Origin of the sequence: Salipiger abyssi (assembly GCF_001975705.1) — a bacterium.
GTDB classification, from domain to species: Bacteria; Pseudomonadota; Alphaproteobacteria; order Rhodobacterales; family Rhodobacteraceae; genus Salipiger; species Salipiger abyssi.
Genome location: NZ_CP015093.1, coordinates 3954268 through 4009531 on the forward strand (window position 1 = coordinate 3954268; position 55264 = coordinate 4009531).

The 55264-nt window shown below is 66.6% G+C and carries 57 protein-coding genes (2 of these 57 running past the window's edge); 7 read left to right on the plus strand and 50 right to left on the minus strand.

The annotated features are described in order from the left end of the window. The 39 genes from tdh to Ga0080574_RS23000 form a co-directional block, all read right to left on the minus strand. A protein-coding gene (gene tdh, locus Ga0080574_RS22810; RefSeq protein WP_076705048.1) for an L-threonine 3-dehydrogenase crosses the window boundary here: on the minus strand, positions 1 to 788 show its 5' portion. Its footprint begins 253 nt before the window's first position; only the first 788 of its 1041 coding nucleotides appear in the window; it begins with the start codon at positions 786 to 788; its stop codon lies off the left edge, out of view. Continuing rightward, positions 785 to 1972, minus strand: a complete 1188-nt coding sequence (locus Ga0080574_RS22815; RefSeq protein ID WP_076705051.1) for a glycine C-acetyltransferase — start codon at positions 1970 to 1972, stop codon at positions 785 to 787. The genes tdh and Ga0080574_RS22815 overlap by 4 nt, the downstream gene beginning before the upstream one ends. 91 nt (positions 1973 to 2063) lie before the next feature. Then, a complete protein-coding gene (locus Ga0080574_RS22820) occupies positions 2064 to 2633 on the minus strand; it encodes a helix-turn-helix domain-containing protein (RefSeq protein ID WP_076706109.1) in 570 nt (189 codons plus the stop codon). A gap of 225 nt (positions 2634 to 2858) precedes the next feature. Beyond that, positions 2859 to 4526 carry a ribonuclease J gene (locus tag Ga0080574_RS22825; RefSeq protein ID WP_076705053.1) on the minus strand — a complete coding sequence of 556 codons (1668 nt, stop codon included), beginning with the start codon at positions 4524 to 4526 and terminating at the stop codon, positions 2859 to 2861. Further along, positions 4523 to 5302: a type III pantothenate kinase gene (locus Ga0080574_RS22830; RefSeq protein ID WP_076705055.1), complete on the minus strand. Its 780-nt coding sequence runs from the start codon at positions 5300 to 5302 to the stop codon at positions 4523 to 4525. Before Ga0080574_RS22830 ends, Ga0080574_RS22825 begins: the two co-directional genes overlap by 4 nt. Positions 5303 to 5315: 13 nt before the next feature. After that, positions 5316 to 6062: a biotin--[acetyl-CoA-carboxylase] ligase gene (locus tag Ga0080574_RS22835; protein ID WP_076705057.1), complete on the minus strand. Its 747-nt coding sequence runs from the start codon at positions 6060 to 6062 to the stop codon at positions 5316 to 5318. 131 nt (positions 6063 to 6193) lie between these two features. Further along, a complete protein-coding gene (gene nuoN / locus Ga0080574_RS22840) occupies positions 6194 to 7636 on the minus strand; it encodes an NADH-quinone oxidoreductase subunit NuoN (protein ID WP_076705059.1) in 1443 nt (480 codons plus the stop codon). Positions 7637 to 7647: 11 nt separating this feature from the next. Continuing rightward, positions 7648 to 9198 (minus strand): NADH-quinone oxidoreductase subunit M, encoded by a 1551-nt coding sequence (locus tag Ga0080574_RS22845; RefSeq protein WP_076705061.1) that lies wholly within the window; start codon positions 9196 to 9198, stop codon positions 7648 to 7650. After that, on the minus strand, positions 9198 to 11369 hold the full coding sequence (nuoL, locus tag Ga0080574_RS22850; protein ID WP_076705063.1) for an NADH-quinone oxidoreductase subunit L: 2172 nt from the start codon (positions 11367 to 11369) through the stop codon (positions 9198 to 9200). Before nuoL ends, Ga0080574_RS22845 begins: the two co-directional genes overlap by 1 nt. 6 nt (positions 11370 to 11375) lie before the next feature. Further along, the gene (nuoK, locus tag Ga0080574_RS22855) at positions 11376 to 11681 is read right to left on the minus strand and encodes an NADH-quinone oxidoreductase subunit NuoK (protein ID WP_008884673.1); all 306 of its coding nucleotides are present in this window, start codon (positions 11679 to 11681) and stop codon (positions 11376 to 11378) included. A gap of 238 nt (positions 11682 to 11919) precedes the next feature. Continuing rightward, entirely contained in the window at positions 11920 to 12522 is a 603-nt protein-coding gene (locus Ga0080574_RS22865) for an NADH-quinone oxidoreductase subunit J (protein WP_076705067.1), read from the minus strand. After that, complete coding sequence (locus Ga0080574_RS22870; RefSeq protein WP_076705069.1) at positions 12519 to 12926, minus strand: carboxymuconolactone decarboxylase family protein; 408 nt, start codon at positions 12924 to 12926, stop codon at positions 12519 to 12521. Before Ga0080574_RS22870 ends, Ga0080574_RS22865 begins: the two co-directional genes overlap by 4 nt. Next, positions 12923 to 13081, minus strand: a complete 159-nt coding sequence (locus tag Ga0080574_RS26075; protein WP_156876432.1) for a hypothetical protein — start codon at positions 13079 to 13081, stop codon at positions 12923 to 12925. Before Ga0080574_RS26075 ends, Ga0080574_RS22870 begins: the two co-directional genes overlap by 4 nt. Beyond that, positions 13078 to 13572 (minus strand): NADH-quinone oxidoreductase subunit NuoI, encoded by a 495-nt coding sequence (gene nuoI, locus Ga0080574_RS22875; RefSeq protein ID WP_076705071.1) that lies wholly within the window; start codon positions 13570 to 13572, stop codon positions 13078 to 13080. Before nuoI ends, Ga0080574_RS26075 begins: the two co-directional genes overlap by 4 nt. Positions 13573 to 13575: 3 nt before the next feature. After that, positions 13576 to 14613 carry an NADH-quinone oxidoreductase subunit NuoH gene (gene nuoH, locus Ga0080574_RS22880; RefSeq protein ID WP_076705073.1) on the minus strand — a complete coding sequence of 346 codons (1038 nt, stop codon included), beginning with the start codon at positions 14611 to 14613 and terminating at the stop codon, positions 13576 to 13578. A gap of 10 nt (positions 14614 to 14623) precedes the next feature. Continuing rightward, a complete protein-coding gene (locus Ga0080574_RS22885) occupies positions 14624 to 15016 on the minus strand; it encodes a YNQ4 family lipoprotein (protein ID WP_156876433.1) in 393 nt (130 codons plus the stop codon). 2 nt (positions 15017 to 15018) lie between these two features. Further along, positions 15019 to 17040, minus strand: a complete 2022-nt coding sequence (gene nuoG, locus Ga0080574_RS22890; RefSeq protein WP_076705075.1) for an NADH-quinone oxidoreductase subunit NuoG — start codon at positions 17038 to 17040, stop codon at positions 15019 to 15021. A 96-nt stretch (positions 17041 to 17136) separates the two neighbouring features. Beyond that, complete coding sequence (locus Ga0080574_RS22895) at positions 17137 to 17553, minus strand: DUF5333 domain-containing protein (RefSeq protein ID WP_076705077.1); 417 nt, start codon at positions 17551 to 17553, stop codon at positions 17137 to 17139. A gap of 128 nt (positions 17554 to 17681) precedes the next feature. Continuing rightward, positions 17682 to 18047: a hypothetical protein gene (locus Ga0080574_RS22900; RefSeq protein ID WP_076705079.1), complete on the minus strand. Its 366-nt coding sequence runs from the start codon at positions 18045 to 18047 to the stop codon at positions 17682 to 17684. An 8-nt stretch (positions 18048 to 18055) separates the two neighbouring features. Then, entirely contained in the window at positions 18056 to 18496 is a 441-nt protein-coding gene (locus Ga0080574_RS22905; protein ID WP_076705081.1) for a DUF5333 family protein, read from the minus strand. Continuing rightward, complete coding sequence (locus tag Ga0080574_RS22910) at positions 18493 to 18987, minus strand: DUF3291 domain-containing protein (protein ID WP_076705083.1); 495 nt, start codon at positions 18985 to 18987, stop codon at positions 18493 to 18495. Before Ga0080574_RS22910 ends, Ga0080574_RS22905 begins: the two co-directional genes overlap by 4 nt. Further along, positions 18984 to 19481, minus strand: a complete 498-nt coding sequence (locus Ga0080574_RS22915; RefSeq protein WP_076705085.1) for a DUF3291 domain-containing protein — start codon at positions 19479 to 19481, stop codon at positions 18984 to 18986. Before Ga0080574_RS22915 ends, Ga0080574_RS22910 begins: the two co-directional genes overlap by 4 nt. A gap of 4 nt (positions 19482 to 19485) precedes the next feature. Continuing rightward, positions 19486 to 20781 (minus strand): NADH-quinone oxidoreductase subunit NuoF, encoded by a 1296-nt coding sequence (gene nuoF, locus Ga0080574_RS22920; RefSeq protein ID WP_076705087.1) that lies wholly within the window; start codon positions 20779 to 20781, stop codon positions 19486 to 19488. A 4-nt stretch (positions 20782 to 20785) separates the two neighbouring features. Continuing rightward, positions 20786 to 21004: a DUF5337 domain-containing protein gene (locus tag Ga0080574_RS22925; protein WP_076705089.1), complete on the minus strand. Its 219-nt coding sequence runs from the start codon at positions 21002 to 21004 to the stop codon at positions 20786 to 20788. A gap of 150 nt (positions 21005 to 21154) precedes the next feature. Continuing rightward, entirely contained in the window at positions 21155 to 21907 is a 753-nt protein-coding gene (locus Ga0080574_RS22930; protein WP_076705091.1) for a helix-hairpin-helix domain-containing protein, read from the minus strand. A gap of 37 nt (positions 21908 to 21944) precedes the next feature. Continuing rightward, complete coding sequence (locus Ga0080574_RS22935; protein ID WP_076705093.1) at positions 21945 to 23099, minus strand: NADH-quinone oxidoreductase subunit E; 1155 nt, start codon at positions 23097 to 23099, stop codon at positions 21945 to 21947. A gap of 91 nt (positions 23100 to 23190) precedes the next feature. Then, positions 23191 to 23511: a hypothetical protein gene (locus Ga0080574_RS22940; RefSeq protein WP_076706111.1), complete on the minus strand. Its 321-nt coding sequence runs from the start codon at positions 23509 to 23511 to the stop codon at positions 23191 to 23193. Positions 23512 to 23608: 97 nt separating this feature from the next. Continuing rightward, a complete protein-coding gene (locus Ga0080574_RS22945) occupies positions 23609 to 24841 on the minus strand; it encodes an NADH-quinone oxidoreductase subunit D (RefSeq protein WP_076705095.1) in 1233 nt (410 codons plus the stop codon). Between the two features lie 109 nt (positions 24842 to 24950). Next, the gene (locus Ga0080574_RS22950; RefSeq protein ID WP_076705097.1) at positions 24951 to 25556 is read right to left on the minus strand and encodes an NADH-quinone oxidoreductase subunit C; all 606 of its coding nucleotides are present in this window, start codon (positions 25554 to 25556) and stop codon (positions 24951 to 24953) included. Between the two features lie 13 nt (positions 25557 to 25569). Further along, complete coding sequence (locus Ga0080574_RS22955; protein ID WP_198039762.1) at positions 25570 to 26103, minus strand: NuoB/complex I 20 kDa subunit family protein; 534 nt, start codon at positions 26101 to 26103, stop codon at positions 25570 to 25572. Further along, a complete protein-coding gene (locus Ga0080574_RS22960; RefSeq protein WP_076705101.1) occupies positions 26094 to 26459 on the minus strand; it encodes an NADH-quinone oxidoreductase subunit A in 366 nt (121 codons plus the stop codon). The genes Ga0080574_RS22955 and Ga0080574_RS22960 overlap by 10 nt, the downstream gene beginning before the upstream one ends. A gap of 234 nt (positions 26460 to 26693) precedes the next feature. Continuing rightward, positions 26694 to 27065: an NADH dehydrogenase gene (locus Ga0080574_RS22965; RefSeq protein WP_083716929.1), complete on the minus strand. Its 372-nt coding sequence runs from the start codon at positions 27063 to 27065 to the stop codon at positions 26694 to 26696. Next, the gene (locus Ga0080574_RS22970) at positions 27062 to 27838 is read right to left on the minus strand and encodes a crotonase/enoyl-CoA hydratase family protein (RefSeq protein WP_076705103.1); all 777 of its coding nucleotides are present in this window, start codon (positions 27836 to 27838) and stop codon (positions 27062 to 27064) included. The genes Ga0080574_RS22965 and Ga0080574_RS22970 overlap by 4 nt, the downstream gene beginning before the upstream one ends. Before the next feature lie 22 nt (positions 27839 to 27860). Then, complete coding sequence (locus tag Ga0080574_RS22975; protein WP_076705105.1) at positions 27861 to 28712, minus strand: hydroxymethylglutaryl-CoA lyase; 852 nt, start codon at positions 28710 to 28712, stop codon at positions 27861 to 27863. A gap of 163 nt (positions 28713 to 28875) precedes the next feature. Beyond that, complete coding sequence (locus Ga0080574_RS22980; protein WP_076705107.1) at positions 28876 to 29541, minus strand: glutathione S-transferase family protein; 666 nt, start codon at positions 29539 to 29541, stop codon at positions 28876 to 28878. Continuing rightward, a complete protein-coding gene (locus Ga0080574_RS22985; protein ID WP_076705109.1) occupies positions 29538 to 31487 on the minus strand; it encodes an acetyl-CoA carboxylase biotin carboxylase subunit in 1950 nt (649 codons plus the stop codon). The genes Ga0080574_RS22980 and Ga0080574_RS22985 overlap by 4 nt, the downstream gene beginning before the upstream one ends. A 51-nt stretch (positions 31488 to 31538) precedes the next feature. After that, positions 31539 to 31958 carry an ASCH domain-containing protein gene (locus Ga0080574_RS22990; protein WP_076705111.1) on the minus strand — a complete coding sequence of 140 codons (420 nt, stop codon included), beginning with the start codon at positions 31956 to 31958 and terminating at the stop codon, positions 31539 to 31541. 87 nt (positions 31959 to 32045) lie between these two features. Continuing rightward, positions 32046 to 33653, minus strand: coding sequence for a carboxyl transferase domain-containing protein (locus tag Ga0080574_RS22995; protein ID WP_076705119.1), 1608 nt, complete (start codon positions 33651 to 33653; stop codon positions 32046 to 32048). After that, complete coding sequence (locus Ga0080574_RS23000; RefSeq protein WP_083716930.1) at positions 33650 to 35230, minus strand: AMP-binding protein; 1581 nt, start codon at positions 35228 to 35230, stop codon at positions 33650 to 33652. Before Ga0080574_RS23000 ends, Ga0080574_RS22995 begins: the two co-directional genes overlap by 4 nt. Before the next feature lie 155 nt (positions 35231 to 35385). Between Ga0080574_RS23000 and Ga0080574_RS23005 the strand changes: the two genes are divergently transcribed. Then, positions 35386 to 35994, plus strand: a complete 609-nt coding sequence (locus Ga0080574_RS23005) for an OmpW/AlkL family protein (protein ID WP_076706114.1) — start codon at positions 35386 to 35388, stop codon at positions 35992 to 35994. 99 nt (positions 35995 to 36093) lie between these two features. On the opposite strand, the gene Ga0080574_RS23010 is transcribed toward Ga0080574_RS23005, so the two are convergent. After that, positions 36094 to 37257, minus strand: coding sequence for an isovaleryl-CoA dehydrogenase (locus Ga0080574_RS23010; RefSeq protein WP_076705121.1), 1164 nt, complete (start codon positions 37255 to 37257; stop codon positions 36094 to 36096). 133 nt (positions 37258 to 37390) lie between these two features. Between Ga0080574_RS23010 and Ga0080574_RS23015 the strand changes: the two genes are divergently transcribed. Both Ga0080574_RS23015 and Ga0080574_RS23020 read left to right on the plus strand, forming a co-directional pair. Further along, on the plus strand, positions 37391 to 37861 hold the full coding sequence (locus Ga0080574_RS23015) for a pyridoxamine 5'-phosphate oxidase family protein (RefSeq protein WP_076705123.1): 471 nt from the start codon (positions 37391 to 37393) through the stop codon (positions 37859 to 37861). A gap of 20 nt (positions 37862 to 37881) precedes the next feature. Beyond that, positions 37882 to 38337 carry a CreA family protein gene (locus tag Ga0080574_RS23020; RefSeq protein ID WP_076705132.1) on the plus strand — a complete coding sequence of 152 codons (456 nt, stop codon included), beginning with the start codon at positions 37882 to 37884 and terminating at the stop codon, positions 38335 to 38337. A 7-nt stretch (positions 38338 to 38344) separates the two neighbouring features. On the opposite strand, the gene Ga0080574_RS23025 is transcribed toward Ga0080574_RS23020, so the two are convergent. Together Ga0080574_RS23025 and dksA are read right to left on the minus strand one after the other, a co-directional pair. Next, positions 38345 to 39520, minus strand: a complete 1176-nt coding sequence (locus tag Ga0080574_RS23025) for an FAD-dependent monooxygenase (RefSeq protein WP_076705134.1) — start codon at positions 39518 to 39520, stop codon at positions 38345 to 38347. Between the two features lie 121 nt (positions 39521 to 39641). Next, positions 39642 to 40064 (minus strand): RNA polymerase-binding protein DksA, encoded by a 423-nt coding sequence (gene dksA, locus Ga0080574_RS23030; RefSeq protein ID WP_076705136.1) that lies wholly within the window; start codon positions 40062 to 40064, stop codon positions 39642 to 39644. 301 nt (positions 40065 to 40365) lie between these two features. Between dksA and Ga0080574_RS23035 the strand changes: the two genes are divergently transcribed. Beyond that, the gene (locus Ga0080574_RS23035) at positions 40366 to 41208 is read left to right on the plus strand and encodes an AAA family ATPase (protein ID WP_076705163.1); all 843 of its coding nucleotides are present in this window, start codon (positions 40366 to 40368) and stop codon (positions 41206 to 41208) included. Between the two features lie 6 nt (positions 41209 to 41214). Here Ga0080574_RS23035 and Ga0080574_RS23040 read toward each other — a convergent pair whose 3' ends face one another. The 5 genes from Ga0080574_RS23040 to Ga0080574_RS23060 form a co-directional block, all read right to left on the minus strand. After that, positions 41215 to 41820: a hypothetical protein gene (locus Ga0080574_RS23040; protein ID WP_076705165.1), complete on the minus strand. Its 606-nt coding sequence runs from the start codon at positions 41818 to 41820 to the stop codon at positions 41215 to 41217. Between the two features lie 152 nt (positions 41821 to 41972). Then, a complete protein-coding gene (locus Ga0080574_RS23045; RefSeq protein WP_076705168.1) occupies positions 41973 to 43049 on the minus strand; it encodes an ABC transporter ATP-binding protein in 1077 nt (358 codons plus the stop codon). A gap of 108 nt (positions 43050 to 43157) precedes the next feature. Next, complete coding sequence (locus Ga0080574_RS23050; RefSeq protein WP_156876434.1) at positions 43158 to 44735, minus strand: pyruvate kinase; 1578 nt, start codon at positions 44733 to 44735, stop codon at positions 43158 to 43160. Positions 44736 to 44840: 105 nt separating this feature from the next. Continuing rightward, the gene (locus Ga0080574_RS23055; RefSeq protein ID WP_076705172.1) at positions 44841 to 45389 is read right to left on the minus strand and encodes an RSP_2648 family PIN domain-containing protein; all 549 of its coding nucleotides are present in this window, start codon (positions 45387 to 45389) and stop codon (positions 44841 to 44843) included. Further along, entirely contained in the window at positions 45386 to 46579 is a 1194-nt protein-coding gene (locus Ga0080574_RS23060) for an RSP_2647 family RNA methyltransferase (protein ID WP_076705175.1), read from the minus strand. Before Ga0080574_RS23060 ends, Ga0080574_RS23055 begins: the two co-directional genes overlap by 4 nt. A 243-nt stretch (positions 46580 to 46822) precedes the next feature. Here Ga0080574_RS23060 and edd point away from each other — a divergent pair, with 243 nt between their 5' ends. Beyond that, positions 46823 to 48628, plus strand: a complete 1806-nt coding sequence (gene edd, locus Ga0080574_RS23065; protein ID WP_076705177.1) for a phosphogluconate dehydratase — start codon at positions 46823 to 46825, stop codon at positions 48626 to 48628. Positions 48629 to 48935: 307 nt separating this feature from the next. Here the strand turns inward: edd and Ga0080574_RS23070 are convergent, their stop codons facing one another. From Ga0080574_RS23070 to Ga0080574_RS23080, 3 genes are all read right to left on the minus strand, one after another. Beyond that, positions 48936 to 51290: a TRAP transporter large permease gene (locus Ga0080574_RS23070; RefSeq protein WP_076705180.1), complete on the minus strand. Its 2355-nt coding sequence runs from the start codon at positions 51288 to 51290 to the stop codon at positions 48936 to 48938. Positions 51291 to 51304: 14 nt separating this feature from the next. Continuing rightward, entirely contained in the window at positions 51305 to 52234 is a 930-nt protein-coding gene (locus Ga0080574_RS23075; RefSeq protein WP_076705182.1) for a TRAP transporter small permease subunit, read from the minus strand. 136 nt (positions 52235 to 52370) lie between these two features. Beyond that, positions 52371 to 53456 (minus strand): TRAP transporter substrate-binding protein, encoded by a 1086-nt coding sequence (locus tag Ga0080574_RS23080; protein ID WP_076705184.1) that lies wholly within the window; start codon positions 53454 to 53456, stop codon positions 52371 to 52373. A 230-nt stretch (positions 53457 to 53686) separates the two neighbouring features. On the opposite strand from Ga0080574_RS23080, the gene Ga0080574_RS23085 reads away from it, so the two are divergent. Then, positions 53687 to 55108: a cache domain-containing protein gene (locus Ga0080574_RS23085; RefSeq protein WP_076705186.1), complete on the plus strand. Its 1422-nt coding sequence runs from the start codon at positions 53687 to 53689 to the stop codon at positions 55106 to 55108. Beyond that, positions 55105 to 55264: the start of a response regulator transcription factor gene (locus tag Ga0080574_RS23090; RefSeq protein ID WP_076705188.1), read on the plus strand. It continues 485 nt past the right edge of the window; 160 of the gene's 645 nt are visible here — the first part of the coding sequence; the start codon lies at positions 55105 to 55107; its stop codon lies beyond the right edge, outside the window. Before Ga0080574_RS23085 ends, Ga0080574_RS23090 begins: the two co-directional genes overlap by 4 nt.

The window sequence follows — 55264 nt, forward strand, 5'->3', positions numbered from 1 at the left end:
ATGCGCCCGCCCATCACCAGGCTCTCGACCATCTGGTCGAGCGCCGCCTGACTGCCCGACATCTCCAGCCCCACGTCGAAACCCTCGCGCATCTTCAGCCGCCCGGCGACATCGCGCAGATCCTCCCGCGCCACATTCACCGGCACCACATCGGCGACCCGCGCCGCGAGATCGAGCCGCGTCTGGTTCACATCGGTGATCACCACATGCCGCGCCCCCACATGGCGCGCCACCGCCGCCGCCATGATGCCGATGGGGCCGGCGCCGGTGATCAGCACGTCCTCGCCCACCAGATCGAAGCTCAGCGCGGTATGCACCGCATTGCCCAGCGGATCGAGGATCGCGCCGATCTCGTCATCCACCGCGTCGGGCAGCGGCACCACGTTGAAGGCGGGCAGGCGCAGATACTCGGCAAAGGCGCCCTGCTCGTTCACGCCGATGCCGCGCGTCTCAGGGTCGAGATGGAACCGCCCCGCCCGGCTCTGGCGGCTGTGGCGCCCGATGAGATGGCCCTCGCCGGAACAGCGCTGGCCGATCTCCAGCCCGGTGACGTCGCGGCCCAGCTCGACGATCTCGCCGGCGAACTCGTGCCCGGTGATCAGCGGCACCGGCACCGTGCGCCGCGCCCAGTCGTCCCAGTTCCAGATATGGATATCGGTGCCGCAGATGCCGGTCTTGTTGATCCGGATCAGCACATCCTCCGGCCCGATCTCGGGCACCGGCGCCTCGACCCGCCAGAGCCCCGGCTCGGGCCTCGATTTCTCCAATGCGATCATATGGTTGGTCATGACAGCACTCCGGTATCGCGGCCCGCCTGCGCGAAGGCGGCCAAGGCCTCGTCGAGATCGTCCCGGCTCAGTGCCGCGTTCATCTGGGTGCGGATGCGGGCGCGGCCCCTGGGCACCACCGGGAAGAAGAACCCCGAGACATAGACGCCCAGCTCGTAGAGCCGCTGCGCCATGGCCTGCGCCTTGCGCGCGTCATAGAGCATGACCGGGACAATCGGGTGCTCGCCGTCGAGCAGATCGAACCCCGCCTCGGTGAGCCCCGCCCGCCAGTACCGCGCATTGTCAAAGAGCCTTGCCCGCAGATCGTCGCCCTGTTCGACCAGATCGAGCGCCGCGAGCCCCGCGGCCACCACCGCCGGCGGCAGCGCGTTGGAAAAGAGATAGGGCCGCGCGCGCTGGCGCAGCAGATCGACCACCGGCTGCGGCCCGGCGATATAGCCGCCAAGCGCGCCGCCGAGCGCCTTGCCCAGCGTGCCGGTGAGAATATCCGCGAGGACGCCGAAATGCGCCGGCGTGCCCTGCCCCTTCGGCCCCATGAAACCGGTGGCGTGGCAATCGTCCACCATCACCAGCGCATCGTAGCGGTCGGCCAGCGCGCGGATCTCGGGCAGCTTCGCGAGATAGCCGTCCATCGAGAACACCCCGTCCGTGGCGATCATGATATGCCGCGCGCCATCGGCGCGGGCGGCTTGCAGCTGCGCCTCCAGATCCGCCATGTCGGAATTGGCGTAGCGGTAGCGCTTTGCCTTGCAGAGCCGGATACCGTCGATGATCGAGGCATGGTTGAGCGCATCCGAGATCACCGCATCCTCGGGCCCCAGCAGCGGCTCGAACAGCGCACCATTGGCGTCGAAACAGGCGGCGAACAGGATACTGTCCTCGGTGCCGAGAAACGCCGCCAGCCGCTGCTCCAACGCGCGGTGCAGATCCTGCGTGCCGCAGATGAAGCGCACCGAGGCCATGCCATAGCCGTGATCCGCCATCGCCTGCGTCGCCGCCGCGATCAGCGCCGGGTGATCGGCGAGCCCGAGGTAATTGTTGGCGCAGAGATTGATGAGGTCGCGCCCGGCCACCGCGACCCGGGCGCCCTGCGGCGAGGTGATCTCGCGCTCGGATTTCATCATCCCCTCGGCCTCGATCCGGCCAAGCGTCTCGCGCAGATGGGTCAGGAAAGCATCGGACATGGGGCGACTCCTTTTGTGTGGATCGCCCCTTTGTCCGCAATTACGGATTTTCGGTCAATATAAAAGATACGTTATCGCGGAAATATGTCCGCTATGGCGTCTCAACGATCAGAAAGCAGCGCGCGCCCTCTCCGGCATCGCGGATCGCATGCGCCAGATCGGCGGCATAGCGGGCGGTGTCGCCGGGGCGCAGCAGCTCTTCGGTCTCACCCGAGCGCACGGCGAGCGCGCCCTCCAGCACCGTGAGATGTTCGCGCGCGCCGGGTCCGTGCGCCTCGCTTTCCAGCGCGCCATCGGGCTCGAAGCGGATATCGTAGACCTCGTATTGCCCGACCTTCTCGGGCTCCGACAGGATGGTGATATGGCAGCCGCGCCCATGGCCGGTGATCGTCGGCGCCTGATCGGCGCGGATCACCTCGATGGCGCGGCGCGGGGCGTCGAGCGCCAGCAGCCCGGCGAAATCCACCTGAAGCGCGCGGGTGAGGTTCCACAGCGTCGCCACCGTGGGGTTCGACTCGCCGCGCTCGATCTGGCTGACCATGGAGCGGCTGACGCCGGAGAGCTTTGCCACCGCGTCGAGCGACAGCCCCTGCGCCTGCCGCGCCTCCTTGAGCCTGCCGGGAATGCGGCCGAGCACCGCCTCTGCATCTTGATCCGTCATAACGGAGAGATTGCGCAAAGACGCGGCGGCGTCAACGGGGTCTGGCGCAGCCGGGCGGTTTGCACGGGCGGATATTCCCGCAGGCGCAACGGGAGCCGGACCCGGTCGGGTCCGGCCAAAGGCACGCCTCCGGCATGACGCTTGACATGCCCCCGGCATGACGCTTGGCCCGGCGGCGCTATGCGCCTTATTCTGGGCCAGAGGTGCCGAGATCAGACGACCGGCTTAACTCAGGCGGCTGACCACCACGGTGACCTCGGGCTTCTTGCCGATCTCGTTCTGCGCGGTGTTGCGCACGATGCGGCGCATGCCTTCCTCGATCTTGTCGTCATCGGTCAGCGTCTTGTCACCGGCGCGACCGAGGAACTGCGACAGATCCTCCTCCAGCACCTCGACCAGCGGCGCGTGGCTGCGCCCGGTCTCCGGCAGACCCTTGAGCTCGCACCACGGCTCGCCCAGCGGCTCATCATCCTCGTCGAGGATCACCGTCACCACCACATGGCCATTAAGCGCCATGCGGATACGGTCGCGCACGATGCCGTCCATGGCGCCGATCTGCACCGAGCCGTCGAGATAGGTGCGCCCGGCGTCGATCCACTGCGCCACCGTGGGCTCGTTGCCGGAAAGGTCGATCATCATGCCATTGACCGCCAGCACGCCCGCGCGGCCCTTCGATTTGGCAAGCTTCACATGCTCGCGCAGATGCCGGTGCTCGCCATGCATGGGCACCACGATCTGCGGTTGCACGATCTCGTGCAGACGCGCCAGATCCGGCCCGTTGGCATGGCCCGAAACGTGGTATTTGCCCGAGCTGTCATCGACCACGTCGACCCCGCGCTCGGAGAAGTTGTTAATGATGCGGATCACGTCCTTTTCGTTGCCCGGGATGGTCTTGGAGGAGAACAGGAACAGATCGCCCTCCTTCAGCTCCATACCGTTATACTTGCCGCGCGAGAGCTGCGCGCTGGCCGCCCGGCGCTCGCCCTGGCTGCCGGTGACGATCAGCATCAGGTTTTCGCGCGGGATCGCGGCGGCATCCTCGGTGCTGACCACGCGCGGGAAATCGGTCAGCACGCCGGTCTCGATCGCCGCCTCGATCATCCGCCGCATCGCCCGGCCCAAAAGGCAGATCGAGCGCCCCGCCTTGGAGCCCGCATCGGCCAGCGTCTTCACCCGCGCCACGTTGGAGGCAAAGGTCGTCGCCACCACGAGCTGCGGCGCGCTGGCCACCAGTTTCTCGATCTCCGGTCCGACCTCGACCTCCGAGCGCCCCGGGTTGGGCGAGAACACATTGGTGGAATCGCAGATCAGCGCCCGCACGCCGGGCGCCGAAACCTCGGCCCAGAGGTCCGGGTCGAAGGCCTCGCCCACCAGCGGCTGCGCGTCGAGCTTGAAATCGCCGGTATGGATCAGCCGGCCCTGCGGCGTGTCGATCACCAGCCCCGAGCTTTCGGGGATCGAATGCGAGATCGGCAGGAAGCCGACGGTGAAGGGGCCGGCCTTGATCGTCTCGGGCCATTTCGACGCGGTGCGCACGGTGTCCTCGGAATAGCCATACTCCGCCAGCTTGCCGCGCGCGATATTGGCGGTGAAGGCGCGGGCATAGATCGGCGCGCCCAGCCGTTCGAAGCAATGGCCCACCGCGCCCACATGGTCCTCATGCGCATGGGTGATGAACACCGCCTCGATGCGCGCGCGGTTCTCCACCAGCCAGGCGATATCGGCAAAGATGATGTCGACCCCCGGCGTGGTGTCCATATCCGGGAAGGCGACGCCCAGATCGACCACGATCAGCCGCTCCTCGCCGGGCTTGCCATAGCCGTAGACATAGCAGTTCATGCCGATCTCGCCGGCGCCGCCCAGGGGCAGATAGATGATCCGCTCGTTGCTCATGATGTTTCCTGTCTTTTATTATAGTCATGTATGACTGTCAGACCGTGCATGGTCAGTTCATCGACCCATTCGTCGAACAGGTCCTCGGACTGCTGGAAGAGCGGCGCCAGCCCGCCTGTCGATATGACCTTCATCGGGCGGTCTCGCTCGCCCTTGATGCGGTCGCAAATTTCTCTCACGAGGCCGACATAGCCCCAGAACACGCCCGATTGCATACAGGCGACGGTGTTGGTGCCGACCACGCGCTGCGGCTTGGTGATGTCCACATGCGGCAGCGCGGCGGCGGCCTGGTGCAGCGCCTCCAGGCTGAGGTTCACCCCCGGCGCGATCACGCCGCCCACATAGGCACCGTCGCTCGCCACCACGTCGAAGGTGGTGGCGGTGCCGAAATCCACCACGATCAGGTCGCCGCCATAAAGATCGTAGCCGGCCACAGTATTGACCAGCCGGTCCGGCCCCACCGCCGTGCCCGCATCGACCCGCACCGCCACCGGCAGCCGGCAATCGGGCTTGCCCACAACATAGGGCCGCGTGTTGAAATAGCGATCCGCCAGAACCCGCAGGTTGAACACCACGCGCGGCACCGTCGAGGAGATGATCATCTCGGTGATATCGGCCTCGATCCGGTGGATGTTCAGCAGCGTCGAAAGCCAGACGTAATACTGATCGGCGGTGCGCTGATGCTCCGTCGAGGTGCGCCAGGTGGCAAGGAACTTCGTGCCGTCCCAGATCGAAAAGACGGTGTTGGTGTTGCCGCAATCAATGGCCAGAAGCATGGCCGCCCCCTCCTCAGAAGAACACATCCGCCGCGGCGATGGCCTGCCGGCCCGCCCGCGTCGCCAGGATCAGGTTGCCCGCCTCGTCCACGGTCTCGAAGCGGCCCACGGTCTCGGTCGTGCCGGTGCGCGCGGTGATCACCTCGCCCAGCCGCGCCGCCCGGGCCAGCCAGGCCTCGCGCAGCGGCGCGAACCCGTAGGTGACAAAGCGCGCCTCATGTTCCGCATAGGCACCGGCGAGCAGGTCGAGAAACGCCTCCGGCGCCACCGACACCCCCGTCTCCGAGAGCAGCGAGACCGGCGGCACCGCGCCCGGCTCGACCTCGCCCGCGCCCGGCGCCACCGCCAGGTTCACGCCGAAGCCGATGGCCAGATGCGCCACGCCGCGACGCGGGCCGAGGCTCTCCAGGAGGATCCCCGCCACCTTGCCGCCGTTCAGCAACACGTCATTGGGCCATTTCAGCGCCAGCCCCTCGATGCGGCCCGTGGCGAGCGCAAAGGCATCGTAAAGCGCCAGCGCCGAGACGAAGCTGCGCAGCGCCACCACCTGCGGCGCCTCGCGCGGCATCAGCAGCAGCGTGGCCGAGAAATTCCCCTGCGGATTGGCCCAGGCCCGCCCGCGCCGTCCGCGCCCGGCGGTCTGGCGCAGCGCGCAGATCCATTCCGGCCCGGGCAGCGATCCGGCCAGCCGCGCAGCCTCGGCATTGGTGCTGTCCACCTCCGCCAGCACCCGCCGCCCGTATCCCGCAGGCCAGCTCATCTCAGGCGACGCCCCATGGTTTCCATTGGCTGAAAATATCCCCGCCGGAGGCACGGGCGCCTCTGGCGCCCCTACAAAAAAGGCGACGCGCCAGAGGCGCGTCACCACAGGACATCGCCCGAAACCGGGCGTCAGTTGACAAGCGTCGCCGCCGCAGCCGCCGCGGCGCCCTCGACCCCGAAGAGGTTCACCACGCCCACCACCATGATCGCGGCAGAGGCCATCAAAAAGCCCCAGAGCAGCGGCGAGCCGCCGGCATCCAGTGCGTCCTCGCGGTCCTCGCCGAAATACATGTAGTAGACGATGCGCAGGTAGTAGAACGCGCCGATCACCGAGGCGATCACACCGGCCACCGCCAGCCAGACGAGCCCGGCGCCATAGGCCGCCTGAAGCACGTAGAGCTTGCCGAAGAAACCGACCAGCGGCGGCACGCCGGCGAGCGAGAACAGCAGCACCAGCATCGCCAGCGCCCGGCCCGGCTCTTTCTTCGAATACATGCCGAGCGCGCGGATATCGGTCACCGGCTCACCCTCATGGGTCATCGACAGGATGAAGGCGAAGGTGCCCACGTTCATCGTCACGTAGATCGCCATATAGACCAGCATCGCCTGCACGCCGAACTCGGTGCCCGAGGCCAGCCCCATCAGCGCATAGCCCATATGGGTGATCGAGGAATAGGCCATCAGGCGCTTGATGTCGCGCTGGCCGATCGCCGCGACGGATCCGAGGAACATCGAGAGCAGCGACAAGAGCGCCACGACCTGGCTCCAATCGGCGATGGCGCCGCCGAAGGCGTCAAACAGCAGCCGCGCGAACAGCCCCATGGCCGCCACTTTCGGCGCGGTGGCGAAGAAGGCGGTGACCGGGGTCGGCGAGCCTTCGTAGACGTCGGGCGTCCACATGTGGAACGGCACGGCGGAGACCTTGAAGGCCAGACCCGCCATCATCATGACGAGCCCGATCAGCACGCCGAGCGACAGATGCCCCTCGGTCGCCGCGGCGATGATGCCCGAGAACAGCGTGGTGCCGGCGAAACCGTAGGTCAGCGAGGCGCCGTAGAGCAGCAGGCCCGAGCTGAGCGCGCCCAGCACGAAGTATTTCAGGCCGGCTTCGGTGGAGCGCTCGCTGTCGCGGCGCAGCGAGGCGACCACGTAGAGCGCCAGAGATTGCAGCTCCAGCCCCATATAGAGCGACATCAGGTCGCCCGCCGAGACCATCATCATCATGCCGACGACCGCCAGCACCACCAGCACCGGGTATTCGAAGCGCAGGATCTTGTGGCGCGACATGTAGCCCTCGCCCATCAGCAGCACCGCCGCCGCCGAAACCAGGATCACCACCTTGGCGAAGCGCGAGAACGCATCGTCGATGAACATGCCCGAGAAGGCGGCGCGGTCGCCGCTGCCGGTGGTCCCGATCCAGATCGCCACGAGCAGGAAGAGCGCGGCGCTGGCCCAGACCAGAGCCGTGGCCATCTTGTCCTTGCCGGTATAGACCGCGCCGACCAGCGCCAGCATGGCCCAGACCGCCAGCACGATCTCCGGAAGGATGATGTTCAGATCAGCCGAGATCATATCCCGCCCCCTTAGTGGTTGGCTTCGGCCACAACCGGTCCGCCGAGATCGGCGGCCGCGATGGCCGTATCGTAATTGTCCACAAGCGCCTCGACCGAGGGCCCGATGATATCAAGCGCGGCGGAGGGGTAGACCCCCAGCCAGAGCGTCATCACCACCAGCGGCGCAAAGATCCATTTCTCGCGGGCGGTCATGTCCTGGATGGTCTTGAGGCTCTCCTTGATGAGATCGCCAAAGACCACCCGGCGGTAGAGCCAGAGCGCATAGGCCGCCGAGAAGATCACGCCGGAGGCCGCGACCGCCGCCACCCAGGTGTTGACCTGGAAGATTCCCATCAGCGTCAGGAATTCGCCGATGAAGCCGGAGGTACCGGGCAGGCCGACATTGGCCATGGTGAAGAGCATGAAGATCAGCGCATAGGCCGGCATCCGGTTCACCAGGCCGCCATAGGCGTCGATCTCGCGGGTGTGCATGCGGTCGTAGATCACGCCGACGCAGAGGAAGAGCGCGCCCGAGACGAAGCCGTGGCTGATCATCTGGAAGATCGCGCCGTCGACGCCCTGCTGGTTGGCGGCAAAGATCCCCATGGTCACATAGCCCATGTGGGCGACGGACGAATAGGCGATGAGCTTCTTCATGTCTTCCTGCACCAGCGCCACCAGCGAGGTGTAGACGATGGCGATGGCCGACATCCAGAAGACCAGCGGCGCCATGACCTCGGAGCCCACCGGGAACATCGGCAGCGAGAAACGCAGGAAGCCGTAGCCGCCCATCTTCAGCAGGATCGCCGCCAGCACGACAGAGCCCGCGGTGGGCGCCTGAACGTGTGCGTCGGGCAGCCAGGTATGCACCGGCCACATCGGCATCTTGACCGCGAAGCTGGCGAAGAAGGCCAGCCACAACATGGTCTGGAGGCCGCCGACGATATGGATGCCCAGCACCTCGAAATCGGCGAAGGCGAATTCATGCGCCAGCAGCGTCGGGATGTCGGTGGTGCCGGCATCGGCATACATCGCCACCATGGCCACCAGCATCAGCACCGAGCCGAGGAAGGTGTAGAGGAAGAACTTGAAGCTCGCATAGATGCGGTTCTTGCCGCCCCAGATGCCGATGATCAGGAACATCGGGATCAGGCCCGCCTCGAAGAACAGGTAGAACAGCACCAGATCCAGCGCCATGAACACGCCGAGCATCAGCGTTTCCAGCAGCAGGAAGGCGATCATGTATTCCTTGACGCGGGTCTTTACGTCCCAGCTGGCCAGGATGGTCAGCGGCATCATGAAGGTGGTGAGCATCACGAAGAGCACCGAGATGCCGTCGACGCCCATCTTGTAGTTCATCCCCATGATCCAGCGTCCCTCTTCGACCATCTGGAAGCCGGTATCCGAGGTGTCGAACTGGAACAGGATGAAGAGCGAGATCACGAAGGTCGCCGAGGTGGCGATCATCGCCAGCCATTTGGCGTTCCGGTCCGCCGCGGCGTCTCCGCCGCGCAGGAACAGCGCGAGGATCAGCGCCGCGAGCGCGGGCAGGAAGGTGACGATGGACAGCAGGTTATCCATTAGTGGGCCCCTCCGAGGATCGACATCCAGGTCACCAGGATCGCGATCCCGATCACCATGGCGAAGGCGTAGGTGAAGATGTAGCCGGACTGTGCGCGTCCCGCGAGTTTGGTGAAGAAGGGGATGATCCCCATGGCGACACCGTTGATGGTGCCGTCGATGACATTGCCGTCGCCGCGCTTCCAGAAGAAGCGGCCCACCGCCTTGGCGGGGCGCACGAAGAGGAAGTCATAGGCCTCGTCGAAATACCACTTGTTCAGCAGGAAGAGGTAGAGCGGACGCTGCTGCTCGGCGAGCTTGCGCGGCAGCACCGGGTTCACGATGTAGAACCAGTATGCGACCACGAAGCCCAGCACCATGGCGATGAAGGGCGAGAGTTTCACCCAGACCGGGGCGTGGTGCGCCTCGTCCATGACCTCGTTGTCGGGGGCCATGTAGATCGCGCCGTAGTCGAGCCCGGTCGCGGCATGGGCCTCGGCAGCCTCGGCGGCGGGCTCAGCGCCCTCCTCCGTGTCGGCGGCGGCGGTCTCTTCCGTGGCGGTCTCCCCCGTGGCCGGCTCATCGGCCGCTTGCGCAGCCTCTTCGCCATGGCCGGCGGCGGCGGTCTCGGTGCCGTGGCCCGCTTCGCTGGCCTCGGCGTGATGCGCGGGCATGCCGAAGAAGCTCAGCACCTTGTCGTGATCGCCGAAGAAGGCCTTGTAGAACACCATGCCGGAGAACACCGCGCCGATGGCCAGAACGCCCAGCGGGATCAGCATGACCTTCGGGCTTTCATGCGCGTGCTCATGGGTGTGCTTGTCGCCCCGTGCCTTGCCGTAGAAGGTCAGGAACATCAGCCGCCAGGAGTAGAAGGAGGTGAAGAGCGCCGCGATGACCAGCATCCAGAAGGCATAGCCGCCCTCGGTGCCCGCCCAGGAGCTTTCGATGATCGCATCCTTGGAGACGAAGCCGGCAAAGCCGACCCAGCCCGAGAGCGGAATACCCACCCCGGTGATCGCCAGCGTGCCGATCATCATCGCCCAGAAGGTGAAGGGCACCTTTTTGCGCAGCGCGCCATAGTTCCGCATGTCCTGCTCGTGATGCATCGCATGGATGACCGAGCCGGCGCCGAGGAACAGCATCGCCTTGAAGAAGGCGTGGGTCAGCAGGTGGAACATCGCCGCCGAATAGACGCCGACACCGGCGGCCACGAACATGTAGCCGAGCTGCGACATGGTGGAATATGCGATGACGCGCTTGATGTCGGTCTGCACCAGACCGATGGTCGCCGCGACAAAGGCCGTGGTGGCACCGAGGAAGGTGATGAAGGCGGTGGCCTGCGGCGCGTATTCCATCAGCGGCGACATGCGGCAGACGAGGAACACGCCCGCCGTCACCATGGTGGCGGCGTGGATCAGCGCCGAAACGGGTGTCGGGCCTTCCATCGCGTCCGGCAGCCAGGTGTGCAGGAAGAGCTGCGCCGATTTCCCCATCGCGCCCACGAAGAGCAGGAAGGCGATCAGGTTGGCGGCGTTCCAGTCGGTCCAGAGGAAGGTGATCTGGGTCTCCGCGATGCGCGGGATCTCGTTGAAGATCTGGTCGAACTGGATGCTGTCGGTCAGGAAGAACAGCGCGAAGATCCCCAGCGCAAAGCCGAAATCGCCGACCCGGTTGACCACGAAGGCCTTGATGGCGGCGGCGTTGGCCGAGGGTTTCTTGTAGTAGAAGCCGATCAGCAGGTAGGAGGCGAGACCCACGCCCTCCCAGCCGAAGAACATCTGCACCAGGTTGTCGGAGGTCACCAGCGCCAGCATGGCGAAGGTGAAGAGCGACAGATAGGCGAAGAAGCGCGCCCTGTAAGGCGTGTGCTCGAACTGCGGGTCATGCGCCATGTAGCCGAAGCTGTAGAGGTGCACGAGCGCCGAGACGGTGGTCACCACGATCAGCATGATCGCGGTCAGCCGGTCGACGCGGATCGCCCATTCGGTGGAAAGCGTGCCGCTCTCGATGAAGCGGAAGAGCGAGACGGTATGCGCGTCGCCCAGCGTCAGGAACACGATCCAGGACAGGATACAGGCGAGGAACAGCAGCCCGGTGGTGACCCACTGGGCCCCTTTCTCGCCGATGAACTTCCAGCCGAAGCCCCCGACAATGGCGCCCACGAGCGGGGCGAAGAGAATGATCGTCTCCATGTCGGATCAGCCTTTCATCACGTTGACGTCTTCCACGGCGATGGAGCCGCGGTTGCGGAAGAAGCAGACGAGGATCGCGAGGCCGATGGCGGCCTCGGCGGCGGCCACGGTCAGGACGAAGAGCGTGAAGACCTGGCCCGCGAGATCCCCCAGATAGGAGGAGAAGGCCACGAAATTGATGTTCACCGAAAGCAGGATGAGCTCGATGCTCATCAGCAGGATGATCACGTTCTTCCGGTTCAGGAAGATCCCGAAAATGCCGGTGACGAACAGCACCGCCGCCACTGTCAGGTAATGTTCAAGTCCGATCATCTGTGATCTCCGTTCCGACGCCGCGATTGACGTATTCCCAGGACGACGGGAACGAAGATCCCCGCGAAAAAGATGGCTATCCAACTGGCTACGCTCATCGCTGTCCCTATCCCTGCCCCTTTGGGGGCAATTGTCTTCTTCCGGGGCCGCTAGGAGCCCCTGTCTCTTTCGGTTCCCGCCATCGCCGGCGGAAGGCCCCGGGTCGTGCCCGGAGCAGGCCCGGGGCGCGGGCGGAGGCCTAGAGCCCCTGCCCCGGTTTCACGTCCTTCAGCTCCATCGACTTGGCCGGGTCGCGCCACATCTGCGCCAGCACGTTCTGGCGCTTGACGTCGGTGCGGTGGCGCAGGGTCAGCACGATGGCGCCGATCATGGCGACCAGCAGGATGAGCCCGGCAAGCTGGAACAGCAGGAAGTAACGGTCATAGAGCAGCACGCCGAGCGCGGCGGTGTTCTGCACATCCGCCGGCGCCGGTGCCGAGAGCTGCGTCGCCGCCATCTCGGAGGTTTCCCAGGCGCCGAAGGCCATGCCCAGCTCCATCAGGAAGACCAGCCCGATCAGCAGCGCCAGCGGCATGTATTTCGCCATCCCCGCGCGCAGCTCGGCGAAATCGACGTCGAGCATCATCACCACGAAGAGGAAGAGCACCGCGACCGCACCGACATAGACGATGATCAGCAGCATCGCCACGAACTCGGCGCCCAGGAGCACGAAGAGCCCGGCGGAGCTCAGGAAGGCCAGGATCAGCCAGAGCACCGAATGCACCGGATTGCGGCTGATCACCGTGAAAAGCCCCCCGACGATGACGCAAAGGGCAAAGAGGTAGAAGGCGAACACGGTCATGCTTCGTCATCCTTGTTGTCTTCCATGACCTCGCGCGCAAGTTCCATGGCGCGGGTCATGGCGGGTATTCCAGCGAACATCGACATCTGTGCGATGGTCTCGGCGATCTCGTCCTTGGTGGCACCGGCTTCGAGCAGGTGGCGCACCGTCATACGCACCGGCGTATCGGCCTGCGCGCCCTGCATCGTCAACCCCGCAAGCGTCAGCAGCAGCCGGGTCTTGGCGTCGAGCCCCTCTTTCGAGAGACCGCGCCCGAACCAGAACTCCATGACGTCCTTGGGCATGGTCGGCCAGAGTTTCTCGAACCCCTTGGGGCTGAAGCTCTCCAGCGCCGGGTTGAAGGCCCGCGCCATCTCATGCGCCTGGCCCATCATCAGCTCGAAAGGCGTCTTGGATTCGCTCATGCGGTCCCCTCCCCGTCTTCCGTTCCGATCCGCCCGGGCACGCGGCCCGCCGCGTTCCGCAGATGCCGCGCGCGCAGCCCGCCCGCCGTCCCGGTCTGCCCGGGAAAGCGGCTGCCTGTCGCGCAGGCGTCGGTCTGCGGCGAGGTGTGGCTCATCGGTAAGGTGCGTCCAGCTCCAGGTTGCGGGCGATCTCGGCTTCCCAGCGTTCGCCGTTCTCGAGCAGTTTCTGCTTGTCGTAGAACAGCTCTTCGCGGGTCTCGGTGGAGAACTCGAAATTCGGGCCCTCGACGATGGCATCCACCGGGCAGGCTTCCTGGCAGAAGCCGCAATAGATGCATTTCGTCATGTCGATGTCGTAGCGCGTGGTGCGGCGCGAGCCGTCGTCACGCGGTTCCGCGTCGATGGTGATGGCCTGCGCCGGGCAGATCGCCTCGCAGAGCTTGCAGGCGATGCAGCGCTCTTCCCCGTTGGGGTAGCGGCGCAGCGCATGCTCGCCGCGGAAACGCGGGCTCAGCGGGCCTTTCTCGTGCGGATAGTTCAGCGTCGGCTTGGGCGCGAAGAAATACTTCATCCCCAGCGCGAAGCCTTTGATGAAATCCGCCAGCAGAAAGTATTTCGCGGCGCGACCGTAGTCGATTTGGGTCATGGCTTAAACTCCTGTGGTCCAGCGGGTGAACACACCCCAGAACCAGCCGAATTTTGCTGCGAAGGAGACGAAGACCACCCAGACGAGGCTGAAGGGCAGGAAGACTTTCCAGCCCAGCCGCATCAGCTGGTCATAGCGGTAGCGGGGGGTGATCGCCTTCACCATCGCGAAGATGAAGAAGAAGAACACCATCTTGAGGACCATCCACAGGATGCCGTCGGGCAGGCCCGGGATCGGCGACAGCCAGCCGCCGAAGAACAGCAGCGAGACCAGCGCGCACATCAGCACCACGGCGGTCAGTTCGCCGATCATGAAGAGCAGGAAGGGCGTCGCGGAATATTCCACCTGATAGCCGGCCACCAGCTCGGATTCCGCTTCGGGAAGGTCGAAGGGCGGGCGGTTGGTCTCGGCCAGCGCCGAGATGAAGAACAGGAAGACCATCGGGAAATGCGGCAGCCAGTACCAGGACAGGAGCCCCGCCCCGTCCTGCGCATGCACGATGTCGGTCAGGTTCATCGACCCGGTGGAGATGATCACGCCGATGATGATCAGGCCGATGGACACCTCGTAGGAGATCATCTGCGCGGCGGAGCGCAGCGAGCCGAGGAACGGGTATTTCGAGTTCGACGCCCAGCCGCCCATGATCACGCCATAGACCTCAAGCGAGGAGATGGCGAAGATATAGAGGATCGCCACGTTGATATCGGCGATGACCCAGCCGTCATTGAAGGGAATCACCGCCCAGGCGATGAAGGCCATCACCAGCGAGATCATCGGCGCCAGCAGGAACACGACCTTGTCGGCGCCCGCCGGAAACACCACCTCCTTGACGATGTATTTCAGGAAGTCCGCAAAGCTTTGCAGCACGCCGAAGACACCCACGACGTTGGGGCCGCGCCGCATCTGCACGGCGGCCCAGACCTTGCGGTCCATGTACATCAGAAAGGCCAGCGCCACGAGGAGCGGGACGAGAACCAGCAGGATCTGCCCGGTTATGAGGAGCGCGATTCCAAGGCCGGTGTTGGTAAAGAAGTCTGCCATCAAGTGTCCCTCACACCATCGGTATTCCGTTCTCGGCACAGGCCAGAGCGACGACTTCCGCGTCGATGGTCTTGAGCCCTCGGGGCAGCGCCGCCGAGATCGTGTAAACAGCATCTCCGCGCCAGAGGCCACCCTCTTGCGCGACATTCGTGCGCAGATGCCGCGCAAATCCGTAACCGCGGATCAGCGCATACTGCGCCGCAGCACAACGCGCGTAATCTTCCACGTCGCCCGCATCCCGGGCGCCGCGCATCTCGACGAAGAAATTCACAAGATCCCCGTCGAGCAGCCGCGTCTCGACCCCCGCATATTCCGGCACAGAGGGCGCCTCGTCCTGCGGGGTTTCCTCGCAGGAACAAAGCGCCGCCAGCGCCAGAATCGGTATGCCGAGCCGCGCCCACATGCTTACTCCGCAGCCATCGGCCGCTCTTTGCGTGCCTTGGCATTGGCCGAGAGCTCCGCCATCAGCACCGAGGCCCGCGCGATCGGGTTGCTCAGGTAGAAGTCGCGCACCGCATAGCGGAAGCTCGCATCGCCCAGCTTGCCCGGGGCGACCGCCGACCAGGTGTTGCCCGGCACGGTGTCGATCTCGACCAGATGCGGCACGGCGGCCACCAGCGCCTGACGCAGTTGCGGCAGACTGTCCCAGGGCAGCGTCGCGCCCAGCTCGGCAGAGACCGCGCGCAGGATCGCCCAGTTCTCCTTGGCCTCGCCCGGCGCAAAGCTCGCGCGCAGCGCCAGCTGCGGACGGCCCTCGGTGTTCACGAAGAGGCCGTTTTCCTCCGTGTAGGCAGCGCCCGGCAGGATTACATCGGCGCGGTGCGCGCCGCGGTCGCCATGGCTGCCCTGATAAATCACAAAGGGGCCATCGGCGATCTCGACCTCGTCGGCGCCGAGGTTCCAGATCACATCCGCGCCGTCCATGGCGGCATCCATGCCGCCCTCGGTCACGGCACCCACATCCATCGCGCCGACACGGCCAGCGGCAGTGTGCAGCACCATGAACTTCGACTGCGTGTCCTCGGCCAGCTTCATCGCGGCGGCGAGCACGCCGGCACCGTCAGCCTCCTGCAAGGCGCCCTGCCCGACGATCACCACCGACGGCGCGTCGCGCACATCGCCATAGTCCTTGTCGAGCAGCCCCTGCAGCGCGGCACGGTCGGTGCCGACATGGGCGTAATCATAGGTGAGGTCCACCGCCTCGCCCACGAGACCGATCTGCGCACCGGCGAGATAGGCCTTGCGGATGCGCGCGTTCAGCACCGGCGCCTCGTCGCTCGGGTTGGTGCCGATAAGCTGGATGAATTTGGCGCCGTCGATATCCTCGATGGAGGCATTGCCGACATAGCCCGAGCGGTTGCCGGCGGGCAGCCGCGCGCCATCGGTGCGGCATTCCACATTGCCGCCCAGCCCCTCGATCATCGTCTTGAGCGAGAACGCTGCCTCGACCGGGGCGAGATCGCCCACGAGGCCCGCAGGCTTCTTGGCGCCCTTCAGCGCCTCGGCGGCCTTGCTCAGCGCCTCGGGCCAGGTGGCCGGGCGCAGCTTGCCGTCCTCGCGCACATAGGGCCTGTCGAGCCGCTGGCGGCGCAGCCCGTCCCAGACAAAGCGCGTCTTGTCGGAGATCCACTCCTCGTTCACGCCATCATGGTTGCGCGGCAAAAAGCGCATCACTTCGCGGCCCTTGGTATCGACCCGGATATTGGAGCCGAGCGCATCCATCACGTCGATGCTCTCGGTCTTGGTCAGTTCCCACGGGCGGGCGGTGAAGGCATAGGGCTTGGAGACCAGCGCGCCCACGGGGCAGAGGTCGATGATATTGCCCTGCATGTTCGAGTCGAGCGTCTGGTTCAGATAGGAGGTGATCTCCGCATCCTCGCCGCGCCCGGTCTGGCCCATCTGGGTGATGCCCGCCACCTCGGTGGTGAAGCGCACGCAGCGGGTGCAGGAGATGCAGCGGGTCATATGGGTTTCGACCAGCGGCCCGAGATCGAGATCGTCCACCGCGCGCTTGGCCTCGCGGAAGCGCGAGAAATCCACCCCATAGGCCATGGCCTGATCCTGAAGATCGCATTCGCCGCCCTGGTCGCAGATCGGGCAGTCGAGCGGGTGGTTGATGAGCAGGAACTCCATCACACCCTCGCGGGCCTTCTTGACCATCGGCGAATTGGTCTTGACCACCGGCGGCTGGCCTTCGGGCCCGGGGCGCAGGTCGCGCACCTGCATGGCGCAGGAGGCGGCGGGTTTCGGCGGGCCGCCGACGACCTCGACAAGGCACATCCGGCAGTTGCCCGCGATGCTGAGCCGCTCGTGATAGCAGAAACGCGGCACTTCGATCCCGGCCTGTTCGCAGGCCTGAATCAGGGTCATCGCCCCGTCGACCTCTAGCTCGTTCCCGTCGATGATGATCTTGCGCAGGTCACTCATTGGCATCTTCCCAGACAGAATTTCTCTCGGCACGGCGCAGGGGCCGTCCCGGGCAAGGCATGTCGGCGCGGGCCGCGATATCCGCCCCGCCCGTCATCACCATGCCCTCAGGAGCGCACCGACCGATGTGCCCCTCTCGATTTCCTCGCGCCCGACGCGGCAATAGCCCGCCTCGACGCCCAGTGTCACGCCGCGGGCCTTCAGCCAGGCCTCGCCCTCGGCGCGGTATTTCTTCTTCTCGGCTTTCGAGGTCACGTAATCCTCGATTTCCTCGTCGCTGTACCCCAGCGCGGCGGCGCGCGATTTCAGCTCGCCGAGATAGCTGTAGGCGGTGATCATCCGCGCGCCGATGCTGCCGCATTGCTTGCGGATCTCGTCGGCGATGCCCACGGCGAGCAGCCCGTCATGAATCTCGCGCACCTCGCCGAGCGGCGGTTTGGCCGTGGCGTCGGCAGGCATCGCGGAAAGCCCCATGAGAGCGGCCAGGAAAAGCGGTGTCATCGTCTTGCGCATGTCAAAGCTCCGGATAGCGATTGCGGGGCGCGCACTGGCGCGGCCCCCTTCGCTTACCGAAATGGGGGCGCCACCGCCGGCCCTGCAAGGACCGGCGCGCCCGATGCGCGATATGACACCTGCGCGTCTCACTCGGTGCAGCTCCCCCGGAAGGTCACCTTGTCACTCTCGATCATCAGCTGCTCCGGCGGCGTATCGGGGCCGACCTGCCAGTCGATATCCGAGGTGCCAAGATAATCGATGCAGTATTTGATACCCTGATAGCGCGCCGCCGCGACGGCGCCGTCGAGCGAGGCGCTCGCCGGACCGGCAGTGGCGACAAAGCTCTTGCGATCCCCCCGGACCGCCTTGGCGCTGCCCGGAAACACCATGCCGCCATACTCGAAACGGTTGGCCTTGGAATATTTCCCGCAGGCCGCCAGCGACAGCATCAGCGTCGCGCAGCCCAGCAGCAGCACCCTGTTGATCTTGCTCCGGTTCGTCACGTTGGTCATCGCTTCCGTCACAGTTTCTGGAGCACCCGGCCCACTTCGGAGCCCTGTGCAATCTCGGCCTCGCCCACCGCGCAGAGGCTTTCGGGCACATCCGGCAGCGCGCCGCGCGCCGCAAGATAGGCCCCGGCGCTCGCCGAGGAGGTATTGAAATCATGGTTGGCATAGACCGCGTCCAGAGCGGCGCGGTCGGCGCCCTCGGCCACCAGCTCCTCGGTGGCGCGGGTCACCGCCCCGCTCCAGGGCGACGGCGCCAGCGAGATGCCCTCGGCATAGCACTGATCGGCGATGCGCTCGGCCACGCTGATGGTCACCACCCGGTGTTCCCAGCGCTCGGCCAGCGAGGCACCGCGCGCCGGCGCGTTCGCAGACGGCAGCGCCGTGCCGGACGGGCCCTGGCAAGCCGCCAGCAGCGTCAGAAGAGCGGGGATCGAGAGCAGGCGCAGGCTCATGCCGCCACCTCGCGGCAGCCCTTGTCCCGCCAGGCGGTGGCCTGCGGCAGCTCGGCCCAGCCAAAGGCGTGCTCGGAGGGGCCGTTCTCGCGCAGATGTTCGAGCCGCGCCAGCGCCTCGTCGAGCGAGGGTTTATGCCCCGCGGGCACCCACCACATGACGAAATGCTGCTTGCCGAGGATCTCGAACCATTCCTCGCGGCGGTCGTAGAACTGCCGGTGCACGGTCTTCCACACAAAGGTTTCGAGGCTTTCCACGTCTTCCCAGACGGTGAGGTTGGCGACGAATTGCGGATCGTCGCCGATATTGTTCTCGGTATTGCCGGTGCCCGGCTCGCCCGAGCCCTCCATCATCCAGACAAAGCCCGGCATGCGCTTGCCCATGCCGTTGATCCGGTCGAGCGCGTTCATGAAATCGGCCACACGCGGATCGTCGGTCGGCGCCAGCAGGCGGCCCACGTTCAACTCGGCCAGATGCATGCTGTCGCTCATGCCGCCTCTCCGCATTGCTTGGTCTTCCAAAGCTCCGCCTCTTTCAGATGCGCCCAGCCGAATGCGAATTCGCTGTCGCCATGTGCTTCAAGGTGACGGAAGCGCTCCATCGCCTCGGTTGTCGTCGGGCGGTGCCCCTCGGGCACCCACCACATCACCAGTCGCACCGCATCCACCGCGTCGTACCATTCGGCCTTGCGGTCGTAGAAGCGCTTGTGAACCGTGTTCCAGACGAAATGCTCCAGATGCGCCGCGTCTTCCCAGACCGACAGCGTGGAGGCAAGGCGCGGATTGCCGCCAAGCGCGCCCTCGGGGGCGAGCTGCTCGGCTTCCATCTCGTCGCCATCCATCATCCAGACGAAACCGGCGCTGCGCTGCGCAATGGCATTCACGCGACCGATCCCGTCGACAAAATCCTTCACCCGGGGATCGTCCCAATCGTATTTGAGAACCCCGAGGTTGAACTCCGCCAGATGATGCCCGTCAGGCTGCATCGGTTCACTCCGCCGCCATCGCGCCCATGCGACCGGTCTTCTTGGCCTTGATGCGGTCCTCGATCTCCTCGCGGAAATGCCGGATCAGGCCCTGGATCGGCCAGGCCGCCGCGTCGCCGAGCGCGCAGATCGTGTGGCCCTCGACCTGTTTGGTCACGTCGAGCAGCATGTCGATCTCCTCGACCTCCGCCTCGCCGGTGACCAGACGGTCCATGACGCGCATCATCCAGCCGGTGCCCTCGCGGCAGGGCGTACACTGGCCGCAGCTCTCGTGCTTGAAGAATTTCGACAGGCGCCAGACCGCTTTCACCACATCGACCGAATTGTCCATGACGATCATGCAGCCGGTGCCAAAGCTCGACTTGTTCTCGCGCATCCAGTCGAAATCGAAGATCGCATCCTCAAGCGCATCGCGCGGCAGCACTGGGCAGGAGGCGCCGCCGGGGATGATCGCCTTGAGATTGTCCCAGCCGCCGCGAATGCCGCCGCCGTGCTTTTCGATGATCTCGCGCACCGAGAGCGACATCTCTTCCTCGAAGACGCAGGGCGTGTTGACGTGACCGGTGAGCCCCATGAGCTTGGTGCCGGCATTGTTCTTGCGCCCGAAGCCCGAGAACCAGGTGGCGCCGCGGCGCAGGATCGTCGGCACCACCGCGATGGATTCGACATTGTTCACCGTGGTCGGGCAGCCGTAGAGACCCGCGCCCGCCGGGAAGGGCGGCTTCATCCGGGGCATGCCCTTCTTGCCTTCGAGGCTTTCCAGCAGCGAGGTCTCTTCGCCGCAGATATAGGCGCCGGCACCGTGATGCAGGTAGAGGTCGAAATCCCAGCCAGACCCGCAGGCGTTCTTGCCGATCATGCCGGCATCGTAGGCCTCGTCGATGGCCGCCTGAAGCGCCTCTTTCTCGCGGATATATTCACCGCGAATGTAGATATAGGAGGTATGCGCCCCCATGGCGAAGCTGGCGATCAGCGCGCCCTCGATCAGCGTATGCGGATCGTGGCGCATGATCTCGCGGTCCTTGCAGGTCGCGGGCTCGGATTCGTCGGCGTTGATCACCAGATAGGCGGGGCGACCGTCGCTCTCCTTGGGCATGAAGGACCATTTCAGGCCCGTCGGGAAGCCGGCACCGCCGCGCCCGCGCAGGCCGGAGGCCTTCATCTCGTCAACGATCCAGTCGCGGCCCTTCGCGAGGATCCCGGCGGTTCCGTCCCAGTGGCCGCGCGCCTTCGCCCCTGCCAGCGTGCGATCATGCATGCCGTAGAGATTGGTGAAAATGCGGTCCTCGTCCTTCAGCATCGCATCAGTCCTTGTCCTTCTGGCGGGCACGCCAGAGCCCGTAGATCATCCAAATCGCCGTCCCGAACCCGGCCAGTGCGGCCAGGTCGAAGAAAGCCCGTGTGCGGTGACTCCAGCCGAGCCATTCGCCCGCTGCCGTCGCCGCGATCCAGGCCAGCCCGGTGCCGGCAATCACCAGCGCAATGATGCGCCCCTGCCGGGTGTGGCTGTCCTGGTCTGTCATTCCCTCGGCCTCCAGAGGCATCGGCCCGGCGCGAACCCGGGATGCAGGCGCTGCCTGCCGGATCCGCCGCCCGGGCCCCTGCCCGTCTGCCCTGTTTCGTCCTGCTCGCGGGCCTTGCGGCGGCCCGGAGCCCGTCTGTCCCTTCGGTCCTCAGTAGACCTCGCCCTTGTCGACGCGCTGCGAGAACTCGGTATCGCCACCCGCCGCAAGGATCTTTGCCTGACCGATCCAGTCGTCGCGCGACACGCGGCCCCGGAAGCCCTTGAGGTTGGAATCCATCCAGGCCACCTCGGCGGCGCTCCAGCCGGCGATCTGGTCGAAATGGAAGATCCCCAGCTCGTGCAGCAGCGACTCGAGCTTCGGCCCGACGCCCTTGATTTCCTTGAGGTTGTCCGGCCCGCCCTCGCGGGCGGCGGTCAGTGCCTCGGGCCGGGTTTCGCCGGCATCTTCTTCAGCGGCGGGCGCCTCGGCCTCTTCGGCCTCGCCCTCGTATGTCCAGCTGCCCTTGCGGCTCGCCAGCTCTTCCTCGCCGGCCAGCGGTTTGCTGGGCTTGACCGCGGCGGGCGCCTCGTCGGCCGCGGGCGCGGCCTTCTCGGCCGGTTCTGGTTCGGCAGCCGGTGCCGCAGGTGCGGAGGTGGTCACCGGGGCCGGCGCGGAAGGCGCCGGCGCGGGCGCCGGTTTCAGCGGCGCGGGGGCCGGGCGGGTGCCCGGTTTCGGCACGGGCGCGCAGAACAGCCAGACGAACAGCAGCCCCAGCAGCACCGCCGCGAGCACGCCGAGCAGGATCGCCGCGACGATCCCCCGGTGTCCCGCCAGCGCGAAGATCAGCACCAGAAGCCCGATTACTGCGGCTGCGCCCCAGCATTTCTTCTGGCAGCCGCCGTCAATGGCCGTGTCCGTCATTCCCCGTCTCCCTCGTCACCAGTTCCTTATGAGCGTGTCAGTCGTCATCGTAGACATCGCCCTTTTTAACACGGGATGCGAATTCCGTCTCGCCGCCCTCGGCCAGCACCTTGGCCTGGGACACCCAGTCGTCGCGCGTCACCCGGCCCTTGAAGCCGGTGAGATTGGCATCGACCCAGGCGACCTCGTCGGCAGACCAGTTGGCGATCTGGTCGAAATGGTAGAAACCGAGGCTGTTGCAGAGCTCTTCGAGCTTCGGCCCGACGCCCTTGATCAGCTTGAGATTGTCCGCCCCGCCCTCGCGCGGGCCCTCCAGCGCCTCGGGACGGGTGCCGACATTCTCCTCGCCCTCGACCGGCTCCGCCGGCTTGCCGGCGCTCGTGACCGGCGCCTCGCGCTTGTCGATGCCGGTCTCGTCGGCGGGCGCACCGCCGGAAAGCTTGGGCGCGTGCGGCGTCGGCGCCGCATCGCCGCTTTCATGGGACCGGTCGCGCCAGGGGGTGCGCAGCGGCACTTCGGTGCCGTCGATGCGCTTGACCGTGTCGCCGATATCCGTCGCCAGCGTGACCGAGGCGTTATAGGGCGCGCGGCCCTCCGCATGGGCGGTCAGCACCACCGGCCCGCCCTTGGGCTCGGAGGCGTAACGGCCGTTCTGCGGGCCCGGCACCGGCACCTTGCCGGCGGAGAGCTCGTCGAGCAGCTCGGCCAGACGCTCGGCGGTCAGATCCTCGTAGTAATCCTTGCCGATCTGCGCCATCGGCGCGTTGGCGCAGGAACCGAGGCATTCCACCTCTTCCCAGGAGAACTTGCCGTCGTCGGAAACCATATGCGCCTTGGGCGCGATCTTTTCCTTGCAGACCGCCATCAGATCCTCGGCGCCGCAGATCATGCAGGTGGTGGTGCCGCAGATCTGCACATGCGCCACCGAGCCCACCGGCTGAAGCTGGAACATGAAGTAGAAGGTCGCGACCTCCAGCACCCGGATATAGGCCATGCCCAGCATGTCGGCGACGGTCTCGATCGCCTTCTGGGTCAGCCAGCCCTCCTGCTCCTGGGCGCGCCACAGCAGCGGGATGACCGCGCTGGCCTGACGGCCTTCGGGATATTTGCTGATCTGGCCCTCGGCCCAGGCCAGGTTGGCTTGGGTGAAGGCAAAGCTCTCGGGCTGTTCGGGATGAAGGCGGCGAAGCATCAGTCGGATGGCCTCTCGTAGGTTGTCGGATCCGCGGCTTGCGCGGGGGCCTTGCGGCCCGGAACGGTTATGGCGGCGCCGGGCACCGGGCTCAGCCCGCCTCGGCCACCTCGGTGGCCGGTTCTTCGACCGGCGCGCAGGCGCCCGAGGTCAGGCGGAAACCGCCGGCCTCGGTCTGCACGCCCTGGCGGCCGGCGATGCGGTACTGGGCGATCTGCTGGATCTGCTCGCGAGTGAGCCCGGTCTGAAGCTCGACCGGCAGGTAATCGGATTCACGTTCGAGGCTGCACCCGACCGAAGCGACCGCCTCATCGAAGGCGGCGATATCCTCGGCATCGGTGCCCTGCGGCGGCAGCGCCAGGCAGCCGGCAGTGGCGAAGAGCGGCAGCAGCGCCAGGCTTTTCTTCAGCATCACGGTCCCCAAACCCCTCTTTCCTTTTCTTGCGGCCGCGCGGGCCGGGATGGCCCGGGATGCGCACACGCACACCCGAGGCCTGTCGTTCAGACGCTCAGCGGTCGACCTCGCCGAACACAATGTCGAGCGAGCCGAGGATCGCGGCCACATCGGCCAGCTGGTGGCCCTTGCAGACGTGATCCATGGATTGCAGGTGCAAATAGCCCGGCGCGCGCAGCTTGGCGCGGTAGGGCCGGTTGCTGCCATCGGCCACCAGATAGACACCGAACTCGCCCTTGGGCGCCTCGACACAGGCATAGACCTCGCCCGCGGGCACGTGGAAGCCCTCGGTATAGAGCTTGAAGTGGTGGATCAGCGCCTCCATCGAGGTCTTCATCTCCGACCGCTTCGGCGGGGTCAGCTTGCCCCGGGCCATCACGTCGCCCTTGTTTTCCGGCAGGCGCAGCTTGTCGATGGCCTGTTTCATGATCTTGGTCGACTCGCGCATCTCGGCCATGCGGCAGAGATAGCGGTCGTAGCAGTCGCCATTCTTGCCGACAGGGATCTGGAACTCGAACTCGTCGTAGCACTCATAGGGCTGCGCGCGGCGCAGATCCCAGGCGAAGCCGGAGCCGCGCACCATGACGCCGGAATAGCCGTGTTCCTGAATGTCCTCTTCGCTGACGATGCCGATATCGGCATTGCGCTGCTTGAAAATCCGGTTCTCGGTCAGCAGCCCGTCGATATCGTCGAGCACCTTCGGGAAGCTCTCGCACCAGGCGTCGATATCGTCGAGCAGCTCGGGCGTGAGATCCTGATGTACGCCGCCGGGGCGGAAATAGGCGGCGTGGAGCCGGGCCCCGCAGGCGCGCTCGTAGAAGATCATCAGCTTTTCGCGCTCTTCGAAGCCCCAGAGCGGCGGCGTCAGCGCGCCCACGTCCATCGCCTGCGTGGTCACGTTCAGCAGGTGGTTCAGGATGCGCCCGATCTCGCAGTAGAGCACCCGGATCAGCGAGGCGCGGCGCGGCACCTCGGTGCCGGTGAGCTTTTCGATCGCCAGACACCAGGCATGTTCCTGGTTCATCGTGCCGACATAATCGAGCCGGTCGAAATAGGGCAGGTTTTGCAGATAGGTGCGGCTCTCCATCAGCTTCTCGGTGCCGCGATGCAGCAGCCCGATATGCGGATCGCAGCGCTCGACGATCTCGCCGTCGAGTTCCAGCACCAGACGCAGCACGCCGTGGGCCGCCGGGTGCTGCGGGCCGAAGTTGATGTTGAAGTTGCGGATTTGCTGTTCGCCGGACAGCGCGTCGGTGCTGCCGTCGTCGAACTTGGAACCGTCCATCATCCTCACACCTCTTTCATCGCGGGGGCGCCAAGAATTTTCGAACGAAAATTCTTGGCGCGGGCGAGATTTTTCGTCCGAAAAATCTCGCAAGACCTCGAAGCGGCGCGCATCACTTCGCCTCCGCCTTTTCGTCGCCGGGCAGCACGTATTGCGCACCTTCCCAGGGCGACATGAAATCGAACTGGCGGTATTCCTGCACCAGGCTCACCGGCTCGTAGACCACGCGCTTGAGTTCCTCGTCATAGCGCACCTCGACATAGCCCGTGGTCGGGAAGTCCTTGCGCAGCGGATGGCCGCGGAAGCCGTAATCGGTGAGGATGCGGCGCAGGTCGGGATGGCCCGAAAACACGATGCCGAACATGTCGAACACCTCGCGCTCGAACCAGTTGGCAGACGGGTGCACAGCGGTGATCGAGGGCACGACCTCCTCCTCGCGCGCCGCGACGCGCAGGCGAATGCGGTGGTTCTGATACATGCTCAGGAAGTGATAGACCACGTCGAACCGCTTCGGCCGCGCGGGGTAATCCACCGCGGTGATGTCCACCAGCGAGGAGAAGCGGCAGGAGGGATCGGTCTTCAGGAACTCGACAAAGCCCGCGATATTGGCGGGCGCCACATCGACGGTCAGTTCGCCAAAGGCCACATCCCAGCCCAGCACGCAATCGGGGCGTTTCTGTTCGAGATGCGCCCCAAGTTCGCTCAGTGCCTGCGTCATTGCTCGCCCTCCCTCAGCGCACGATCGTTCCGGTGCGCCGGATCTTTTTCTGAAGCGCCATCAGCCCGTACATCAGCGCCTCTGCCGTCGGCGGGCAGCCGGGCACATAGACGTCGACCGGCACGATGCGGTCGCAGCCGCGCACGACGCTGTAGCTGTAATGGTAATAGCCACCGCCATTGGCGCAGGAGCCCATGGAGATCACATAGCGCGGCTCGGGCATCTGGTCATAGACCTTGCGCAGCGCCGGCGCCATCTTGTTGGTCAGCGTGCCGGCGACGATCATCAGATCCGACTGGCGCGGGCTGGCGCGCGGCGCGGTGCCGAAGCGTTCGAGATCGTAGCGCGGCATCGAGCTCTGCATCATCTCGACCGCGCAGCACGCAAGGCCGAAGGTCATCCAGTGCAGCGAGCCGGTGCGGGCCCAGTTGATGACGTCATCTACGGAGGTGAGCAGAAAGCCCTTGTCCGACAATTCGCGGTTCAGCGCCTGGGTGGCGACCTCGCGGTCGGGCCCGGCGGTGTTCGCCCCGGTCATCACTCCCATTCCAGCGCCCCTTTCTTCCATTCATAGGCGAAGCCGATGGTCAGCACCGCCAGGAACACCATCATCGACCAGAACCCCACCATGCTCACATCCTTGAAGGCGGTGGCCCAGGGGAACAGGAAGGCGATCTCGAGATCGAAGATGATGAAGAGGATCGACACGAGGTAGAACCGGACGTCGAATTTCATCCGCGCGTCGTCGAACGCGTTGAACCCGCATTCATAAGCCGAAACCTTTTCGGGGTCTGGGTGACGCACGGCAAGCACGACGGCGGCGAGGATGAGAATGGCACCGAGCGCGATGGCTACGGCAAGAAAAATGAGAATCGGGAGGTATTCCCGCAGCATCTCTTCCACGTGCTGGCTCCTTTGCGAGGCGCGCCGTCCGTCCGGCGCGGAGACCATGGCGATGTTGCCTTGCTAAGACGTGACTTATCCCCGTGACGTGGCGGGGTCAACAAGCTCGGCACATATTCCCGAAAGGTTAAATTGCTGATTTATTAACAGGATAAGGGGGATCCTCTGGCAAAGCCCCGATCCTGCGGCAATTTTCCCGTCGACTTTTGCATACAAATCCGGCGCTTGCACCGCTCACACGGTCATCGCCACCAGCGCCATGGCACTCATCACCGCCGCGAGCGGTCCCCAGAAGCGCCGCTCGGCCGGTGCGCGCGACAGAAAATGCAGCACCGCGATCAGCGCCTGCGCCGCCAGCGCCGCCCAGCCGGTCCAGCGCGGCCAGCCCAGCCCGGGAAACCCGGCCGCCGAGACCACCGCCAGCGCCATGAATCCCAGCAGCGGTATATAAAGCACGGCCATCAGCCGCGCCTGCGCCGAAAGCGCACCCGGCGCCTGCCCGCCCGGCGCCACCGCCCCCAGCGGCGCGCCGGCAATCAGCGCGATCTGGAAAAAGATCCCTGCCAGGCAAAGCGTTGCATAAAGATGTGCGATCTGAGTCGTCACGCCCAGGGCGCCTTTCGCTTGTCGAAGAAGGCGGCGATTCCCGCCTGCGCCTCCTCGGTCTCCCATCTCGCGGCAAGCCCGTCGATGGCGAAATCCACCTGCTGCGGCGTCACGCCGCCGGCCAGCGCATTGAGCAGCGCCTTGGCGTCGCGCACCGCAAAGGGCGCGCAGGCGAGGTACGGTGCCACCTCCGCCTCCACCGCCGCCTCCAGCGCCTCTGCCGGCACGGCACGGGTCAGCAGGTTCAACCGCACCGCCTCCTCGGCGCCAAAGACCCGTGCGTTCATGAACACCTCGCGCGCCCGCACCGCGCCCATGCGCGCCACCACATAAGGCCCGATATTGGCCGGAATCAGCCCCAGCCGCGTCTCGGTGAAGGCCATCTTCAGCCCCTGCGCCCCGATGCTCACATCGCAGACCGCCACCAGCCCGACGCCGCCGCCAAAGGCATTGCCCTGCACCCGCCCGATCAGCGGCTGCGGCAGTGCCACCAGAGCCTCGAGCGCCGTGGCGATGCGGCGCGACTCGGCCTTGCGGGTCTCGCCATCCATGCCGAACTGCTCGCGCATCCAGCCCAGATCGGCGCCGGCGCAAAAGGTCGGCCCCTCGGCGGCCAGCACCACCACCCGCACCGAGTCGTCCTCCGCCAGCGCCCGCGCCGCCGCCTCCAGCTCGCCCATCATCTGCGCCGAGAGCGCGTTGTGCTTCTCCGCCCGCGCCAGCGACAGCGTCGCCACCCCGCGCGTGTCGCGCGTCACCGTGATCAGCTCCATCGTCCAGCCTCCACTTCTCGCCTCACCCGCGCAGCGCCCGCGCCATCGCCGCCGCCTCTTCCAGCACGCCCATGTCGAGCCCGGTCTCATAGCCGAGCTCTGCCAGCCGCGCCGCCACCGCCTCGGTCGCCACATTGCCCTCGGCGCCCGGCGCATAGGGGCAGCCGCCCAGGCCGCCCACGGCGGCATCGAAGACCCGCAGCCCCCGCGCCAGCGACACCTCGATATTCTCCAGCGCCCGCTTGCCGGTGTCGTGGTAATGCCCCGCGAGCCGCGCCGGCTCGATCTCCTCCAGCACCGCGACCAGCATCGCATCCACCGCCTCGGGCACCCCGCGTCCGATCGTGTCGCCGAGCGAGATCTCGTAACAGCCCATGTCGCGCAGCTCCGCCGCGACCCGCGCCACCGCCTCCGGCGCCACCGCGCCCTCATAGGGGCATTCCACCACGCAGGAGATATAGCCCCGCAGCTTCACCCCGCGCGCCGTCGCCGCCTCGGCCACCGGGCGGAACCGGTCCAGGCTCTCGGCGATCGAGGCATTGATATTGGCGCGGCTGAAACTCTCCGAGGCCGCGCCAAAGATCGCCACCTCGTCCGCGCCGGCAGCCATCGCCGCCTCGAACCCCTTCATATTGGGCGTCAGCGCCGCATAAGACACGCCTGGCGCCCGCGCGATCCCCGCCAGCACCTTGTCGGAATCGGCCATCTGCGGCACCCAGCGCGCGCTGACGAAACTGGCGCATTCGATGCGCCGGAACCCGGCCCGGCTCAGACAATCCACCAGCGCGATCTTCTCCGCCGCCCCGATCCGGCGCTCTTCGTTCTGCAAGCCGTCGCGCGGGCCCACCTCGAAGATCTCGACATATCCGCTCATCTCTCAGACCCCGCCTTTCATCTTTCTGCAAATACTCCCGCAGACCCGCGCCAGAGGCAAACCGCCAGCCCCCCGGGCCTGCCACCGCCACGGGCGCCCGCCCGAGCCGCCGCCGCAGGCGCGCGGCGAGACAAACTGCGCGCGCATCGCGCGCCCCGCCAGATCACTCCGCCCAGGCCGGATAGAAATCGCGATCATAGAGCCCCTCGCCCGCCTCCGGCAGACAGCGCGCAAACGCCGCCCGCCCGCTCACCCGCCCATACCAGGCGCCAAGCGCCGGGAACCCGTCCAGCGCCGCGAAATGCCGCGCCATATAGACCGCCTGCCCCAGCGCGATATCCACCGCCGAGAACCCAGAGGTCAGCATGTGATCGCGGTTCTCCAGGGGCGTCGATAGCCGGGCCTCCAGCGCCGCGTAACATTTCTCCAGCCGCTTCGCCTCCAGCCGCATGACAATGGGCGAGCGCATGTGATCCTCGCGCAGCATCAGATGCTGCTGAGTCAGCGCCGCCACATGCTGCGAGATCGTCTCGGAGAAATGCAGCCAGCTCAGCCAGGCCATGCGGTCGGGGCTGCCCGGCGCGCGGCCCAGGCCCGCATCCGGAAAGCGCTCGCAGAGATATTCCATCATCGCGAGGCTCTCGAACATGCGCTCGCCCTCGATCTCCAGCGCCGGCACCCGGCCCGCCGGCGAGAGCGTCAGATACTCCTCCGCCCGCAGCGACTTGTCGAAGGGCCGCACCACCAGCTCGAACGGCACCTCCAGCTCATAGAGCAGCCAGAGCACCCGCATCGAGCGGCTCTCGGGCACATGGTGCAGCCGGATCACGCCGCCGCCTCCTCTTCCTCCTCCAGCCGGATCAGCGCCGCGCCCGCCTCGACCTGCGCACCGTCGGCCACCAGCACCTCGGCCACCACGCCGTCGCGCGCCGCCGTCAGCGTGTGCTCCATCTTCATCGCCTCGAGCACCGCCAGCCGGTCGCCCGCCGTCACCGCCTGCCCGGGTGTCGCCAGCACCGAGACCACCCGGCCCGGCATCGGCGCCTCGATCAGATTGCCGCCGGCGCCGAGCGCCGCCGCGCGTTCCAGCGGATCGACCGCCACAAAGACCTGCCCGCCCTCGGCAAAGACGGTGATCTCCGCGCCCTCGTGAAACAGCGCCGGGGCCGGCCGCCCGTCGAGCCGCCATCTGCCATCGACGCGCTCGGCGCGCACCGTGACATCGCCAAACGAGATCTCCGCCCGGTCACGCCCCGCGACGCGCAGCACACAGGGCAGCTCTTCCTCACCCTGACGCAGCAGCACATGGCGCGCCAGCGGCGCCCAGAGCGCAAATCCGCTCTGCGGCGCAGCCGCCTCCCAGAGCCTCGCCGCCGCCAGCGCCGCCTGCGCCACAACCTGCGGCGACGGCCCGGGCGCCGCCGTCAGCGCCTCCAGATCGCGCCCGATCAGCCCGGTATCCACCTCGCCGGCGACAAAGCCCTCGTGCCGCGCCAGCGCGCCGAGAAAGGCGAGATTGGTCACCGTGCCCGCCACCTGCGTCTCCGCCAGCCCGCGCGCCAGCTTGCGCAGCGCGATCTCCCGCGTGGCCCCGTGCACGATGAGCTTGGCGATCATCGGGTCGTAATGCGGCGAGATCACATCGCCCGAACGCACCCCGCTATCGGCCCGCACATCCGCCGGAAAACCCAGATGCGCCAGACGCCCGGTGGCCGGCAGGAACCCCGCCGGCACGTCCTCGGCGTAAAGCCGCGCCTCGAAGGCGTGGCCGTCGATACCCAGCTCCTCCTGCGCCTTCGGCAGCGGCTCTCCCGCCGCGACACGGAGCTGCCATGCCACCAGATCGACGCCGGTGATCGCCTCGGTCACCGGATGCTCCACCTGAAGCCGCGTGTTCATCTCCATGAACCAGAACCCGTCCGGGCGCAGCCCGCGCGCGCCGTCGACGATGAACTCCACCGTGCCCGCGCCCTTGTAGCCGATGGCCTCGGCGGCGCGCACCGCCGCCGCGCCCATGGCCTGACGCATCTCTGCGGTCATGCCCGGCGCCGGCGCCTCCTCGATCACCTTCTGATGGCGGCGCTGCAAGGAGCAATCCCGTTCGAAGAGATGCACCGCCTTTTCGCCATCGCCAAAGACCTGCACCTCGATATGGCGCGGCTTGGTGACGAATTTCTCGATCAGCACCGCCTCGTTGCCGAAGGCGCCGCGCGCCTCGGCCTGCGCGCTCTTCAGCGCCTCGGCAAACTCCGCCGCGCGCTCGACCAGCCGCATGCCCTTGCCACCGCCGCCGGCAACCGCCTTGATCAGCACCGGGTAGCCGATGGCCTCCGCCTCACCCGCGAGGAATTGCGGATCCTGCTCCTCGCCGTGATAGCCCGGCACCACCGGCACGCCGGCCTCCGCCATCAGCCGCTTGGCCGCGTCCTTGAGGCCCATCGCCCGGATCGCCTTTGCCGACGGGCCGACAAAGACCAGCCCCGCCGCCTCCACCGCCTCGACGAAATCGGGATTTTCCGACAGGAAGCCGTATCCGGGATGGATCGCCCCCGCCCCGGTCTCCAGCGCCGCCGCGATGATGGCCTCGCCGCGCAGATAGCTCTCCGCTGGCGCGGCACCTCCGATACAGACCGCCTCATCGGCCATGGCCACATGTTTCGCCCCGGCATCCGCCTCGGAATAGACCGCGACGCAGCGCAGCCCCATGGCCCGCGCCGTCTCGATTACCCGGCAGGCGATCTCGCCCCTATTGGCTATCAGCACCGTGTCAAACATCGCTCCCCTCCCAGAGGCTTCCATTCCCGTTCTGCGCTCTGCCATTGCTGCTCATGTGCCCAGGTCCTCCACCAACTCAAACCGCTCCAGCATCATCTCGACGCCGGGCCGGTAGCGCCCCGCGCGCTCGAGGTAGGCGCGATACCCCGCCCGCCAATGCGCCAGGTCGCGGAACTCGCCCTGCTCGAGCGCCATGCCCTCGGTCACCTCCTCGAAGGGCAGACGCAGCACCTCGAGCGTGCGCATGGCCAGCGCCGGGCGCCCCTGCCAGTCAAGCGCGATGTCCACGCGCCCCGCGACCGGCAGCGCCTCGGCACCGTCTTCGAAGACCTCCCAGGCCTCGCAACTCGCCCGTTTCACACCCGTGCGCATCAGCCCGAGGATCTCGGCGTTGAGCGCCGCGCTGTCACCGGGCCGATAGCTCTCGCATCCCGGCCAGCGCAGACGCGCGTCTTGCAGCGTCATCGTCATGACCCCGCGCCCCGGCGGCGGGGCGGGATGGGCGGGCGGGAGCTCCGCCGGCGGGGGCGCGCCCGCTCAAAGCCAGACAAGCGCCTGTCACATGCGGAACACGCCAAAGCGTGTCTCCTCGATGGGCGCGTTCAAGGCCGCCGACAGCGACAGCGCCAGCACGTCGCGCGTCTTGCGCGGATCGACGATCCCGTCGTCCCAGAGCCGCGCCGAGGCATAGAGCGGATGCGACTGGCGCTCGAACATCTCCACCGTAGGGCGCTTGAACTCCTCCTCCTCCTCCTGCGACCAGCTGCCGCCGCCGCGCTCGATGGCGTCGCGCTTCACCGTGGCCAGCACACCTGCCGCCTGCTCGCCGCCCATCACCGAGATCCGGCTGTTCGGCCAGGTCCAGAGGAATCGCGGCTGATAGGCCCGCCCGGCCATGCCGTAATTGCCCGCCCCAAAGGAGCCGCCCACCAGCATGGTGATCTTGGGCACCGAGGTCGTGGCGACCGCCGTCACCATCTTGGCGCCGTGCCGCGCGATCCCCTCGTTCTCGTATTTCCGCCCGACCATGAAGCCGGTGATATTCTGCAGGAACACCAGCGGCACCTTGCGCTGCGAACAGAGTTCGACGAAATGCGCCCCCTTCTGCGCGGCCTCGGAAAACAACACGCCATTATTGGCGACGATGCCCACCGGACAACCCTCGATCTGCGCAAAGCCCGTCACCAGCGTCTCGCCGTAACGCGGCTTGAACTCGTCGAAATAGGAGCCGTCCACCACCCGCGCGATCACCTCGCGGATGTCATAGGGCGTGCGCAGATCGCCCGGCACCACGCCGAGGATCTCGTCGGGATCGTAGGCCGGTGCTTCGCCCCCCGGCAGCCCGCCCGGCCCGCCCCCGTCCGCGCCCTTCAGCGAGCCCACCGCGCGTCTTGCCAATGCCAGCGCATGGGCGTCGTCCTCGGCCAGATAATCCGCCACACCGGAAAGCCGCGTATGCACATCGCCGCCGCCGAGATCCTCCGCCGTGACCACCTCTCCGGTCGCCGCCTTGACCAGCGGCGGGCCGGCCAGAAAGATCGTGCCCTGCTCCTTCACGATGATCGTCACATCCGACATCGCCGGGACATAGGCGCCGCCCGCCGTGCAGGACCCCATCACCACGGCGATCTGCGCAATGCCCTTGGCGCTCATCCGCGCCTGATTGTAGAAGATCCGCCCGAAATGGTCGCGGTCGGGGAAAACCTCGTCCTGATTGGGCAGGTTCGCGCCGCCGCTATCGACCAGATAGACGCAGGGCAGCCGGTTCTCCTCGGCGATCTCCTGCGCGCGCAGGTGTTTCTTGACCGACATCGGGTAATAGGTGCCGCCCTTCACCGTGGCGTCGTTGCACACCACCATGACCTCGCGGCCCTGAACGCGCCCGATTCCCGCGATCATGCCCGCCGCCGGCGCCGCGCCGTCATAAAGCCCGTGCGCCGCCGTGGCGCCCACCTCAAGAAAGGGCGAGCCGGGATCGAGCAGATTGGCCACCCGCTCGCGCGGCAGCATCTTGCCCCGGCCGAGATGCCGCTCGCGCGCCTTCTCGCCGCCGCCCGCCGCCGCCAGTTCCGCCGCCTCGCGCACCACCTCCAGCGCCTCCAGATGCGCCGCGCGATTGGCCTGAAACGCCTCGGATGTGGGGATCGCTTGCGATTGCAGTTTCATGTGCTCTCCTTGGCCGCACGGGCCTTCAGTTCCTTGCGGACAACCTTGCCGGTGACCGTCATCGGCAGCGCCTCCAGAAAATCTATTTCTCTTGGATAGGAATATGTTGCGAGCCGATCCTTAACCCATGCCTGAAGCTCTTCGGCGCTCGGGCTCTGTCCCGGCTTCACCACAACATAGGCCTTGACGATCTCGGTGCGCAGCGGGTCGGGCTTGCCGACCACACCCACCGTGGCGACGCCGGGATGGGTGAGCAGGCAATCCTCGATCTCCGCCGGGCCGATGCGGTAGCCGGCGGAGGTGATCACGTCGTCCTCGCGCCCGACAAAGCGCAGATAGCCATCCTCCCAGACGCCACGGTCGCCGGTGACCAGCCAGTCGCCGCGAAATTTCTCCGCCGTCGCCTGCGGATTGTTCCAATATTCCAGCATCATGGAGCCCGCACCGCGATGCACAGCCACATCGCCCTCTCCCTGCGTCTCGTGCCCTGCCTCGTCGACGATCCCGATGCGGAAGCCCGGTGCCGGCTTGCCGATGCAGCCGGGACGGACGGGAAACAGCGCGCCGCAGGCGCTGGCGACCATATTGCATTCGGTCTGGCCGTAGAACTCGTTGATCTCCACCCCAAAGGCCTCGCGCCCCCAGGCCAGCATCTCGGCGCCGAGCGGCTCGCCGCCGGAACCGACCGAGCGCAGCCCCGGAATCCGCGCGTCCTCCGCCTTCAGCATGCGCAGGGCCGTGGGCGGAAAGAATATATTCCGTACAGAGGCTTCCGCGCAGATCCTCAAGCATTGCGCGATGTCGAAACGCGGCATCCGCGCCGCCACCACCGGCACGCCGAGATAGAGCCCCGGCATCAGCACATCGAAGAGCCCGCCGATCCAGGCCCAGTCCGCCGGGGTCCAGAGCACATCGCCCTCCTGTCCCAGAAGATCGTGGCTCATCTCCACCCCGGGCAGATGCCCCACCAGCACGCCATGCCCGTGCAGCGCGCCCTTGGGCTTGCCGGTGGTGCCGCTGGTATAGATCAGCACCGCCGGATCCTCCGGGCCGGTCTCCACCGCGTCCCAGACCCCCGGCTCGGGCAGTTCCTCCTCGGTCACGGTCGCCAGCCCGAACGGCGCCAGCATCTCCGCGCCCTCCTCATCCGTCACCACCACCCGCGCGCCGCTATTGCCCAGCCGCGAGTCCAGCGCGTCGTGCTTGAAGAGCTTGAAGAGCGGCACCGAAATCGCGCCCATGCGCCAGGCGGCGATATGGGACGCGGCGCAGAGCGGGCTCTGCGACAGCAGCACCCCCACCCGGTCGCCGCGCGCCACGCCCTGCGCCCGCAGCCAGGCCTCGACCCGACGCGACAGCGCATGCAAGGCGCCATAGCTCACCACACGCAGCGCCCCGCCGCGCAGATCGAGGATCGCCGGCCGGTCGGGCGCCAGCGCCGCCCAGCTGTCGCAGACCTGCACGGCCATGTTCACCCGCTCCGGACGCGGCCAGCGAAAGCCCTCGCAGAGCGCCTCGTAGCTCTGCCCGTCCGCCAGCATCCGGCGCCGCCGCGTCTCCTCCATCGGCAGCTTCATGCGTAGGCCTCCCGCCGCGAAACATGCATCCCCGACACCGGATATGACATTCCGGCAACAGCGTAACCCACAGAATTCAAAGCTTGATTCAGATCAACGTTTCTGCGGGCGATTTTGCGGAAATGGCGCTGCGTGCGATCTGGAAAGGGACGACAATGTACAAGACCACACTCCTCTCCGCCATGGCTGTGCTGGCCCTCACGGCCACCGGCGCGCTGGCGCAGTCCAAGGGCGACATGACCGTTGGTGTCGGCCTCGCCTGGGTGAACCCGAGCGATGACAATGGCAGCCTGGCGAATGGCGCGCTCGACACCGATGTCGATGACGACACCCAGCTCTCGCTGACCTTCGAATATTTCTTCGCCGATAACTGGGGCGTCGAAGTGCTGGCCGCCACGCCTTTCACCCATCAGGTCGAGCTGAACGGCTCCGACGTGGTGAAGGTCAAGCACCTGCCGCCCACCGTCTCGGTGAACTATCACCTGCCGACAAACACCGCCTGGACCCCGTTCTTCGGTCTCGGTGTGAACTACACAACGATCCTCGATCTCGACGACCAGAAGATCTCCGGGCTCGACATCAGCGATTCCTGGGGCCTCGCCGGCCATATCGGTGTGGACTACGCGATCAGCGACAAGGCATCGCTGCGGCTCGACGCACGCTATATCGACATCGACCTGGATGTGGACCTGAACGGCTCGGATATCGGCACGGTCGAGGTCGATCCCTGGGTGATCGGCATGTCCTATATCTGGAAGTTCTGACCAGTCTCGCGCGGGGCGGGCTTCAACGGCCCGCCTCTCGCCCCCTCTGACCGGCCCCGCCCGTTCGGCGAGGTGCTGGCGCGTCTCCTCCCGCATGGCTCAGCCCATCGCCGCCATCAGTTCGCGGCCCACGAGCATGCGCCGGATCTCTGACGTGCCCGCGCCGATCTCCATCAGCTTGGCATCGCGGAAGAGCCGCGCCACCGGCGCATCGGCCAGAAAGCCCGCGCCGCCCATCGCCTGCACCGCCTGATGCGCCTGCACCATCGCCTGTTCGGAGGCATAGAGGCAGCAGGCCGCCGCGTCCTGGCGGGTCACATCGCCCCGGTCGCAGGCCTTGGCCACCTCGTAGACATAGGCCCGCGCCGAGTTCATCGCCGTGTACATATCGGCGATCTTGCCCTGCATGAGCTGGAAGTTCCCGATCGGCTGACCGAACTGCTTGCGCTCGGCCATATAGGGCATGACCTCGTCGAGACAGGCGGCCATGATGCCGGTGCCGATCCCCGCCAGCACGACGCGCTCGTAATCGAGCCCGGACATCAGCACCCGCACGCCCTTGCCCTCTTCGCCCAGCACGTTCTCGAAGGGCACCTCCACATCGTCAAAGATCAGCTCGGCGGTGTTCGAGCCGCGCATGCCGAGCTTGTCGAAATGCGGGCTGGTCGAGAAACCGGTCATGGTCTTTTCGATGAGGAAAGCGGTGATGCCCTTGCTGCCGGCCTCCGGGTCGGTCTTGGCATAGACCACCAGGGTGTCGGCATCGGGGCCGTTGGTGATCCAGTATTTGTTGCCGTTGAGCACATAGCGGTCGTTTTTCTTCTCCGCCCGCAGCTTCATGCTCACCACGTCCGAGCCGGCGCCCGGCTCCGACATGGCCAGCGCGCCCACATGCTCGCCCGAGATCAGCCCGGGCAGGTATTTCCGCCGCTGTTCGTCGGTGCCGTTGAGCTTGATCTGGTTGACGCAGAGGTTGGAATGCGCGCCATAGCTCAGCGACACGCTGGCCGAGGCGCGGGCGATCTCCTCTACCGCGATGACATGGGCGAGATAGCCCATGCCGGCGCCGCCATATTCCTCTGAAACCGTGATGCCCAGCAGGCCCAGCTCGCCCATCTCGCGCCACAGATCGTTGGGAAAGGCGTTGGAGCTGTCGACCTCCGCCGCCATCGGCTTCACCCGTTCCTGCGCCCAGCGATGCACCATTTCGCGCAACGCGTTCACGTCTTCTCCCAGGTCGTATGTCATGACCGCGTTGAACATGTCCGCCCTCCTCCGACGATTATTGAACGCTTGTTCATATCTAAGCGCCGGAGCCGCCGCGCGTCAAGGAAAAGGAACAGCCACGGGGCGGGACGCGTTGAGAGGGTGACAACGCAACGAACAGGAGGACATCATGCCAAAGGATCTGAAATCCGATTTCTGGAGCCAGCTGAAGGATGTGCGCGCCGGCCTGCTGGCCGCGGATGGCGAGCGCCCGGTGCCGATGGCGCCTTATGCCGACAAGGAAGACGCGACGATCTGGTTCATCGCCTCCAAAGGCACAGCCGCCGACCGTGCCGCCAAGAGCGGCGGCGAAGCGTCGTTCCACATCGCCGATTCGAAGGCGCATCTTTATGCCAACGTTTTCGGCAAGCTGACCGAGGAGCGCGATTCCGAAAAGCTCGACGATCTCTGGAACGCGGTTTCCGCCGCCTGGTTCAAGGACGGGCGCGAAGACGACGCGGTGCAGCTGGTGAAATTCACCCCGCATGAGGCCGAGGTCTGGCAGGGCGATGGCGGCATCAGCTTCCTGCGCGAGATCGCCAAGGCGAACATGACGGGTGACATGCCCAATCTGGGCGATCATGGTCGCGTCGTCTTCTGATCTACGCAAGGAATCGCCCGATGAAACCTTTCCGCCTCGCCGCCCTGCTCTGCCTGAGCCCCCTTTTCGCCAGCGCCGAGCAGGTCGGCGAGGTCGGTGTCGACTGGACCGGCAACGATATCGTCATCGAGGCCATCGCCGATCCGGAGGTGAAGGGCGTAACCTGCCATGTGGCCTATTTCGACCGGGGCCTCATTGACCGGCTGAGCAAGGGCAACTGGTTCGAGGATCCGTCCAACGCCTCCATCGCCTGCCGCCAGACCGGCCCCATCGAGATCGGCGATATCGACCGCAGCCAGGAAGGCGAGGACGTGTTCCGCGCCTCGCGCTCGATCATCCTGAAGAGCCTGCGGGTGAAGCGGATCTTCGACGAGGAAAACCAGACGCTGATCTATCTGGTGCATGCCCGCGAGCTGGCCGACGGGTCGGCCAAGCTCGCGATCTCCACCGTGCCGCTTTACGGCTCGGGGCAGTAGGCGCCGTTCAGGCCGTCGCTGTCACGTCGTGGCCGTAGATCCAGTCGAACTGCCGCAACATGCGCTCGGGCGCCAGGCGCCCGGCCAGACCCAGCCCCAGATGCGCCGCGCCGCGGATGAGCGGGTTGCGCAGGTGGTATTTCCAGGCGTTGGAGGTGGCAGCGGCCACGATCCGCGCGCAGCGGTCGCGCCGCCGGCTCTGATAGCGCGTCAGCGCCGCCGCCTGATCGGCTTCGGAGGCCAGGCAGGTCGCCAGCGACCAGGCATCCTCAAGCGCCATATTCGCCCCCTGCGCCATGAAGGGCAGCGTCGGATGCGCCGCATCGCCCAGGATCGCCACGCCCGGCGCATGCCAGTGCCGCGCCACCGGATGGCGGAAGAGCCCCCAGAGCCCGACCCGGTCCACCGCGCCCAGCATCGCCGGCACCGCACCGCCAAAGCCAGCAAAGGCCGCGCGCAGGTTCTCCGGCGCATCCTCATGCGACCAGCTTTCCTCGACCCAGCCTTTGCGCTCCTCGGCGGCGACGAGGTTGACGCTGGAGCCGTCGCGCAGCGGGTAGCTCACCAGATGCCGGCCCGGCCCCATATGCACATGCACCTCGGGCGGATGACCGAAGATATTCGGCACCACCGCGCGCCAGGCCACCTGCCCGGTGAAGGACGGCGCCAGCACGCCGTTCAGCGCCGCGCGGATCACCGAATGCAGCCCGTCGGCGCCCACCACCAGATCGCCACCCACCCGGTCGCCGTTGCAGAGCTCCAGCGCGGGCCGGTCGCCCGGCGTGATGTCCCGCACCTTTTGCAGCAGCCGGATCTCGACCCCCGCCGCGCGCGCGGCGCAAGCGAGGAGATCCACCAGATCGGCGCGATGCACGAAGTAATATTCCTGCCCGCCCGGCAGCCGCCCGAGATCGAGCCGCAGCACCGCCTCGCCCTCGCGGTGATCGCGCAGCACCACCGCCCGGCCCCGGCAGGAGCGCGCGCGCAGCGCCGCCCCCAGCCCCAGCGCCTCGATCACCCGCAGCCCGTTGGGGCTGACCTGGATGCCGGCGCCGACCTCGTTGATCTCGCCCGCCTGTTCCAGCACTCGCACCTCGGCGCCGTGACGCCGCAGCGCCAGCGCCGCCGCAAGCCCGCCGATGCCGCCGCCCGCGACGATGATTTTCCTGCCCGTGAGCGCCATGAAACCCGCCTTCTTCTCGCCCGGCTTTCCCGGGAACGCAAAGCGCCGGAGCGGTCGCCCCGGCGCTTTGATCGTGATCTCTCTCCCGAAAACCGCGCCCTGCGCGGCCCCCGCGCCGGCATCAGTCGTCGCGATGCACCTTTTCGCGGCGTTCGTGGCGCTCCTGCGCTTCGAGGCTCATGGTCGCGATGGGGCGCGCGTCGAGGCGCTTGAGCGAGATCGGCTCGCCGGTGACCTCGCAATAGCCGTATTCGCCCTCGTCGATGCGGCGCAGCGCCGAGTCGATCTTGGCGACCAGCTTGCGCTGACGATCGCGCGTGCGCAGCTCGATGGCACGGTCGGTCTCTTCGCTGGCGCGGTCGGTGACGTCGGGAATATTGCGGGTGGCTTCCTGCAGCGCTTCGATGGTGTCGCGGCTCTCTGCAAGAATGTCGTTTTTCCAGGCAATCAGCTTGCGGCGGAAATATTCGAGCTGGCGCTCGTTCATGAACGGCTCGTCCTCGGCGGGACGGTAGTCGTCCGGAAGGAAGGTTTCGGGCTTCATTTCTGCTCCCTCTGAAAAGCCGCGCGGCGGCCTGGTTTGCCCAGCCGCCCGGCAGCACCCCTTGCGAGGCTGCACTTAGCCGAACCCCCGCAGGTTGTCACTACACAATCAGATGGCAAGCGTACGTTTTTCGGGCGATTTCCCCGCCGCCGGGCGACAAATGCCCAAAGCGCGGGCAGTGGCTTTGCGGGCCGGAAACAAAGCCGCTTTGCGCCCCGTCACGCACCGTCGCAAGGGGGCCCGCTTGCACAGCGCGGGATGTGTCACTATCCCTTTTCAGGCAATCCCAAAGGAGCCCGCAATGCGCTTTGACGGCACCGATGATTACGTCGCCACCGACGATCTGACCATGGCGGTGAACGCCGCGATCACGCTGGAACGGCCGCTTCTGGTCAAGGGCGAGCCCGGCACCGGCAAGACCGAGCTGGCCCGCCAGGTGGCCGCCGGGCTGGGCCTGCCGATGATCGAATGGAACATCAAATCCACCACCAAGGCGCAGCAGGGGCTGTATGAATACGACGCGGTGAGCCGGCTGCGCGACAGCCAGCTCGGCGACGAGCGCGTGCATGACGTGTCGAACTATGTCCGCAAGGGCAAGCTCTGGCAGGCCTTCGAGGCGGAGAACAAGGTCGTGCTGCTGATCGACGAGGTCGACAAGGCGGATATCGAGTTCCCCAACGACCTGCTCCAGGAGCTCGACAAGATGGAGTTCCATGTCTACGAGACCGGCGAGACGGTGAAGGCGCGGGTGCGCCCGATCGTGATCATCACCTCCAACAATGAAAAAGAGCTGCCCGACGCCTTCCTGCGCCGCTGTTTCTTTCACTACATCAAGTTCCCCGATCACGAGACGCTGCGCAGCATCGTCGAGGTGCATCACCCCGGCATCAAGCAGAGCCTGCTCACCGCCGCGCTCACCCAGTTCTACGAGCTGCGCGAGCAGAGCGGGCTGAAGAAGAAACCCTCCACCTCGGAGGTGCTGGACTGGCTGAAGCTGCTGCTGGCCGAAGATCTCGATGCCGAGGATCTCAAGCGCGACGGCGCGTCTGCCCTGCCGCGCCTGCACGGGGCGCTGCTGAAGAACGAGCAGGATGTGCATCTCTTCGAACGGCTGGCCTTCATGGCGCGGCGTCAGGGGCGCTGAGCCGTCTCAGCCATTGACCCGTTTCAGCAGCGCGCGCTGTTGCCGGCGCGAGCCCACCTGCGCGGTGAGCACGCTTGTCGGGCGGAAGCGCATCCGCCCGGCTTCGCGCGAAATCTCGTAGCACTTTCTGCCGCCCGACAGCTTGTGGGCCTGCTGCGCGGCCACAACCACGGTGATGTCGACCGCTTCGCAGCGGTCGAGGCTCATGTCTTCGCCCATCTGATGGGCGGCGCGCCTCACAATCTTGCGCAGCGACCCGATGTCGATGGCCTCACCGCCACGCAGCGGCCCCTGATTGGTCTTGTCGCGGAAATCGCCGCCGATGGGGTCGTCGTCTTCCACCCGGTCAGTGACCGTGGCCGAGCGCCGCTCGTCGCCGAAATCCAGTTCGATCAGCACGGCAAGGATATAGGCGACATCAGAGCCCATATTGGTGACGAGGCAACGCGCATCCTCGCCGTTCTCCGACGCCATGCCGATATGCACCACCGTGCGGTTGGCGCGCCGGAAACTGGTAAAGAAGAGCTGAAGATAGGCCAGCCAGATCACCAGCATCAGCGCGTTCAGAACGGCGTTCAGTGCCGGTGCCTGCGTTCCGATCCAATCCCACATCTCGCGCGCTCTCTCCCGTACCTTGGGCTTATGGGCGACAACGCGGGCAGGCGCCGGGCTGTTCCGATGACACCTGGAATGCCTGGTTTGCCCCGGCACAGCGGGCGCGGGCGCGATTGACCGCGTATGTCAGGATCGCATCGGGAGGGGGGTCATTTCACCGGGAAGACGAAACACCGGTCGCGCCGCACCGTCAGCCACATCGGCGTGCCGGGCTTCGGCAGGAAGACATTGGGCACCGTCGCCTTCAGCACCTCGCCGTTGAAATCCATCCGGTATTCCACGAGGCTTTCCGAGCCCATGAACCGCGCCCGCTCCACCACGCCGCGCGCCGGCGTGCCCGCCATGGCGGTGGGATTGGGGCCGCGCCCGGCGCGGTCGAAGTCGATGCCCACATGCTGCGGGCGAAAGACGATCTCGACCTCGTCGCCATCGGGCACCCCCGGCGCCAGGAACTGGCCAAAGGGAGTCTCTGTAAGCGCTCCCTGAACTTTCCCACGCAGCACATTGATATCGCTGAAAAAGGCGACAGCGGCCTTATCGGCGGGAGCGTTGTAGATATTGTAAGGCGCGCCGCGCTGCACAATGCGCCCGTCGCGCATCAGCGCGATCTCGTCGGCCATGCGCATCGCCTCTTCGGGCTCATGCGTGACCAGCAGCACCGAGGCGCCTTCCTCTTTCAGAAGCGCCAGCGTCTCGTCGCGGATGCCGTCGCGCAGCCGATTGTCGAGCCCCGAGAACGGCTCGTCCATCAGCATGATCTTGGGGCGCGGCGCGAGCGCCCGGGCCAGCGCCACGCGCTGCTGCTCGCCGCCAGACAGCTGGTGCGGATATTCGTCGATGTAATGCGCGAGCCCCACCCGTTCGAGCAGCTCCTGAGCGCGGGCGCGTTTTTCCGCCTTCGGCCCCTTCAGCCCGAAGGCCACGTTCTCGCCCACCGAAAGATGCGGGAAGAGCGCGAAATCCTGGAACATCAGCCCGATCTGGCGCCGCTCCGGCGGCACGCGGAACACCGTGTCGCAGATCAGGTTGCCATCCACATGGATGGTGCCCTCGTCCTGCATGTCCACCCCGGCGATCATCCGCAGCGTCGTCGACTTGCCGCAGCCCGACGGCCCCAGCAGGCAGGTGACATGGCCGGGCTGGATCGTCAGCGAAACGTGATCGACCACGCTGCGCCCTTCGAAGCGGCGCACGAGATCGCGAATTTCCAGCCGTGGTGTCTGCAAGCGGAGCTGCCCTCTGCGCTTTCCGATTAAAAATATCGGATTATCGCAAGCGGATTACCAGCCCCCATGCCGCCCCGCAACCCTGCGGCGACGGGGCTGGCACAGGGCTTACAGATCCTGCGGCCCGTGCCAGGCGCGCAGGGGCCCGAGCCGTGGCGACTTCTTGGAGTAATGCCGGTCCATGCGGCGCAGGATGCGGCTGAGAAACGCCACTGCCTCTGCCGCGTGCGGGCCCTTGTTCAGCATGACACATTCGGCGCGCTGCGCCATCGCCGCATCGGTCGCCTCGGCGCGGCTGGCGCTGCCGAGCTTGGCCAGCCCCTCGAGCACCTGCGTCGCCCAGACCACCGGCACGCCGGCGGCCTCGCAGATCCACAGGATTTCCTCCTGGATCTCGGCCAGCCGGATCAGCCCGATCTCCACCGCCAGATCGCCGCGCGCAATCATCACCGCCACCGGCCCGGCGCTGCCCGCCTGCACGATCAGCCGCGGCAGGTTGCGCACCGCGCGCTCGGTCTCAATCTTGAGGATCACTGCTGGGCGGGCCGCACCTTCGGGCAGCCGCGCATCGAGCGCCGCATGCAGGGCGCGGATATCCTCGGGCGTCTGAACGAAGGAAAAGCCGATGGCATCCGCCAGCGTCACCACCGTGTCGAGCGCCGCCAGATCGGCCTCGGCCAGCGCCGGGATGTCGATATCGATCCCCGGCAGGTTCACGCCCTTCTCGGGCGCCAGCCGCGTGCCGGTGTCGGCGGCGGTCTCGACCTCCAGCAGCGCGCCCTCGCCATCACGCGCCACAACCCGGGCGGAAAGCTTGCCATCGTCGAACCAGAGCCGCGCACCGACAGCGGCGCTGTCGAGCAGCTCGGGGTGGCTGAGGCTGGCCTCCGGCAGATCGCCCGCCCCGCTCACCGCCCGGACGAGGCGCAGGCGGTCGCCTCTCATCAGCTTCGGCCCGGCGGCGCGCGGGTCGATCCCCGCCTCTTCCAGCTTTTTCAGGCGCTTCTTCTTTTCGCGCTTGAGGAAGGCCTTGGGCATCCGGATATCCAGCGTGCGCACCTTGGGGCCGGCCAGATCCATCACCACCTTCACATCCCGGCCAAGCTGCGCGGCGGCGTCGCGGGCGTATTGCGCCATGCGCGCCCAGGCCTCGGGTGTGTCATGGGCGCAGTTGATCCGCACGCAGGTGGCGCCGGCGGCGATGAGCGAGGCGACCAGCGCCGGGTCGTCCGCCGCCGCGCTCGGCAGGGTGATCATGATGCGGGTCTCAGGGCCGGCGGGATCGGCGCCGAAGATCAGGTCGCGGTCGCGCAGCACATGCGCCGTGAGCGCCGCGCCCGGGCGCAGCGCACGATCGGTTGCCGGCGCGTCGCCCGCCAGCGCCTGAAGCGTCGCGATCACCGAGTCGAGCGTGGCGATCACATGCGCCTCCGCCCGACCCAGCGAGGACAGCCCCAGCGCCGAGAGCGCCGCCTGCGCATCGGTCAGGTCGCGCTTGCGCAGGGCGAGATATTGCGCGAGGTTCTCGGCGCGGTCTGCGAAGGCAGTGTCGTGCAGCGCCGGCGCCCAGCCCGCGAGCGTGCCCTCCGCCTCGGCGATGACCGAGGCGCGCAGCTCGGAGAGCCGCCCCTCAAGCTCCGCCGCAAGCGCCGCGGCGCCAATCCCGTTGCCGATGAGATCCTTCATTTTCCGTTTGTCCCGAATGCCTTGACAGGCGCTCAGCATAACGCGGGCGGATGACAGATCTGCGACGTTGCGGCGCTACATATCGCCGCGCTCGGGTCTGCCCGTTCAGGCGCCGGCCTCCAACGCCTTGCCCAGACGCGGCAGGCGGGCCTTTTTCAGCAGGCGGCGCATGGTCCAGTCCTCGCCCGAAAGCCGCCGCGCCTCGTCCAGCACCGCCTCGCAGGCCTCGCGCACCAGCCCCGGCTGCGCCTCGTAGAGCCCGCGCAGGAAGCCGTCGGCATCGACCCGCGACAGGCCCTCCTCGGCAAGGATGCCGCGCGGGAAATCCTTGGCGTTCTCGGTGATGATGACATCGGCACTGCCGGCGATGGCGGCGGCCAGAACGTGCAGATCCGCCGGATCGGGCAGCCAGAGCCGCGCCTCCAGCGAGGGTTTCCAGCTCACCTCGGCGGCCGGCCATTTGGCGCGCACCTGCGCGATCTCGCCGCGCGCCTGCACCTCGCCCATGGGGCCGAGCTTGCGCGCCGCCCGTGCCCATTCCTCAAGGATGCGCTCCGACCAGAGCGGGGTATAGGCCCCCGCAGCCGCCACGCCCAGCAGCACCTCGCGCATCACCGTGGGGTAGAGCACGCAGGTGTCGAGCAGCACCTTCACAGCCGGAAGACCAGCGCCTTGAGATAGCCCGACTCCGCCAGTTGCGGCAGCAGCGGGTGGTCGGGACCGGCAAAGCCGATGTGGAGGAGCTGCGCGCGACGCCCGGCGCGACCGATGCCACGCAGGCAGGCGCCGGTGAAGCTCGACAGATCGGCGGCATGCGAGCAGGAGCAGAGCACCAGATAGCCGCCCTCCTCGACCAGCGGCGCCGAGAGCCGCGCCACCCGCTCATAAGCGCGCAGCCCGGCATCGAGCGCCGGTTTCGACGGCGCAAAGGCCGGCGGGTCGCAGATCACCAGACCGAAGCGCGCGCCCTCATCGCCGAGATCGGTCAGCATGTCGAAGGCGTCGCCCTGACGGGTGCTGAACCGCGCGCCGGCGCCCATGCGCTGCGCGCCCTCTTCGGCCAGCGCCAGCGCGGGCGCCGAGCCGTCCACCGCCAGCGCCGAAGCGGCACCGCCGGCCAGCGCGGCCAGGGCAAAGCCGCCCACATGGGAAAACACATCCAGCACCGCCTGCCCCCCGGCCAGCCGCGCGGCAAAGGCGTGGTTCGGGCGCTGGTCGTAGAAGAGCCCGGTCTTCTGCCCGCCGGTCAGATCGGCCATGTAGGTGGCGCCGTTCATCTCCACCGGAAGCGGCGCGTCCGGCGCCTGGCCCAGCAGCACCGCATTGGTGTCATCCAGCCCTTCGAGCTGGCGCCCGCGCGAGCCGGCGTTCTTGAGGATATTGCGCACGCCGGTGACCTCGGCCAGCGCCTCGGCGAGCGGGGTCAGCAGCATCTCGGCCCAGGCGGCATTGGGCTGGATCACGGCGGTGTCGCCAAAGCGGTCGATGATCACCCCGGGCAGCCCGTCGGCCTCGGCGTGGACCAGCCGGTAATAGGGCGTCGGATAGAGCCGCTCGCGCAGCGCCAGCGCCCGCACCAGCCGCGCTGTCAGCCAGTCGCGGTCGATGCCGGTTTTCACGTCGCGGTCGAGCATGCGCGCGGCGATCTTCGAGGCCGGGGTCACCCCCACCAGCCCGACCGGCATGCGGGCGGAATCCTCCAGCACCGCGACGGTGCCGGGGGCCAGCGCCTTGGTGCGGCGGTCGAGCACCATCTCGTTGGCATAGATCCAGGGAAAGCCGCGGCGGATGGCGCGGACATTGGCTTTGGGCGTCAGGCGGACGACTGGCAATTCGGCTGTCATGATGCTCCCATAGCGCGGCGCCCGGAGCGAGAAAAGTACGGAAATGAGTCAGCTTGTGCGCGCTACCGCGACGTCCGCGATTGCCCGGAAACAGGGCAGATCCCCCGCGCCCGGCCCGCCGGCCGCCGTCACGATCCGTCCGTGCACGGCTTAACGCTTTACTGATAGCGCTAACCGATTTACATGCTGGGGCAAGCGATGCCCCGCCGCGCAAGCGGGGCGGCCAGAGAAAGGACCCCCGCCATGCCCCTCGACGCCACGATCGCCAAGGTCACAGACGCAATCGAAGCACGCTCGGAGACCCGCCGCGCCACCTATCTCGACCGCATGCGCCGCGCCGCCGACGAAGGCCCGCGCCGGGCGCATCTGACCTGCGGCAACCAGGCCCATGCCTATGCGGCGATGGGTGTGGACCAGAGCGCCCTGGCCGAGGGGCGCGTGCCCAATCTCGGCATCGTCTCGGCCTATAACGACATGCTCTCGGCGCATCAGCCCTTTGAGCGCTTTCCGCAGATCATCCGCGACGCGGCGCGTGATGCCGGCGGCACCGCGCAGGTGGCCGGCGGCGTGCCCGCCATGTGCGACGGCGTCACCCAGGGCCAGGTCGGCATGGAGCTGTCGCTCTTCTCGCGCGATGTGATCGCGCTGGCGGCGGGGGTGGCGCTCTCGCATAACACCTTCGACGCGGCGGTCTATCTCGGCGTCTGCGACAAGATCGTGCCGGGGCTGGTGATCGCGGCGGCGACCTTCGGCTATATCCCGGGCATCTTCCTGCCCGCCGGCCCGATGACCAGCGGGCTGCCCAATGACGAAAAGGCCAAGGTGCGCCAGCAATACGCCGCCGGCGAGGTCGGGCGCGACAAGCTCATGGAGGCGGAGATGGCCTCTTATCACGGGCCGGGCACCTGCACCTTCTACGGCACCGCCAATTCCAACCAGATGCTGATGGAGATCATGGGGCTGCACTTGCCGGGCGCGTCCTTCGTGAACCCCAACACGCCGCTGCGCGACGCGCTGACCACGGTGGGCGCGACGCGGGCGCTGGAGATCACCCGGCTCGGCAATGATTACCGCCCGGTCTGCGATATCCTCGACGCCAAGGCATTCGTGAACGGCATCGTCGGGCTGATGGCCACCGGCGGCTCGACCAACCTCGTGCTACACCTGCCCGCCATGGCGCGCGCCGCGGGGATCGAGCTGACGCTGGAGGATTTCGACGCGATTTCCTCGGTCACGCCGCTGATGGCCAAGGTCTATCCCAACGGGCTTGCCGACGTGAACCATTTCCACGCCGCCGGCGGGCTGCAATTCCTCATCGGCGAGCTGCTGGACGCAGGCCTGCTGCATGAGGATGTGAAAACCGTCGCCGGCGACGGGCTGTCGCTCTACACGCAGGAGCCCAAGCTGCGGGACGGCGTGGTGAGCTATGAAGAGGCGCCGAAGGGCAGCCAGAACGACAAGATCCTGCGCCCGGCCGGAGAGGCGTTCCAGCCCACCGGCGGGCTCAAGCAGCTTTACGGCAATCTCGGCCATGGCATGATGAAGATCTCCGCCGTGGCGCCCGAGCGCCATGTGATCGAGGCGAAGGCGCGGATTTTCCACGATCAGGCGGAGGTGAAGGAGGCCTTCAAGGCGGGCGAGTTCACCGAGGACACGATTGTGGTGGTGCGCTTTCAGGGGCCGAAATCCAACGGCATGCCCGAGCTGCACTCGCTGACGCCGACGCTGGCGGTGTTGCAGGATCGCGGGCTCAAGGTGGCGCTGGTCACCGACGGGCGCATGTCGGGCGCGTCGGGCAAGGTGCCCTCGGCGATCCATATCTGCCCCGAGGCCGCCGATGGCGGGCCGCTGGCCAGGCTGCGCGACGGCGATCTGGTACGGGTCGACGCGGTTGCGGGCACGCTGAGCTGTCTGGAAGAGGGCTTCGAGGCGCGCGAACCGGTCAAGGCGGATCTCACGGGCAACGGTCACGGCGTGGGGCGCGAGCTGTTCGAGGCGTTCCGGCAGAATGTGGGGCTGGCGTCGAACGGGGCAGCGGTGGTGGTCTAAGCGGTAATCCCGCACAACATACACAACGGTAGCCGGGCCCGGCGGCGGCCCGTGGGCTGACGCTCTGCCCGCTGAATCCCTTGATTTATCCCGGCCAGATCCGAAGGACCTCCCAGCTCAGCGCATGCGTCACCAAAGCGGCAGCCCGCCGGAACGGGCCGCCGCTGGGCCCGGCGGCTTCGCCTTGATTCCGGGCCAGAGGTGCGGGGATTGAGCTAGGGTTCTTTGCCTTTATAGCGCTCCCTCCCCCAAAACCGAAAAAGCGGGCCAAAGGGCCCGCTTTTCCAATCCTAACCAGCATCCCCGATCAGTTCGGGATCAGGTCCGGAATGATCGTCACGATCCCCGGCGCGAACCACAAAAGCGCCAGACCCGCCACCTGGATCGCCACGAAGGGCAGCACTCCGCGATAGATATGGCCCGTGGTCACGCTCGCCGGCGCCACCCCGCGCAGATAGAACAGCGCGAAACCGAACGGTGGCGTCAGGAACGAGGTTTGCAGGTTCACCGCGATCATGATCGTCACCCATTTCGGATCGAAGGAGCCGCCATAGATCACCGGCCCGACGATGGGCACCACGATGTAGATGATCTCGAGGAAATCCAGCACGAAGCCCAGAATGAACAGCACCAGCATGACGATCAGGAACACCTTGTGCTCGTCGTCGAAGCTTTGCAGGAACTGCTGGATATAGTGCTCGCCGCCGAAGGAGATCACCACGAGGTTCAAGAGCTGCGAGGCCACGAGGATGGTGAAGACCATCGAGGTCACCTTGGCGGTCTCGCGCACCGCCGGCCCCAGAACCCCGACCTTGAGCAGCACCCAGCAGGCAAAAAGCAGCCCGAACAGCGCATAGAGATAGGCCGCCTGCGCCACGAGGAAGGCGATCCAGCTCTCGGCGCTCACCGACTCCGCATTCACCCGCAGGTCGAAATTGACGCCGACGAGGATCATCACCACCACCGCGAATGTCGACCACAGGATCACCTTGGGCGAGCGGTCCTGTTCGCGCAGCTTGCGGTAGGCGGCCAGCATGATCGCCCCCGCCGCGCCGAGCGCCGCCGCCGGCGTCGGGTTGGTGATGCCGCCGAGGATCGAGCCCAGCACCGCCACGATCAGCACCAGCGGCGGGAAGACCACCCGGATCAGATCGTTCTGCGACAGGCGTTGCGCCGCGTGTTTGGCGCCATACAGCGCCAGGATCCACGGCACCGCCATCAGCGCCACGGTGGTACCGGCAGACATCTGCGGCCCGATGAAGAGCGCATCCACAATGAGCCCCAGCGCCAGCCCCGCGCCGCCAATGAGCAGCGGCAGCGGCTCGGAGCTGGGCGAGACCGCCCTGCCCCAGGCCAGCACGATGCCGAGCAGCACCGTGATCACCGCGATACCGGTGCCGATGGGCGCGGCATTGTCGATCTTCGCCTGAAGCGCCGCCGCCTGCTCTTCTTCGGTCAGGCGGTGGCCCTGATCGACACCGCCGGCGGCGTCGATCTCGGCCTGCTGCGCGACGGCCTCGTCCCAGGCCGACTGGCCGTGCAGCTCGATCATCGCTTCCTGGCACTGCTCGCCGACATTGGTGCGCAGGCTGGCGGTCTGACCGACATCGGAGAAGCTCGACACGGTCAGCGACTGCGTCCCGACCATATTGACCTGGCTGAGGCCGATGGTCGCCACGATCAGCAGAAGCGGCACGCCGAGATACCAGGTGAAGGCCTCGCCGCGCGTCACCGGCTCGCCCATGGCGGCCTCGCCCCGCACCGGCGGCGCCTTGGACGGGTTGAACATGGCAAAGCCGAAGGCATAGGCGGCATAGAGCCCGGCCAGCAGGATCCCCGGCAGCAGCGCCGCCTGGAAGAGCGTGCCCACCGAAACAACCGCCGGCTCACCGAGATAGGTCAGCGCGTCGGTGCAGCCCATGGACTGCGCCCGGGCCTCCTGCGCGGTCGAATAGAGATCGCCCGCGAGCGTCCCCAAGAGCACGATCACGATGGAGGGCGGAATGATCTGCCCCAGCGTGCCCGAGGCCGCGATGACGCCCGTCGCCAGCTCGGGCGAATAGTTGTTGCGCAGCATGGTGGGCAGGGCCAGCAGGCCCATGGTCACCACGGTGGCGCCGACGATACCGGTAGAGGCGGCGAGGAACGCGCCCACCACCACGATGGAGACCGCCAGACCGCCGGGCAGCGGGCCGAACACCCGCGCCATGGTCTTGAGCAGATCGTCGGCGATCTTGGAGCGCTCCAGCACGATGCCCATCATCACGAACATCAGCACCGCGAGCAGCGTCTCGATGCTCTGGCCCGCGATCACCCGCTCGTTGATGCGGTTGACGATAAACGAGACATTGCGGTCGAGCGCGGTTTCCCAGCCCCGGTCAAAGACCGGCATCGCGTAGCGCGGCAGCTCCGGGTATCGGAAGATCGAGATCGCGTCTTCCTTCACCCCGCTGGCGATGAGCGCGTTATAGGCCTCCGATCCGGTGTCGATGGCTTGGTGCACCAGCAGCCCCGCGCTGTCGAGCGCGGCGATGATGCCGAATGAGATCACCCCGGCGCCGCCGATGGCAAAGGCCACCGGGAAGCCGGAGAGAATGGCGGAAAAGAGCGTGAGAAAGACGATGATCAGACCGATCTCGACGCCGTCCAGGCCGAATAGCATGTGTCAGATCCCTCTCAGAATTCCGCGTGGTCGTAGGCTTCTTCGCCCGTCTCGACCCGGTCGTGATCGTGATATTTGCCCTCGCTCTCCTCGCCTTCCTTCCATTCCAGGTAGGAGCGCCAGAAGAAGGTCACACCCTGGAGGAAGATGAAGCCGCACATCAGGACGATGAGGATCTTGAAGAGGAAATAGGCGGAAAAGCCGTTGGGGCTGAAGCCGATGGTCTCGACATTCCAGCGCAGCGCGCGCGATTTCATCAGCAGCCGGTCGAGCCCTTCGGAGGCCGAGGGCTTGGGCACGATGAGATGGCGCCACAGGAAGAACCAGGAATAGAGCCACATCAGCGTGGCCATGGGCAGCATGAAGAACAGGCTGCCGAACATGTCGATGATCTTTTTGGTGCGGTATTTCACCGGCGCATAGACCAGATCGACGCGCACATGGCCGCCCTGGATGAAGGTATAGGCCAGACACAGCGCCACGACGATGGCGTTGTAGAGCTTGAGCTCTTCCGACCACCAGCTCACATCAAAGGTCACCGGCACGCCGAAACCGAAGGACAGGTCGGGCCGGGCAAAGATGCGCTGCACGAAGATGATCACCACCTGTTGCAGCACCATGATCAGCCCCGCCCAGGCGGCGACGCGGCCCACGGTATTGCCAAAGGCTTCGAGCCCCCGGACCATGCCCCACATGACGTTGTTGCGCCAGATCCCGATGACGGTCAGCACCAGCACCGTCGTGAACACAACAAAGAACAGCTCCGGCGATGCGCCGTAATACACGAAGCGCATGACCGCTTCGCTGTCCGACCAGTTCAGCCAGCTTGACGGATGCGTCAGCGCGTAGCCGAGATTGTAGAAGGACATGGCAATATTGCTGAAGAACCAGACCAAGCCGTTCAGGATTGCGCCGAACGCTCCGCCCGTGGCTGCGTCTTCCATGACCTGAGCCCCTGTTTGCGGTGTGTCGTCCCGGGTCGTGCTCCGCCCCGCTTTCGGGCGGGCCGCCGCAGGATCTTGTTAGAAAGCAGATACGCCCCCGCGGGATGCGGGGGCGTCAACTGCGCGATATGTCGGGTCAGAGCCCCATGACGCGGTTCCGCTGCGCCGAGAAGGCGCCTTCGGAGCGGCTGATCCACTGCGCCGAGGAGGTCAGCGACGCCATGTAGCTGTCATAGCAGCGCTTGTAGAGATCGTCGCCCATCGGCTCTTCGACCACTTCCTTGGCCGCCGCGCCGAACGCGTCCCAGACGCTGTCGGGGAATTCCATGATCTTCACGCCGCCGGACTGGAGACGCTGAAGCGCCGCCGAGTTGTTGGCCATGAAGAGCGACATCGTCCAGAGGTTGCCGGCACGGGCGACCTGCGCGACGATTTCCTGCTGCGCGGGCGTCAGGCTCTCGTAAACCTCGAGGTTCATCGTCAGGTTGAGGTTCGGCCCCGGCTCGTGGAAACCGGCGGTGTAATAGGTCTTGGTGATCTCCTGGAAGCCGGCCTTCTCGTCGGCCCAGGGGCCGATCCATTCGGTGCCGTCGATCGCGCCCGAGCTGAGCGCCTGATACACTTCCGCGCCCGGCAGGTTCTGCACCGATGCGCCGAGCTTGCCCAGCACCTGTCCACCCTGCCCCGGCATGCGGAACTTGAGGCCCTGGAAATCCTCCGGCGAGGTGATCTCCTTGGAGAACCAGCCACCCGATTGCGGGCCGGTATTGCCAGACGGGAAGGCCTTGAGGCCGAAGATCGAGTAGAGCTCGTCCGACAGCTCCGAACCGCCGTCATGGTAGAACCAGTTGGAGAACTCCATGAAGTTCATGCCGAACGGGATCTGGCTGAAGAAGCTGATCGCCGGGTGCTGGCCGAGGAAGTAGTAATCCACCCCGTGATACATGTCGGCCTGACCGGCGGAGACGGCGTCGAACACCTCGAAGGCGCCCACGAGCTCGCCGGCGGCCTTGAGCTCGACGGTGAGCTGGCCGTCGGTCGCGGCGGTGATCTGGTCGGCGCAGTATTGCGCGCTGTCATGCACCCCGGCGAGGCCGCGGCCCCAGGTGGTGACAAGGGTGAGGGTGCGGCGGCCCTGCGCATAGGCAGGCGCGGCAAGCGAAGTCGCGGCGGCAGCAGCGCCACCGGCCGTGGTGGCCCTCAGAAAAGAACGGCGATCCATAGATGTCCTCCCGAATTGACGTGCGCAATACCGCTCCTCCGGACTGCGCGGATCTTCGTGTTCCGGCAGCGTAATGAGAGCGCAATCAAAGGAAAATACCCACTGCTACGTAGACGGGCAGCATTCTTGCGCGAAAGCGCTGGAATAAAGCGTTCTGAAAACCGCATGCCGTTGGGGAATGGGCGGGTTTCATGGTTTGATCGGGCGCGAATCAACCGATATCCGAGGTCATGCCCGCGATTCTCGACCGTCTGCACCTGAGTTACGGCCAGAAGCTCTTTCTTCTGGCCTCGGTGCCGCTGATCGTCGCGGCGGCGGCGATCTCGGTCGTGGTGGCCTCGCAATCGCGCGCCATGGCGGAAAGCGAGATCCGCACGCTTGAAGCCCAGCTCATCGCAACCAAGAAGCAGGAATTGCGCAATTACGTCACCCAGGCGCGCAATGGCTTTTACTTCATCTACGGTGTCGCCGCCCCCGATGACGAAGAGGCCAAGACACGGGTGGCGCAGATCCTCGCGGCAATGATCTATGGCGAGGACGGCTCGTTCTTTGTCTACGATTACGACGGCACCAATCTGGTCTCTCCGCGCCGCACCGAGATGATCGGGCGCGACTGGTCCGGGCTGGAGGACAGCGAGGGCACGCCGATCACCGACCGGCTGATCGAGATCGCACGCCAGGGCTCGGGCTATCACACCTATCTCTGGCCCAAGCCATCGACCGGCGAAGAGGCGCGGATGATCTCCTTTGTGCTGGGCTTTCAGGACTGGCAATGGGCGGTGGGCACCGGCGTCTGGATCGACGATATCGTCGAGCAGGTGGCTGCGGCGCGCGCCGGCGTCGAGGAACGGGTGCGGCACACCTTCCTTTATATCGGCGGCATCACCCTTTCGGCGCTGCTGACCGTGTTCCTGTCGGGGCTGATCCTCAATATCCGCGAGCGGCGGCTGGCGGATGCCAAGCTCAAGGAGCTGACCCAGCGGGTGTTTGACGCTCAAGAGGAAGAGCGCGGTCGCGTGGCGCGCGAGCTGCATGACGGCATCAGCCAGATCCTCGTGGGCGTAAAATACGCGCTGGAGATTGCGCGGCGGCGGCTGATCACCGGCGATGCCCGCGCCGGCCAGGCGCTGGAGCGCGGGCAGGAGAACCTGCTGGGTGCCATTCAGGAGGTCCGCCGCATCAGCCGCGACCTGCGCCCCGGCACGCTCGACGATCTCGGGCTCGGGCCGGCGCTGAAGGCGCTGACCGACGATTTCCACGCCCGCACCGGGATCGAGACGGTGTTCGAGACGGTGGTGTTCCGCAACCGCATCGACCAGGAGGGGCGCATCGCGCTCTACCGCATCGCGCAGGAGGCGCTGACCAATATCGAGCGCCATTCCGGCGCCACCCGGGTCGATATGGACCTGCGCGGCCACCGCAAGGGCGCGACGCTGCGGGTCTCCGACAACGGGCATGGCATCGACGCGGAGACCGGCAAGGGACACCGCGGCATCGGGCTGCGCAACATGCAGGAGCGCATGGACCAGCTCGGCGGCACGCTGCGCGTCTTGTCCTCGCGCTCCGGCACCGTTATCGAAGCGCAAATTCCCCTGTCCCACCTGCTGCCGCCAGAGGATGGCAGCGCGCAATCTCCGAGGGCCCGCGCATGACCCGCCCCACCCGTGTTGCCATTGTCGACGATCATCCGCTCGTGGCGGAGGGGATCGAGGCGATCCTGGACAGCTATGACGAGATCGACGTGGTGGGCACGCTTTCCGGCGGGCAGGAGATGATCGACGCGCTGGAGGATCTGGCGCCCGACGTGA

Bases quoted from the DNA above. Each gene is read 5' to 3' on its own strand.
- Ga0080574_RS22830 (WP_076705055.1), bottom strand. From the start codon at position 5,302: ATGCTTCTGGCCATTGATTGCGGCAACACCAACACCGTCTTTTCGATC.
- nuoH (WP_076705073.1), bottom strand. From the start codon at position 14,613: ATGGCAGACTTCTTTACCAACACCGGCCTTGGAATCGCGCTCCTCATA.
- Ga0080574_RS22870 (WP_076705069.1), bottom strand. From the start codon at position 12,926: ATGAGCGAATCCAAGACGCCTTTCGAGCTGATGATGGGCCAGGCGCAT.
- Ga0080574_RS22995 (WP_076705119.1), bottom strand. From the start codon at position 33,653: ATGAAACTGCAATCGCAAGCGATCCCCACATCCGAGGCGTTTCAGGCC.
- Ga0080574_RS23085 (WP_076705186.1), top strand. From the start codon at position 53,687: ATGCCCGCGATTCTCGACCGTCTGCACCTGAGTTACGGCCAGAAGCTC.
- Ga0080574_RS23035 (WP_076705163.1), top strand. From the start codon at position 40,366: ATGCGCTTTGACGGCACCGATGATTACGTCGCCACCGACGATCTGACC.
- Ga0080574_RS22910 (WP_076705083.1), bottom strand. From the start codon at position 18,987: ATGAGCGACAGCATGCATCTGGCCGAGTTGAACGTGGGCCGCCTGCTG.
- nuoK (WP_008884673.1), bottom strand. From the start codon at position 11,681: ATGATCGGACTTGAACATTACCTGACAGTGGCGGCGGTGCTGTTCGTC.
- Ga0080574_RS22835 (WP_076705057.1), bottom strand. From the start codon at position 6,062: ATGAGCTGGCCTGCGGGATACGGGCGGCGGGTGCTGGCGGAGGTGGAC.
- Ga0080574_RS23075 (WP_076705182.1), bottom strand. From the start codon at position 52,234: ATGGAAGACGCAGCCACGGGCGGAGCGTTCGGCGCAATCCTGAACGGC.
- Ga0080574_RS22885 (WP_156876433.1), bottom strand. From the start codon at position 15,016: ATGTGGGCGCGGCTCGGCATACCGATTCTGGCGCTGGCGGCGCTTTGT.
- Ga0080574_RS22895 (WP_076705077.1), bottom strand. From the start codon at position 17,553: ATGCGCAAGACGATGACACCGCTTTTCCTGGCCGCTCTCATGGGGCTT.
- Ga0080574_RS22955 (WP_198039762.1), bottom strand. From the start codon at position 26,103: ATGGGAGTGATGACCGGGGCGAACACCGCCGGGCCCGACCGCGAGGTC.
- Ga0080574_RS22865 (WP_076705067.1), bottom strand. From the start codon at position 12,522: ATGACCGTGTTCGCCTTCTACCTCTTTGCCCTTTGCGTCATCGTCGGG.
- Ga0080574_RS23015 (WP_076705123.1), top strand. From the start codon at position 37,391: ATGCCAAAGGATCTGAAATCCGATTTCTGGAGCCAGCTGAAGGATGTG.
- nuoI (WP_076705071.1), bottom strand. From the start codon at position 13,572: ATGACCCAAATCGACTACGGTCGCGCCGCGAAATACTTTCTGCTGGCG.
- Ga0080574_RS23040 (WP_076705165.1), bottom strand. From the start codon at position 41,820: ATGTGGGATTGGATCGGAACGCAGGCACCGGCACTGAACGCCGTTCTG.
- Ga0080574_RS22990 (WP_076705111.1), bottom strand. From the start codon at position 31,958: ATGACGATGACGCTGCAAGACGCGCGTCTGCGCTGGCCGGGATGCGAG.
- Ga0080574_RS23005 (WP_076706114.1), top strand. From the start codon at position 35,386: ATGTACAAGACCACACTCCTCTCCGCCATGGCTGTGCTGGCCCTCACG.
- Ga0080574_RS22825 (WP_076705053.1), bottom strand. From the start codon at position 4,526: ATGAGCAACGAGCGGATCATCTATCTGCCCCTGGGCGGCGCCGGCGAG.
- Ga0080574_RS22820 (WP_076706109.1), bottom strand. From the start codon at position 2,633: ATGACGGATCAAGATGCAGAGGCGGTGCTCGGCCGCATTCCCGGCAGG.
- Ga0080574_RS23000 (WP_083716930.1), bottom strand. From the start codon at position 35,230: ATGAAGCTGCCGATGGAGGAGACGCGGCGGCGCCGGATGCTGGCGGAC.
- Ga0080574_RS22845 (WP_076705061.1), bottom strand. From the start codon at position 9,198: ATGGATAACCTGCTGTCCATCGTCACCTTCCTGCCCGCGCTCGCGGCG.
- Ga0080574_RS22975 (WP_076705105.1), bottom strand. From the start codon at position 28,712: ATGAGCGGATATGTCGAGATCTTCGAGGTGGGCCCGCGCGACGGCTTG.
- Ga0080574_RS23025 (WP_076705134.1), bottom strand. From the start codon at position 39,520: ATGGCGCTCACGGGCAGGAAAATCATCGTCGCGGGCGGCGGCATCGGC.
- Ga0080574_RS22900 (WP_076705079.1), bottom strand. From the start codon at position 18,047: ATGACCAACGTGACGAACCGGAGCAAGATCAACAGGGTGCTGCTGCTG.
- Ga0080574_RS26075 (WP_156876432.1), bottom strand. From the start codon at position 13,081: ATGAGCCACACCTCGCCGCAGACCGACGCCTGCGCGACAGGCAGCCGC.
- Ga0080574_RS22925 (WP_076705089.1), bottom strand. From the start codon at position 21,004: ATGACAGACCAGGACAGCCACACCCGGCAGGGGCGCATCATTGCGCTG.
- Ga0080574_RS22815 (WP_076705051.1), bottom strand. From the start codon at position 1,972: ATGTCCGATGCTTTCCTGACCCATCTGCGCGAGACGCTTGGCCGGATC.
- Ga0080574_RS22950 (WP_076705097.1), bottom strand. From the start codon at position 25,556: ATGACGCAGGCACTGAGCGAACTTGGGGCGCATCTCGAACAGAAACGC.
- Ga0080574_RS23080 (WP_076705184.1), bottom strand. From the start codon at position 53,456: ATGGATCGCCGTTCTTTTCTGAGGGCCACCACGGCCGGTGGCGCTGCT.
- Ga0080574_RS22970 (WP_076705103.1), bottom strand. From the start codon at position 27,838: ATGGAGCTGATCACGGTGACGCGCGACACGCGCGGGGTGGCGACGCTG.
- dksA (WP_076705136.1), bottom strand. From the start codon at position 40,064: ATGAAGCCCGAAACCTTCCTTCCGGACGACTACCGTCCCGCCGAGGAC.
- Ga0080574_RS22940 (WP_076706111.1), bottom strand. From the start codon at position 23,511: ATGCTGAAGAAAAGCCTGGCGCTGCTGCCGCTCTTCGCCACTGCCGGC.
- Ga0080574_RS22945 (WP_076705095.1), bottom strand. From the start codon at position 24,841: ATGATGGACGGTTCCAAGTTCGACGACGGCAGCACCGACGCGCTGTCC.
- nuoN (WP_076705059.1), bottom strand. From the start codon at position 7,636: ATGATCTCGGCTGATCTGAACATCATCCTTCCGGAGATCGTGCTGGCG.
- Ga0080574_RS23050 (WP_156876434.1), bottom strand. From the start codon at position 44,735: ATGAAGGATCTCATCGGCAACGGGATTGGCGCCGCGGCGCTTGCGGCG.
- Ga0080574_RS22930 (WP_076705091.1), bottom strand. From the start codon at position 21,907: ATGACGGACACGGCCATTGACGGCGGCTGCCAGAAGAAATGCTGGGGC.
- Ga0080574_RS22935 (WP_076705093.1), bottom strand. From the start codon at position 23,099: ATGCTTCGCCGCCTTCATCCCGAACAGCCCGAGAGCTTTGCCTTCACC.
- nuoG (WP_076705075.1), bottom strand. From the start codon at position 17,040: ATGAGTGACCTGCGCAAGATCATCATCGACGGGAACGAGCTAGAGGTC.
- Ga0080574_RS23010 (WP_076705121.1), bottom strand. From the start codon at position 37,257: ATGTTCAACGCGGTCATGACATACGACCTGGGAGAAGACGTGAACGCG.
- Ga0080574_RS23070 (WP_076705180.1), bottom strand. From the start codon at position 51,290: ATGCTATTCGGCCTGGACGGCGTCGAGATCGGTCTGATCATCGTCTTT.
- Ga0080574_RS22985 (WP_076705109.1), bottom strand. From the start codon at position 31,487: ATGTTTGACACGGTGCTGATAGCCAATAGGGGCGAGATCGCCTGCCGG.
- nuoL (WP_076705063.1), bottom strand. From the start codon at position 11,369: ATGGAGACGATCATTCTCTTCGCCCCGCTCGTGGGCGCCATTGTCGGG.
- edd (WP_076705177.1), top strand. From the start codon at position 46,823: ATGCCCCTCGACGCCACGATCGCCAAGGTCACAGACGCAATCGAAGCA.
- Ga0080574_RS22915 (WP_076705085.1), bottom strand. From the start codon at position 19,481: ATGCAGCCTGACGGGCATCATCTGGCGGAGTTCAACCTCGGGGTTCTC.
- Ga0080574_RS23060 (WP_076705175.1), bottom strand. From the start codon at position 46,579: ATGACAGCCGAATTGCCAGTCGTCCGCCTGACGCCCAAAGCCAATGTC.
- Ga0080574_RS23020 (WP_076705132.1), top strand. From the start codon at position 37,882: ATGAAACCTTTCCGCCTCGCCGCCCTGCTCTGCCTGAGCCCCCTTTTC.
- nuoF (WP_076705087.1), bottom strand. From the start codon at position 20,781: ATGCTGAAGGACGAGGACCGCATTTTCACCAATCTCTACGGCATGCAT.
- Ga0080574_RS22905 (WP_076705081.1), bottom strand. From the start codon at position 18,496: ATGAGCCTGCGCCTGCTCTCGATCCCCGCTCTTCTGACGCTGCTGGCG.